Genomic DNA, 48691 nt, shown 5'->3' on the forward strand with positions numbered 1-48691 from the left:
GCCGCATCACCTGCGATTTCAGATCCTGGAATTCCGCAGCGTCCAATTCCGGATCCTCTTCAATCATCGTCTGAGCCATCGCCCTTGCGATCCTTAGGATTTCGATATCGCGACGCGGGTCAGCGATTCGCAGCGGCGCCATTCCGCTCTGTTTCCGCCCCAGTAGATCGCCGGGGCCACGCAATTCAAAGTCAGCTTCGGCAAGCTCAAAACCATCATTGGTCTTCTCAAACAAGCTCAGCCGCTCGTTCTCACTGGGCGGTTGATCTCCGTCCGAGAAAACACAAACGTGCCCCACATGCGAACCCCGCGAAACACGGCCACGCAGTTGGTGTAATTGAGCCAGCCCAAACCGCTCCGCTCCAAGGATCGTCATCACGGTCGCGTTGGGCACATCGATCCCCACTTCGATCACCGTCGTGCTGACCAACACATCGATCTCGCCCGAAGCAAACTCCTGCATCGTCGCCATCTTTTCATCCGCCGACATGCGGCCGTGCAACAGTCCGATCCGAAACTCGGACAACACCCCCTTACTTAGATCTGCAAAGACCGTTTGCACCGACGAAATGTCTTCACCCTCCTCGTCATCCGAATCCTCTCCCTCGGACTTCGTTGTCGGGACCACACGTGGCGCAACAACAAATGCTTGCCGCCCTTCGTTCAGACGCTCTCGAACAAACGACCACCATCGATCTTTCCATCCATCATGGGCGAGATACGTATTGACGGTGGCCCGACCAGGCGGTTTTTCCCGCAGTGTACTCAGCTCGACATCGCCAAACAGCGTCATCGCCATCGAACGAGGAATCGGAGTCGCTGACATCACCAAGTAATGGGGATCCACTCCGCCGCTTCGCAGTGTGACACGCTGACCGACGCCGAACTTGTGCTGTTCATCGATCACGCACAGTCCTAACTTGTGAAATTGAATGTCACCATACAGCAGTGCTTGGGTGCCTACCAAAATGTCAATTTCGCCCGCCGCCGCTGCTTGGATCGTCGCGGCTCGCTCAGCACGGCTGATCGACCCACACAACAATCCAATACGAACGCGACTGTCGGCAAGGATTTTGCGTAGCGTCTCAAAATGTTGTCGTGCAAGCACTTCCGTCGGAGCCATCATTACGGATTGATGCCCATTGGCGACCGCCAGCATCATCGCGTAGACCGCGACCACGGTTTTGCCACTGCCCACGTCGCCTTGTAGCATGCGGTTCATCGGGAACTGACACGCCATATCCTGGCTGACTTCTTTGATCGCTTGGCGTTGATCGTTGGTCAACTCAAAGGGGAACCGATTCAAAATTCGCGAATCGATCACCGACGTCGGCGACAGCGGTGGTGATTGCAGATCACTGGTCAATTTACGTCGCCGCATCGCCAGTGCTAATTGCATCACGAACAATTCTTGAAACACCAAACGAATCCGAGCTGCCTGCAGTGAAGCTTCATTGTCCGGTTGGTGCAATTGCTGAACCGCGGTTTGAATATCGTAAAGAGGCCCCTCGATTTCGATCCCGGCCGCTCGCAGCGCATCGGCGGAATCGCCTCGCAAACGCTCTGGCATCACTTCATGAATTTCGCTGCCAAGAAGCTCCAACACGTTGCCGACCAAGTGGCGAAGATCGTTCTGCTTGACACCTTCGGTCAATGCATAGATCGCCAAAATTTTAGGCTCGGGATAATTGTCTTGGTCATCCAGCATCGTGAGTTGCGGATGCACAAACTCCATCCGCAGGCCACTCAGTTTCGGAGCACCCGAGATCACAACACGCTGGCCAAACTTGATTTGGTCCGCTCGATAGGGCTGGTTAAAGAACAGGATGCGAACGGCACCTGTTTCGTTTTCAACGATCGCTCCGAACACCGACTTGCCCGGCGACCGGGATGCCAATTCCGCGTCCGTGATTGTCCCGATCAGCGAAGCCTGTTCGCCTTCACGAAGTTTGTCGACCGCCTTGGGAGGCGCAGGCCGCTCATAGTCGCGAGGAAAGAAGAACAACACATCTTGCGCCGTCCGCAGCCCCAGCTTTGCGTATTTTTCAGCACGAAACGAACCCACCCCCGGCAAAAACCGGACCGGCGTCGTCATCGTGACAGGCGGAGTTTGTTCTTGGTCCATCGTCGGAATAAGTGTAAGGCGGCAAAAAAAGAGACAAGACATGCTGGGCACACACAGCGGCCCGTCCCACTCAACTCATGATAACGAAGCGAAGTTGCCGCAAGGCAAATCGTCAATGGTCGAGCCAATTCCATCGCAGCGTTCGTGACCGAGACTGCCCGAAGTCTATCCAATCATCCCCCTCGGTAACAACCGACGCGCCGCAGCAGGCCCAGTGTCCTTGCAGGCCCAGCGGCGTAGCACTCCCAACGCCGTTGTCGAGGGAAGCCCACCGGAAAGATTTGCTTCCGTATCCCCACCCCACCCCTTTCCGTATCCCAGCCGCCAGCAGACATCTAGGCTGCACCGTTAGCTTGCGTGATGATCGCCACGCAAGCAGTAACGGACGAGACGTATCGGTAGCTTGGCCTCCGTCCCCCCTCTTGTTTCATTAGGGCTCGAATCATGAATTCTCACTCAACCGAACGCATTGTGCTACGTCGTAAAGCTTCCTTCCGACGTGTTCGGAACGCTGGTCCGCTTGGCGCAAGCCCGTTCGAAATGGAAAGACTGCCATCCCTTGCAGAGCCCGTTCTTGAACAAGCCTCGATGACGACTTCGGAAGTCGCAGATCTGCAACGTGATCCCGAAGTGATCGCGGTTGCGGACCCGATGCCTTTGAAACTGATCGAACCGTTTGGAGCTCCCGAACCCACGCCCACTGCGGTGGGTAACACTTGGGGCATCGAGGCCGTCGGTGCACACACCAGCCCGTTCACCGGAGAGGGAGTAGTCGTCGCGGTGTTGGATACTGGGATCAACCCGAATCACGTTGCTTTCCAAGGGGTCCAATTAGAACGCCGAAATTTTACGCACGGCATTGATGACGACGATCACGGCCACGGCACCCACTGTGCAGGAACCATTTTTGGCAGGGACGTCAACGGTTTACGGATTGGAGTAGCACGCGGCGTGACCAACGCGGTCATCGGGAAAGTGCTGGGCCCCGGCGGAGGCTCGTCGGCTTCGCTAGCCACCGCAATCAACTGGGCCTATGAAAAGGGAGCCAATGTCATTTCAATGTCATTGGGAATCGATTTCCCGGGCTATGTCGCAAGCATGATCAGTCAAGGGCTTCCGGCGGAGGCCGCAACATCGATTGCGTTAGAACAGTATCGTGCGAACGTTAATCTTTTCTCCAGTTTGACATTCCTGCTCGCTCACTCAAGCTCGTTCGCCCAAGCCGCGATTATTGTTGCGGCTTCGGGAAATGAGAGCAACCGTCCGAGCTACGAGATCGCCGTAGCACCGCCTGCCGCAGGCGACGGGATGGTTTCCGTTGGCGCATTGCAACGCTCCGCTGCCGGCAACTTGAGCATCGCATCGTTCTCCAACACCCAGTGCAACTTGTGTGGCCCAGGCGTCAGCGTGACCTCATCTTGGATCGGCAGCAACGACGCACTGCGGACAATCAGCGGAACCAGCATGGCCACTCCCCACGTCGCCGGATGTGCCGCGTTATGGGCGCAACAGCAAAAGCAGAACCTCGGTTTCTTAACCAGCGAGAATCTCGCCGCGCGAACCTTAGCCTCGGCGACATTCGTCCCCGGCGCCTCGTTCGAAGACATCGGCAACGGCATGGTCCAAGCCCCCCAACAATGAACCGCTAAAAATCGAATCGACGTTCAAAATTTAATCTGATGTCGGTTTCACAACGCTTCGAACTTTCGGTTCCAAAATGGCAAGATTATCGAGCAACGAGACAAATGCAATTCAGTCACATGGGCTCAACAAGCAAAGGGTGGGCTAATGAGGAGTTATCGCTGGTCGAGTCGCGATGATTCGCCGGGCGGCGGCGATGAAGAAACTTAAACGAGAATATCCAAATGCATTTTGGTATCTGTAACGAATGCTGCCTCCCTAAAAAGCAAGCGAGCGACAACGATGTTGGCAATCACTAATCCAGCGTTTTTAGCCAGGTGGCGACTTTGTTGGGGGTGAAGCCTTGGGGGCCGGGGGCGCCGGGGTCGAGGACTCGGCCGTCGCGGCCGATTACGACCAGGCGGATTGGCCAACCGGCATAGGCGGTATTGACGCGGTTGTCCACGCCGTCCATCACCATCGGGAACGATAACGACAACGTTCGCTCGCAGGTCGCGGCATGCTTTTGCCGCAGTGCCAAGTTATCTGTCTGAATAAACGTTTGTAACACTTCGTCGCCCTCGGCCGTCTTGACCTGGATCTTGGAATCGGGGTGCGCCTCGCGAATGTAAACCATCAGAAAATTCGCGTTGTCCTTGTGCTCTTCGTACAACTGTTCGACCTGCTGAACTCGCTGGCGAAACGGCGAACAACTGATGCTGCCAAACACCAACACCACCGGTTTGTCGCGGTACAAATCCGATAACGTCACCGTGCCTTCGCCTCCGATACGCGGTAGCGTGAAGTCAGGAGCACGGTCGCCTCGCTTCAACACTTCCACTTGTCGCTCCCCTCTCGCCGCCGGCGCAACATATTCCCCCGTTCGCGACGCCTTCCCTTGACCTCGTGACTTTGCAAAATTCGACTCAAACTCTGCCTTGCTAATCTTGCCGTCGGAATCATGATCCCAATCGCTGAACATCGCCTTTAGCTTCGCCGGCGCCTCGGCTTTGTCGATCACGCCATTGCGATCCCGATCCATCCGCTGAAACATCGCCGCAGCCTGATCAGAAGAGCGTGAGGATGAAGAACGTGGTGACTGAGCTTCTCCACTCTGCACCCCAAGTACAAACAACAAGGCCAGCACAGCAATAGGTCGCAGTCGCATCACCAATCTCCCGACAGTAGGTTGTGTTCGGTTTAGAGTTCCCAACTCAAGCGAAACTCACGCCCAAGTGAATCCTTCGCGTCCATTGTCTGATCACGCGGTTGATCCAGAAAACGAGGAAGGACACTCATCACCGATTCGACCATTCGCAACTCTTCGTTACTCAAACCGCTTGAGTGTTTGCCATGATCTATTTTAAAGACCAAAGGATAGGCCTCGGCGTCTGCGACGGACCAGTGATTTTGTTCCAAGTGCCAAAAATCAATAGGCACCATATCAAACGCTTCACCGAATTGAATTGAGATCGCAACCAGCTCTTCCATCGGACATTCTTGCTGGATGAACTTCCTGGCGTGCTTGACATTCTCGATCAACGACAGGCCGAGCACCTGGCCAAGTTGTCCCATCACCGTGATCCCCCAACTCGATTCGCCGCTTTCCCGGTACTCCAGCCGGATCAAATTATCTCCGCCGACCATTTTCCACGGCGCTGATTTGTAGAAGCGTGCGGCAGCATCGTAATAACGCTCCATCAGCTTCTCTGTCACCCCTTCCGTCTCTGCCAACGGCGTCTCACCTTGGCCCGCGTTCAGCAGCAATCCCGCAATGAGTTTGTCAAAGCTGTCTGCGACTTGTTGATCACCGGTAAAAACGTTGAATGAACCGCTGTAACGGGTAAGGGGTTCGGCCGACATTCGCGGATCAAGAACAATGCTTTCGGGGCGACGAGGCTGACCCACCATCGGTTCCGCCATCGTCTCGACGAGCACCTGCCATTGCTGCTCGGGCGATGGCATATCGGCAGTACCTTCGGTGCCAACAATACATCCGCTGCTTGCATCCAACACCAATTGCATGTACGCACGATAGGGAGTCGCGCGATCGAGGATCCACATCGGCGGCTGAAAAACACCTACCCACCACTGCTGGTCACTCTGCGGCAAGTCTGCAACATCGATCTCATCCGTTTCATCACTCCTGTCGCTAGCGAGACGTTCAAGATGTCTCGCCAGAGCGTCTAGGCTCTCCGCGAGCATCGCTTTCGCATCCGCTTCAAGTGCTCGATGTTCGCAGGCCACTCCGTAAGTTCCCACCGTTTTGGCGAGTGCTTTCAGGTCGGCTTTTGTCGGAACCTGCAGTACCGCCGGTTTCCTTGGAGGCCCCACCATCGGATCGCAGACCGAATCCAACAGAAAATCACGAAGCTCTTTTGCTTTGGGGCGATTGGCAAACCGAACCGTCGAGATGGGCGACAAATCTTCGAGCAGCACCCCGAGATAGGCGCCATCTTGGCATCGATGCAGATGATACTGCCACGTCATTTGGCCTTGAGGCAGTTCCAAGGCTTGGTCCAGATCTCCTACTCCGCCTTGATCACCGTCAGCCTCACTCGAGGAGGAACCCGGATGTGAAAACTTCAAATCGAGAGTCTCACGAATCCAGCGTGCGGTGCCTTCGACGGTGCGAACCCCCGGCAGCAAATACCCCGCCGTCATGGCCGCCTCTTCCTCCTCATCCGCGACCACAGGATACTCGGTCCTTAACGCAGGCGGCAGCTCGAGTCCCGCTAGATAGCGAGCCACCTCTGGCTTCGCTTGATGTGCCGCTTTGAGCAATTCGCGCGCTTTGGACGAGTCCCCTTCGGATTGAAAAAGATAGATGGGCCGCGCAAACAGCAGGGGTGCCAAATTATCTTTCGAAAAACGATCCAAAAGCGTACCGAGTTCTTCGTACCAACGCAGCCGGAAACACAAATCAAGCAGCAAGAATCGCAAGCCAATCGGATCCGACGGATCTTCGTCCAAACCTGGAAACAGGACGTCGGCAGCATCGGACAATCGAGAATCATCGAGCAACCGGCTCCCCATTCGAGCTCGCATGATCGGCATCGCGGTTCGCACCTGCTGTGGCGGCTTCGATTTCGCCGCCTCGCATGCCCGGCGATACCACTGGACGCGATCCTCTTCGGTGTCGGCAAAGTCCCCCAGCATGACATGCGCCTCGACCGACTTGGGATCGATCTTTAGAGCTTGCTTTGCTGCCGCCTCGTACCCTGACTCTGTGCCATCTTCGCATTCCGACGCATACAACACTTCAGCCGCCTCGGGGGATGAAAGCGGGAACGCATCTTCGGGAGATCTCGCCTCGTCAAAAGGTTTGCCGGCAATCGCATCCAACAGTCCCATGGTTTCTTCCATGAGCGTTGTGTCACCTTCCAGCGCAGCTTGCTGCGCGATCATCACCAGCTCGATCAATTCAGGCGGAACGCCCGCCTCGAGTAATTCATCACGACCAAGCGGTGGAATCGCGTTGCCAATTCCATCCGCACGCCCCGCAGGTCGCTGCTTGCGACGCATCTTCGATTTGCTTTTTTTCGCTTTATTTTTTCGACGTGACATGACCGATCGTCTCGTGGTGGATAAATCAATCTTTCTTGTTCTTGGTGGGGGCGGAAGAAGGTCCCGGGCCTCAATCGATGGGTGAACATCGGCACGAGTCAATTCTAGGACCGAGACTCGCCCCCGAATATATCACGCCCTCCGATACCAGAGGCCCAAATGCAAACCCGACACCATCGCGTCTTGCCCCTGGTGAATGCGATTTCTTGCGGTGGGAAAACAAGTTGACCGCTTCAGAGCTAGTGTTTCGCACGCCAGTAAGTTTGCGAGCGAATCGCCGTGACGAGGCCAAAGCGTGACGAGACCAAAGCGATCCCCAAAAGAGGAGGAGGTGGGATCAGAAAGGGGTGCGAGCCTGACCCAACAAAAAAAGGACATCAAGCTTAAAGCTCGATGTCCTTTGTCTTATTTTCAGTACCGAAGGAGGGACTCGAACCCTCACTGGATTGCTCCAACTGGATTTTGAATCCAGCGCGTCTGCCAATTCCGCCACTTCGGCTGCTCACTACTAATGTGCTCAATATCGCACATTTCGCCAAGTCCCCTTAACGAAAACACTGTTTTTAATTGCAAAACATCGCTCGCCACCGGACTTGGGATTCGCAAAAGTATCGGATCCAAACCGCGAGCGTGCAAGTCCCCTAAAACCAGCAAAATCAGACTCACCGGGTCGGCCCCGTTTTGATGTGCCGTCTAGTTTGTTACGCCGGTTTACTCGCCAGTTTCTCGATCGTCTCGAACTCTTTTTTTTTCACCGGCTGGACACTCAGCCGGCTGCCCTTTTGTAGCAGCACCATCCCCTTCAGTCCTGCTCGCTCTCGCAATTCTGCCAATGTGACTGGACGATCGAATTTTCTCTCTAGCTTGATGTCGACCAAATACCAGCGAGGATTTTCGGGATCGGATTTTTCATCAAAGTAATTACTCTTGCGATCAAACTGAAACGGATCCGGATAACCACTCTTACTGACCACGGCCGTCCCCACCACCGCAGGCACCTTGCACGCCGAGTGATAGAACAACACTCGGTCGCCGACCTGGATATCGTCTCGCAACATATTTCTTGCTTGATAGTTGCGAACCCCTTCCCAACACGTCGTTTGATCGGGCTGGGCCGCCAAGTCGTCGATCGAAAAGGTCGTCGGTTCGGACTTCATCAACCAGTAATTAATCGTCATCGCTTGAAACAAACCCTTTGCAATCGCCGAAACGTGTCGACTGTGAATTATTGTGATGGCTGCGAACTTATGAGGCCTGGGCACTCTGTCCGCCCGGAACCTTTTTTTGCAATTTTGGTGTAACGCAAAGCCGATAACAACCATAGCGCCGGGAAAAGCGCTGCTACACAAGCATTCGATTAGCGACTGAAGATCAGTTGCCGAACGAGTGCGGGCCAGGGAACGGGCCATGTCATGTCCGTTCACCTTCTAGAGAAAAGGCTCGCAACCGATGAATGTCGATACCCTTCATGCCGCTTTAGGCATCACCTTTACCGCCGTTTGGCTTGTCGTTGGACAAATCCTGGTCGGCAGTCGCTGAAATGCGAGTCAGCAATTAGCGGGGGGAATCCCTTTAGCCGCCACCGCGATCGCCCTGATTAAACGAAGCAACAACGATTTCGCTTCGTAGCTACGCTCACCAGAGCGTGGATGTTGGCGTCCAGTACGATTCACCACCTTCTGGCGAAGGTAGCTACAAAAATGCCTCACCTCATTGGCTAAAAGTTGGCAGTCTGTGGACTTGGCTCTCCTAAGAAGAACGCGTCCTCTTCGCGACCGCTCCCTTGCCCGCCTCGCTGCGACGAATTAGCTGCCCAAACGTCTCGATCAAATCCTGCATCGGAAAGATGCAAAACGGATGCTCGCGACTTTTCAGCACCGCCAGCGAAGCTCGCTCTCGCATCAACGCGGCCAGTTCGGCCTCTAACTGCGAACGCTTCTCGCGAAGCGACGCCGACAATTGTTCGTTGATCGAGTCGAGCTGTTGATGCCAGTCCGGCTTTTCGTTCAGCCCCGGCACGTGGTCCAACATCTCCCGCTTTCGCGCAACCAACGACGCATCCAACTCACCCGGCTCCGCCACCTTCTCTGGCTGAAAGCGTGTGTCGCGAATCGCTCGCTTTATCCTGGTGATCTCGGAATCGGTTTCGCTTGGCGAGGGCCCCGGCAACTGAACCGTCGCCGACACCACCATGAACTCCGGTGGCGTGATCCCAAAGAAACGCTCGGCAATCCGGTCCCCCAGCTGGTCATACTTACCGCCACCGATCCCGTGCAGAAACAAATCGCTGAGCACCAGCCGTGCGTACATGGTCGTCAATAACGCACGCGGCCGAATTTTGAAATGCGGACCAATCGAACTGGCCAGCGTTTCCGCCATGTCGGGTGCCCCCAACGCTATCCGGCATTCTTGTCCGTTGCGGTCACTGATGACCATCGACTTTTCGGTAACCTTGACCCATCCGGCTCGTCGCTGAGGCAGCGCGTCACTGTAGATCCAAATCGGAGCCTCTAACCAGCCGTCGTCGCTATCCAAATTGGGAACCGGATGCGAGTTGCTGCGGATGCCATGAGCCTTGCGATAAAAATCGGCCTCGGTGTTATATGCGTCCTGGAAACGCGAAAGATCACTCAGGATCAACAACAGAAACTCGGCGAACATCCGGCTTCGACAGAGCACCCCAAGGGGCAACTCGAGTGTATCTAACCCAATCTCACCTTCCAGCGCATGACGTGCTTGAGCGAGCGCACAGCCGGCGATCCCGCATCGCTCGACCGCGTTGCGAGCATGCACCCACAAGCGATTGATCAACGGATCAGCAACAATCGGCATCACCGTCTTTCGCACGTCTTCGTCAAAATGATCGAAACGCTCGCGGTCACTAATCACCGTCTGCTCATACGGCACGCCGCCACCAAATCGGTCGTAGCGAACCGTGCTGTAGACGTAGCCCCCCGTGTCTCGATCGATCGTCGGCACTCGAATCGAACTGCCCGAGGCGGCGTCATTATCGATGACCAGATTGATCGCAAGTGCTTGTTGCTGTTCCGCCAGATGACTGAGCGTAAAGTTCTTGAACCACACACCGGGGTGAAACAGCGACGGTTGGTGTCCCGCCATCAAAATCGGACGCTCACGACGACTCGCCATCACGTCCACATCGCGGTACGTCGACGTGTAACGGATCGCATCGCTGATCATTTGCTGGCGAGCGTCACGGCGAAGTTTCTGCCACCACGGGTCATGCTGTGAGAGCAACTCGAGATTGCCGCGCAGCTGATCCCCGACGTCTCCGATGTTCGGATCGGTAAACGATTCGCCATGCGATTTGGGAGCACGATAGTGCCGAAATTCCTGAAACGTTTTCAATCCGTCACCTAGCCAGCACTATGTCCGCAAACCGATTTCGCTTTACCAATCGTTTTCCCTTCGGCCTGAACGACACGAATCGCGTCGTCGAGCACTTGGTTGTAATAGTTCAAACGCGTTTCAGCATGATCTAGCGAACCGCCAAACGAGCGACTCAGATCCAAGTAGATCAAGGGAACCGGAATTTCGATCACTTGCAACCCCGCCGCTGCCGCCTCGACCCACAACTGCAACGGCATCGCGTACCCGTTGTCGGTGATCCGTAGCTGGCGAATGGCCGAAGTCCGATACGCCTTAAATCCGCAAAACGCGTCGGTCAAATTGAAGCCGAGACGTTGATTCAGTTCGCTGGTGATCCGCCGGTTAATAAACATCCGCTCGGGCGGCGGGGCGTCGTCCCCTTCGTACTGCTTCAAATAGCGACTGCCCGAAACAATGTCCGCAGCGGCCGCCGCTTCGATGAACCGCGGAATCCGCTTGGGTTGATGCTGGCCGTCGCAATCGAGCGTGACCACGCCGTCAAAGCCGTGATCGATCGTGTAAGTAAACGCACTGCGAAGCGCCGCGCCATAGCCTTGGTTCTCGGCATGACGGACCACGTTCACGTCCGCTCGGCCCTCCAGCACCTCGGCCGTTCCGTCACTCGATCCGTCATCGACCACCAACACATCCGAGGCGTAATGGGCGACCTGATCCAGGATGTCGTTGACCGTATCGACTTCGTTATAGACAGGAATGGCGACTAACCATCGTTCGCGTTTTGTCATTATTTTATGCTTCTTTCTTTGAATTCTCTTTGAAATGAGCGATCACGACGCTGCCCCGCCAAACTCGATCCTGCCAACAATCCAACCGAAGACGGAGAAAAACCGCGTTCTGCGTGCTAACTCGCTCATCGCCCAGTCGAGCAATTCCTGTTCCCGATCCAGGGCATTCTAGGCGTATTTAGATGGCGGTCAATGTTTCCAATCTCACTAACGGGCCAGAAATTATCGTCAAGGAGTTGCGTGACGGGCGGAAGATCCATGCCAGCTCCTTGGTAACGGCGAGCCGCGAGCCCAATGCCATCGACTTTGGTAGCGGTGCGGCACGGAGCCCGCCCGACTGCAGTGAGTAAAACGTTCGAGATTTACCGGGCAGCTAGAAAAAACGCTAGAAAAACAAGCGATGAATTCGGGCCTCGACTCAGCCGGCCACGATTTGGATCGGGTCCGACTCGAGCCGACTCGGCCAAATTGTCAGCTCCGCAAGACTCTCTGACAGTTGCTGAGCCAACCACTCCATCGCGAACCGCTCACTCCAGTAGTGCCCCAGCAACACCAAACCGACTTGCAGCGACTCGGCTTCCAAGCAGGTGTGAAAGGTGGCCTCGCCTGTGACCAGAGCGTCACAGCCTTTGCGTTTTGCCGCCGCCAGGAAACTGCCGCCACTTCCGCAAGCAAACGCGACTCGGCGAACGGGTTGGTCCGCCGCGCCCACGCGGCGGACATGCGTCGCATCGACCACTTTGGCCGCCGCAAGAGCAAGCTCGTCTAGTGCAACCGCCTGCCCCAGATTCCCAAACCGACCGCTGCCCAAGTCGGCGATTTTTTCAGCGGCCGCTTCGAAAGGAATCAACGCCTGCGTCTCTGCGACTCCCAATCGATCGGCCCACAACTGATTGATGCCGCTGGCGGCAGAATCAAACGCGGTGTGGGCGCTATAGACGGCGACTCGCGCTTCGACCAAACGCAGCAGCATCGAACCGGCAATCGTGTCCGAGGTCAGACGAGATAGTGGCTTGAAGGGAAGCGGGTGATGTGCGACCAGCAGATCGACGTCTTCGTCGACCGCTTCCTGCACGACTGCGGGAGTGATCGTCAAACACGTCATCACTCGCGAGACGCCGAGGTTGCGATCGCCGACCAGCAATCCAACATTGTCCCAAGACTCGGCAAGACGCAGCGGCGCGATCTCGGCGAGTCGCTGGCAGATTTGATCCACAGAGATTTTTGGCACGCCGACTCTTTCACCTTTCTGGCTTCCAATCGCATCTCGCGGAAGCCATCATCAATATTCTCGTAAGCGACGAAGCGTCAGAGAGCGGCCGGCTTTAAAAAACCTCTTCGCTACGCGGCCGTGATTCCCAAGGCCGCTAAGCAATCACCATCGCAACTCGACGCGTGAGCGAGGGACCACGGGTAACGTGACGCGGGCATCAAGCAGTCGCGATCGGTGCGTCGCCCATTCTTTAGTCGGGCGGCTTGCGCCGCACCGCTAGGAAAACAACCGTGGTACGATCAAGCGAAGTTTACTTCGGCGCGATCATACAGATCATGCGACGACCATGTTGCTGTGGTGGCGTTTCCACCTTGCCCACTTCGCTCAACATTTCGACGACCATCGCCATGACCTTGCGGCCTTCTTCGATGTGGGCCATTTCACGACCGCGGAACAGAACACTGATTTGGACTTTGTCCTTGTGTTCGAGAAATTTTTCCGCTTGCCGGATTTTGGTGCGGATGTCTTCGTCGCCCGTTTTCGGGCGAAGACGAATTTCTTTGGTCTTTGTCCGTGCGTGACTGTTGTGAAGTTTTTTGTTCTTGTCGTATTTGTATTTGCCGTAATCCATGATTCGGCAAACCGGGGGTCGCTCGTTCGGAGCGACTTCGACAAGATCCAGGCCCGCATCGCGAGCACGTTCAAGGGCCTGCTCGGTCGGGATAATCCCTAGCTGCTCCCCCTCTTCGCTGACAACTCGAATCGGGCTGATTCGAATCTGATTGTTAATACGAATGGTATCGCGAGGATCCTGCTGAGTGCTTTTTCGTGCCAACGCCACTAATAAATTCTGCTCCGGCCGGAGGGCATTCCGGCTCAACTTGGAAGGAAAACCGCGATCAGGCCAGAAATAACCGGCCGCGTTCGCAGTAGGGAAGGTGTTCCAGGAAACAAAACCACTTTGCTTCCGATGGACACCCACGCAACTAACTGTAGGTCATCGTTTAACTAGGCCGACGGTAGCGGGGGACTCTTTGGGTGGTGAGTCTCCGCCGCCGGTCCAACATGCCCTGGTGGCAATGTAGAACGACGTCAAGCCCAAATCTCACCTCAAAAGTATCCATATCATCGGTGGTGAGCGTCAACAGTGAAACGTGTGAAATCCCTATTTTGCCAAGGAAGAGTACCCCGAAAGCGGTCTGCAGCGTCCGCGGCGCGAGCCAGAGGGGCCAAGTGGGAGTCATTTTGCGGTTCAGAGTGGCTTTTTGATGATTTGCCGGATCCGCACGAGGAGGGCAAAAAAAACTGGGAGGGTGAAAAAAAAGAAGTGTGAAGATCTACTTGACGAATCGGCATGATCGGCACAGACTACCGCAACGATTTTGGATGGCGTTTTTTGAGGGCCGAGTTTGTTAAAGAACCGGGACTCGGGAAACCGAAACAGAATCCCATGGCAGCGGACCGATCGCTGTCGAATTTTAAAAAAAATCGGGCAATTAGCTCAGTTGGTTAGAGCGCCACGTTGACATCGTGGAGGTCACAGATTCGAGTTCTGTATTGCCCATCACCGGAAACCCCGTAAACTAGCGTTTTACGGGGTTTTTTCGTTTTGCCGCTGACCCCGTTTCTGACCCCCAAATACCGAAAATACTCCCCGAATCTTTTTTGGTAAACTCGAGAGTACCCCCGCTTTCACGTCAGCATCGCGACCGATCGTCTCAGTGGCACACCTAACGATTGAAGGCTCGTTCGAGCACCAATTTCTTGTTTCCCCGGCATCTCTTGCGGGGGACAGACGCGAAGATAGCTTGTACGCCTGTAAAATCATCGCCTAAAATCGTCTCTGTCGACTCCAGATAAGTGCACATAGTGCAAAAAAACACGCGGACACAAAGCCGAGCAGAAACTGATAAATCGCGTTGAAGGGCCCTAAACCTCGTAGCCTCAAGGCAACTGGCTCTCATGAAGAAAGCAATTCAGGAGTCCGCAGGGTGCGAACCTCCTAGTTTCTCGTCGCAACGCGACTGTTTCTGCCTGACTGATTGCAAGCAACCTTATTCTGAAAACTTCAGTTTTTTCCGTTGCAACCGGACCTTTGCGCCTTAACGATGAACGTTTCTCCGTCATCAGAGTCGAAGGACCACATGAAAATTCGAGCCCGCATCCAACGCCACGCAAGTTACCCTCACCTCCCGTTATCCTACGATCTTGAGTCGGATTTCGAGTTCCTTCCCGGCGACGTATTCAAAATCAGAGGGGATGGCCACATAACGAAGTTTCGAGTGGTCGGCCCCATACCAAGAGAGGATGAGGTCGACCAGACAGTTGTCGCCCAGGTTTTGGCCTGACACCTGGGATCGGTCCTATCGCAAGAACGGGCTCGTCTTGCAGCAGAGGAAGCATGCGAACGGCGCCGCCATCGGATTAACGATGATCGCGGCTATTAAAGCAACCAGCGGAAGCAAAACGCACAGTACCAGGACCCATTGTGGGAGCCTGGGACTAGCCATTTGCTTTTGCCCTCTTCACAAAACGCTCAATTTGCTTTGGTGCGCATTCGAGCAGTTTCTTGACATAGTGAAGGTTGTCGAGCTTTTGTTCTGCTGACCATTGAGAGTATGGCGTGATATCCTCTATATCGCGAACGTTAAGGTCGTCGCCGTAACGTTCAAATTCTCGGTGGAAGCCTGTAAGGCAGAACTGCTTCTCGCCTTTATATCGTCGCCATTCCAAATAAAGGCCATCATCATCGCCAGGATTGTACTGATCGATACATATTGAAATCTTGCACGGGATTGCCAGCTTTTTTAACTTGGCAGAGATAACTGCCCACTCCGCTTCAAGCGTTTTATACGCTTCGATCACCTCTTCCCGCTGCGCGGCAATTGGCGCAGCAAGAGCCTCCAAATCAAACTTCATTGTCGTAACCTCTTTTAGAAACAACCAACCGCTTGTCAGCGGTAGAAACACCCACATATGGGCACGTTTATTCTTAGACGCTTTGGCTTAAAAAGACAAGTCGCCGTCTATAGGGCGTTATCCGCTCGAAACGAGGGCGCGGAAACTCAATTAATGCCTAACGGTTTGCACGACCTACAGCTCTGGATGCTCTCTGGGCCGCCCCACGGTCAACGCTCACCCCAAGCTTCGCAACGCCGGGCGATTCTAACGCAGCAAAGGGAAGTCCGAAGAGCATCCCGAGTCCGATTGGAACACTAACAATTCACCGAAACAATATCTTCACGCTCCAAAGGCGAAACGCTCAATCCTGAACCGAGTCACGTCAATCCAGCAAAGGTCTAGACCTCGCGTCCGAGCACGAGTCCGTCGCTGAAGTACTGAACGCGGTGGAGCCGGCCTCTAATTGACAACAACTGTTAGCAACGCCGACAATGCTCCCTCTCGGGGACTGCTTGCTTGAGAGGGCAGAGCACGCTCAAACAATGTTGGCGATGCCACGCAGACGCAGCAAAATGAAGTACTGACGATTGGCGAGTGGTTGAAGCAAGAGACATCGATAGCGAAATAGCGAACTAACGCTTGTGAAGCGTGAATGAATCCCGCGATGACATATGGTAATGCAGTGAATCAAGACAAAATCACTCTCAGCCATCTTGAATCGTTTCTCTTTAAGTCCGCCGAAATTCTGCGCGGCAAGATGGATGCGTCAGAGTTCAAAGAATTCATTTTCGGGATGCTGTTCCTGAAGCAACTATCTGACGAATTCGATCTCAAGCGAGCGAAACTTCGGGAAGAATATGCTCACCTAAAGGAGACGCCCGAGCTCTTGGAAGAGATCCTCGAGGACAAGACGCCCTACGGCGAGACGTTTTTCGTTTCTGTAGCCCTGCGTTAAAAGCGTAGTTCGGTCAGTCGACACAGTGAAGTCTCCTAGGGCGGCAGTCTAGGCTTCATGCGGTGTACTTAGACCGACTTCTTGCATCGGCAACGGAAAGTTGCTGCTCAAACGACGGTCGCTTCAAGGGGAGAGGCTACAGACGCAGGTTACTGCAACTGCTTTTGCTGCTGTCGTGTCAAATTAAGGGCGTAGCGTGGTGTTAGTGAGCCCCAAAAAAGTTTTGAGTGCCAGACTTTTTGCCCTCGGTCATCTGGCTCGCAACACACCCCGCCCAAGGAGAAGGCCCCGTTGATACTTGAATCCCGGCAAGATCTGAGCATGACACGGTGTAATCACATTACGCAATGATGTGATCCTGTTTTCTTCCATTTATTCTCTAAGCCCTCTACCACCACAAATCTCTTCGAGCCCAATCTAAGTGATCACAGAAATATTGGATAAATTTCTCAACACGGCATCGACGATCTTCATGCGTTCTTAGCATGAAAATTTATGTCACAACAGCTTGACCTGGGGCCTGGCTTCCCCCATGATCATTGGGGTTGGAGCAACCGGCGATAACAACCCAGAATCCAGCTTTTCACCCCACCAACCGTCAGCAATTCCCCCCACACAAGAGCTCAGATGCAGCAAGCATTCGTTGACTGTTGGCAAACCATTGACTGGGCAATAACGGCGGAAGCGACTCGTGATTTCACGGTCTCGGTTGCGTCTGTGGTTGGCGTCTTCATTGCAATCCGGGGCTTGAACGCGTGGCGGAAGCAGCTTCGTGGCAATACTGAATACGACCTGGCTCGACGCCTCATGAAGGCTGCGCTCAAAGTGCGGGAGGGTATACGCACTGTCAGGAACCCATTCATGAGTAATGCCGAAATTGATGAAGCAGTACGAGATCAGTACCCCAATGATACTGCGAAAAACATCCCCCACTTCGATTCTAGTACCGCTGTATACAATGCACGATGGCGCGCAATATCCGACGCAATGCTCGACCTAAAGTTGGAATTGATCGAGGCGGAAGTGATCTGGGGTGCGGGCGCGAAAGAGCAGCTTGAACCACTGCAGAAATGTGTCGCCGACCTGCGAATCGCACTAAGTCAACATCTCCAATTGCGTTCAAAACGTCCACCGCCGTTTGAACCAGACAAAGTCAACGAGATTGACCGCATAGTGTTTGAGGTCAGCGACAGGCCTGAAAAGGATGACTATACGAAGAGGGTTCATGACGCAATCGAGAACGTCCAGTCTTTTGTAACTCCACACTTGAAAATCTGACGGGATAACCAGCGTGTCGCATACGAGCGGCGGCGACGTCGATTTTGGTTTCAATGGCTTGGGTCGCCGCCGTGTGAACACCAACGTTATCCGACTAAAGTGAACCCTTCGCGAACTCAACTGTCTGAATTGCATGAGCAAAACAATCACGAAATCGCCGTCACCATTCACCCCAGTTCAGTGCTTATCGAATGCTCGTCTTCACCTTGGCCGAGATCCGTCAAAGGCGTACATGTATGGTTACTACCTTGCCGCAAATAATCTGCTCGCACAAACAAAAGAGTCTGGTGCCGATCGCGACTTGCTCGTGTTCCCGATCTGTTACCTCTTCCGGCACACCATTGAACTACAACTGAAATCAGTAATTTGCTTAAGCCGCCAGTTATTCGATGAACCTGTGAATGCTCCAAAGCACCACAAGATTCTTGACCTATGGACGCTCTCGAAGGGTTTTCTTCGCCGTGCGGAACCGGGAAAATCCGATCCCGTTGAATTTCGTCGTCTGGACGAGATTATCAAGAACTTTGCTGAGGTTGACTACGACGCGCAGGCGTTTCGGTTTCCAACTGCTTCAGATGATCTGCCAACGCTCACTAAAGTTCACGAAATCAGCCTAAGCGAGGTTGGTAACGACGCAAACTTTGCCACACTCTTCCTTGGGGGTTGTGAAGATTGGTTGGGTGAATTTCTCGACTTCAAAAACTGGGAAACATCATAATGGTAGCCGTCGTGTAACAATGCGTTGCACATTGAGCCGCGGGTCGTGCGGTTTTTGAAATCAATGTCGTTCGCCGCAGCCCGGTGAACGCGGTAATTAGCCAACAAACAACTCCTCGAATGGCCAATACAACTGACATTCCAGTCGCCCTCTCGGATACCGAACCGCGGGCATTGCTATCGCAACTTAACTGGCTACGCGTCTCAACAGACGAAACGAAAACCCCGATCTACGAATACCCTCTCTTCTCCGACGCACATCTCACCGGCGAAGTCAACGAAGGCTTGGGACCATATAGCTTTCTGAATGCTGTGCCAATTTCCAACGGTCCGGGCGTTGTTAACGCCCCAATCGTCTTGCGAGCCGTTTACTATTTGGGTAATTGCCTCCCAGACATGTCGAAGACAGATGAGTCGTTGTACCACGGCGGCACGCTCGTAGACGAAATTGCGGCTCTCGCTTCCCTTGCTCTTGGTATTCGCGTCCGCGCTGGCGGCGAGACACGTCGGTTTGAACCGGGCCAGGATCCGTATGGGCGTCCCTGCGCATGGAACGATGAGCCGCGACCTGTCATTCGCGTTCGACGCAACCATCTTGTGTTACCGTCTGTGACGGGCACCCACTCAATGGATCCATTAGAGATCCTGAAGTCCGTTCCTCTGATCGCCCCCGACCGATACGTTAATCTGATCCGTGCCTGCAAGTCATATCAAGATGCCTTGTGGGTTGCGGAATCCGAACCGAACCTCGCGTGGTTAATGCTTGTTTCAGCACTTGAGACCGCAGCCAACGACGTCTACACAACAGAATCAACTGCCGACGAACGTCTCCGAGATTCAAAGCCCGATCTTGCATCTTTGCTTGAACAACACGGCGGCACTCAACTAGTGAACCAAGTGGCCGACATGATCTCGCACACGTTTGGTGCGACGAAGAAGTTCATCGACTTCACAATGTGTTTCATGCCTGACGAACCCGAGAACCGGCCCGAACAAGAATGGATGCGCGTAAAGTGGTCCAAAACCTCACTCAAAAAAGTCTTGAATACCGTATACGAATATCGATCACGCTCTCTGCACGCCGGATTGCCATTTCCGGCACCGATGTTCGAGGCCCCATTCAAAATTGCTGCGGACTCGTCGCTTTCAGACGTTCCCATGACTGGTCTCGCGTCTCATTCTCGCGGTGGTACGTGGATGCCAAAAGATACACGGATAAACTTACATGGTTTCCATTACATTACTCGTGGTGTGTTACTCAATTGGTGGCAAAGCATTCAAAATGATAGATGACAATTGCGTGAACCAGAGCGGCGAACTCGGCGGAACCTGAAATCAACACGTAACTTCACCGCCCGTTTATGCAATTCGTTATTTGCAGTATCCAGAGCAGTGAGAACCTATGCGTTGCTTGAAGCTTCTGTTTACCTTTGCGGCTCCGTTGGTTGAATGCTTTGCGGTGGAGACTCCTTTATGACTGCAAATGCCGACGAACCAGAGACGCCGAATTCGCCCATCGTGAAATCGATCTCAATCGCGGCGGCTAGGCTGAATTACTCCCTAAGGCTAATTGCATCCATTGGTTTCGACTGCGACACTGGCGGCGTTAACCCCGTGGCTTTTTGTGAGTTTGCTGAAATCTAGCAGGCAGGTAATTCGGCTGACGCGACAACCACGCAACCCCCGTCGCTACTGGAAAATTGCTGTGCAATGGACGGTCGCTTCAAGGGGGAGAGCCACTGTTGCGGATTGTTGCGGCCTAATTTCGCTGCTGCCGTGTCAAATTAGGGGAGTAGCGTGGTGGTGAGCCCCCAAATTATTCAAGTGCCAATTTTTTGCCCCTTGGTCATGATCACAGCAATATTGAATAAATCTCACAACACAGAATAGACGATGTTAAAGCGTTCTTCGGATGAATGTTTATGTCACAACAGCTTGACCTGGGGCCTGACTTCCCTCATGATCATTGGGGTTGGAGCAACCGGCGATAAGCCCTCCCAACCCGGCAACAAGTCCTGCAATGTCACCGACCTTACCGAAGATGTAACCGGCGTTAACAACCCAGAAATCAGCTTATCACCCCTCCAACTGGTAATAACCACATCGTTATTTGGCAACTCACCTACGTGGCATCATGACCGACGAATGGGACCGATTGCCGAACACCGAACGTTGGCGTCCGCTGGTCGCATTTATCCGCAACTGGGCTGGACCGTTCGATTCACGATGCGGCATGTCCGACGCGGAACTCCACTTGATACTCTCGCGACACTCGTTTGCGATCCCATCCGCTGTTCGCGAGTGGTATCAACTTTCGTCGAAATGGGATTTCCACGGTCAAAATGCATGGATTACTGCTCAAGAACTATCCGTCGTGAATGACGCGCTACTATTGCTGACCGACGAAGACGGGATTGCGAATTGGGGCGTCATGTCTCAAGACTTACAGATAGATGACCCACCTGTCGTCCCTCTGGAACCGCTTGCTGAAACCATGTCACTATCATTCTCCATGTTTGCTTTAGAGATGGTCGTCAATGATGCGATTTTTGATTACAACAAAGACGATCCAGCGGAGCTGTCCGCTACTTCCGGGCTATCGTGTTTTGCCTCAACCCCAGTCGGTGACTTCATGGCAGATGGTCCACTTGAATCCGCTTCCGTTATAGCGTTTGCATATCCCTCGAACGGGCCAATTCTCAGCAGGTCAAGATCGGAAGCCGGCAACTCACTGATCCGGAATTTGCAAGACACGCCAAAAGCCAGATAACAAAACGTTGCGCCCGAGCCGCGAAGTCGCGAGTTTTCAAATGGACAATCACTCGTCGCGACCGGGTGAATGTAGACGTTTACCCACTACACCGGTGTTGGCTCGTTCATGTTTTTAACACCTTCAGAAATTGATACACTTGAACAGCACTTTAGTGCTTATGAGCGGTCGACCAAAGCCGTTCGGCTAATCGTGAATTCGTGGGCCGAACACGGTAATGATCACACCAGAGTCCCGATGGCGGACATTGTTCGTCAATTGGCACCGCAAGAGATCGCGGCAAGTGGCACTTCAAAGAGTGTTGCTGGCTTAAGCACGTTGGACATCTTCCTCTCTGAGAATCCGCAGCTTTTCATCCCGCTTGGCTTCGATGAACTGCGAGTTGAGCCACGATTCGGTTCCTTGGCCATTGACGCCCTTGAAACAGCGTTAAATTCAAAAGCTTTCGACTCACAAGCACGCCAACTGTGGGAGTCTCACTTCGGATTATGGTGCCGTGACCTCGCATCGGGAGTTTGGTATTTGTACCGAGGCTTCGACGGTTCAAAAGAGAACATGTTTCGGTTCGAAACGAGTGATGGGCATGAACGGTACGTGCCTTTTGACGAGATGGTGGCAAAATGCAGGCGATCCATTTCCAGCCACGATAATCCCGCAGCATTGTTACTTCCAGCCCTTTGGTACCCGCCACAAAACACACCACACATCGCACTGGTAGATACAACAAAACAGCTTATCACCACACTTGCGGCAACGCAGGCATCATTTGACCAACTCAGCTGGCAACAGTTGGAAGACATCGTCGCCGAATTGCTTCGCGCAAAGGGGTTGCGTGTCATGGTCACGAATCGAAGCGCTGACGGCGGACGCGATGTGATCGCGAAAGGCGAATTAATGCCAGGCGAGCCAACGACGTTAGCGGTGGAAGTAAAACACCAAGATGTCGTGAAAGTCGATAGTGTACGGAGCCGTCTATATGCCAATCGGCATTTCCCGATGCTAATGCTCGTTACATCCGGGCGGTTTAGCGCGGGAGTTGTCAAAGAGAAAAAACAACCCGATAATTTCCTTCGCTTGATATTGAAAAACGGTATCGCACTTCGCTCGTGGATTGACGAATACGCTGCCGGTGCCTTTCAATCACGAGACGTGTGACTGCCTCCAAAAAAAGGCGAACAATCGGTTCAACGGGAGCCGCGGGCTTCGCTGCTTTTTAAATCAACGTTGGTTGGCCACGGCCCGGTTAATCGTGTCGTTATGTCGCTGAACCTTAGTCGTCTTCCACCACACACATCCATTTTCAACAATGAGTTCAGGCACTCGGAAAAAAATTAGCCCGGCTGATGAAGCAAAGCTTCTGATGGCTTGTCGTCGGCGATGTTGTCTTTGTGCACACTACAAGAGCGACTACTCCAGGAAAAAGGGGCAAATCGCCCACATTGACAAAGATCGGACGAACGCTGCGAGATCCAATCTGGCATTTCTTTGCTTTGATTGTCATGACGAATTTGATTCTAAATCTTCGCAATCAAAGAACTTCACCCAAAAAGAGGTTCGCCTATGCAAGGAGAAATTGGAATCACACTATTCGAGTGACAAACAACTCGCCGTCTCAATTTTAATAACGCTCAATCTGACACCAGACGAATTCGAGCGCAAACGTGACAAGATTCAGGAAACGCTTTCAAAATCCGTCGGTCGGGAATTCGAAACGCTGAATCTCCAGTTCGGGGCCGACACTATCGACGTCATGCTTGACAAAGACGAAACACATCAGCTGATACAAGAAACAACTGATGGCTCCCTCGGGCAATTCGAAATACGCGATCTGGAAATCGTCGATGTACGATGTGATTCAGCGCGTGACAAACCTGCATTTGCCCCCTACTTCGGTGACGACTACCTGGATGAATTCGTCTCGAAGGAAACGATTTTGAAGACCTTCGAATCACCAACGTGCCAAACACACTTTGACGCGGAAGGCAATGATTGTCTATACGATGAAGCTGTCTTATCAATATTTGTTAAACAATTCGGAACTACGACGAGACAATTTGCTGTTTTGGCGTTTGTCCTTCGCGATGAAACAACAACAAAAACCGAACGCACTTTTCACCCTGCGATCAGAATTTACAGACGGGAATTTGACTACTCTGAATCGTGGACTGCCGTGGACTACGCAAATGCGTTTGCCGCGAAATATGGAATCGGAATTCACCCTTTCGGTCGCAAAATAATTCTGCCCCCTGACAAGATAACCGGAACGCAGACCATAACGAAAACGATTGCATCGACGTCGTTTCGAGGTCCGTATCATTACATCGCGATGCAACGAAAGAATTTCCTTGGGATTACTCATATATACTTTATCCTGATTGTTGACATTGTCTCGTACGCGAAATCACTTCGTAGCCACAGTTTTCGATTGCCAAAAACATTCAAAAAGAAATTGCGAACAAAAGACCGCTACCCATCGAGCTTGTGAATCACGACATCCGCGACTTCGGTTGATCGCATTAGCTCGAAGACTTTGAAATGAAAAATCAATTCCCGTGAACCGCTACGTGGCAGCCCTGCGTTAAAAACGTAGTTTCTGTCAATCGACACAGTGAAGTCTCCTAGTGTGGCGTTCTGGGCTTCCTGTGGTGTATTTAGACCGGCTTCTTGCGTCGGTAACGGAAAGTTGCAGTTCATACGACGTCGCTTCAAGGGGAGAGCTACCGTCGCGGATTGCTGCAGTCTAATTTTGCTGCTTTCGGGTCGAATTGAGGCGTATGTGGTGGTGGTGAGCCCTCAAAGATTTCTAAGTGCCAATTTTTGGCCCTCGGTCATTTGCCTCGCAAAGCACCCCCACCCGAGGGAATGGCCCCGTTGATCTTCAAACATTCACCAGAGAAGAAAAGGTTCCTGGAGAAGAAAAGGTTCCTGGACTCAATTGCCTGGACTCAATTGTCGCCGCAGGGACCAGCCCGGCGATGCTCCGGCGGCCGGCACCGGGGATCAACAGCGAGGCGAGTTGCTTGGGACACGCAGTCTCTTAGCGACGCTAACGTTTCAGTGATCAGTGCTGGCCTGTTCATGGACGCTCAAGTCTCGTTCGATAAGCGTTCGGACTAAATCCGCGATCTGGATGCCGCGTTTCGCACAGCTGATTTTCAAGTCGGTGTGCAACACGGGGTCAATGTCGATGGTCAAACGTTTTGGTTTGACGCCCGGTTTGGATGTGATAGCGGAATCTCGTGTATCGACCCACTTGTCGATTTCTGCTTTCGGCTTTGCACGGGCCGACATCGTAATTCGTTTGCTCATTTCAACCTCCTTAGTTCGTTGACAAACTTTTTGATTTCTCTCGCTGCCTTGGATAGCTTCTGATTTAGCACCGTCGAGCCGCTTGCCGCACTTTCGGCGAACGCGACTCGTTGGCCGATATCGTTCTTTAGCACAGGTACTTCTAGTTCCGCTAAGGCATCCCGCACATCCCTTCCAATTGCCGTGTTAGTGATCTTGCGATTGATCGCAAGACAGCATTTGATTTCGGGTTTATAAACTTGGGCTTCTCTTACCAAGTCAACGGTTTCAGCCGCAGCCCAAACGTCCATGGGTGAGGGCTGGACAGGAATGACGACGATGTCAGCGGAGAGGATGATTGAACGCGCCAGTTCGGTAACACGGGGTGGCCCATCGATGACCACATCGTCGTAGTCCTGAGCAAGCAGGTCGATCTCTTTGTGAATGGTCGCCTTCGGCATCCCGACGACGGTGAAACCGGCTTTCTCGCGGTAATTCGACCAAGCCAGTGAACTTCCCTGCGGGTCGGCGTCGATCAAAAGCACGCGCCGCCCCCGCCCCGAAAGCTCGGCGGCGGTGTGAATGGAAAGCGTTGTCTTGCCAACACCCCCTTTTTGATTGAGAAAAGCGTAGATCATGTCCGTCGTATTTCTGTGCATGAGATTGCACGTTGTTACGATTTCAGGCTACACGACCTTTCGTCGAGGCGCAACAAGTTTCTTCATGCACGGCGACGCTCTAAACAAACTGCTTGCGTTCATGCGTTTGCTGTGGCAGTTTTCCCGGCATGCTGCCGGAATACCAACTCATCACCGCCATCGAAAGCGGTTGCCTCGACGAATTCAACGAAGCGGTCAATCGCGGCGTAACAACGACTGCCCGAGGTTTCAACGGGAGAGGCGTTCTAAAAATTGCAATGAGACGTGGACGTCACGACATGGCAAGACGCCTTATCCGCGAAGGAGCCGACCCGAATGGGGCAGTTGGGAAACGAGGGGATCGGCTGATCCACTTGGCGTCACGAACTGGCAACATCGGTTTTCTAACAGACTTTCTCGATGCCGGCGTCGATCCCAACACAATGGGAAACTGTCGCTGCACCGCTTTGCACCACGTTGTAAAAGAGAAATACGAGTTCATGGCTCGGATCTTGCTCGACCATCACACAAATCCTGATGCAACCGACGATCAAGGCAATACGCCACTCCATATTGCCGCGTCGAAAGGCTACATGCCAGTGATCCGTCTGCTTCTGACCCACCACGCAACCGCAACCATAAGCAACAATCAGCTTTACACACTGGACGATCTTCAGACGCTTCCACGCTGGCGTTTTGCGTCGTAAATGGTCTCGCAAAAACGCGATCACTTCATCTGCTATATATTCCCAAGTCGGCTGTGGTTTCCGACAATGGAAACGACACAAGTTCTCAAGCTGGAGCGATTTCATCGCACGCTGAAACTCGAAGTCCTGCAGGATCGTTCACTGAGCACGCTGACGGAAGCTCGCCGATCGCACCGGTCATCCAATGCCCGGGCCGGTGGGAACCGGCCCTACCTGGCTCAACGCGTGAGAAATGGCCGACGATAGGTAATTGCGATTACCAAACGTAGCTGAGAGTGCCCGATCCGATGTGGAGCACTTGCCGGTCGTTGAACTGAGTGTTGTAATCGGCACGCAATTCCCAGCGGTCACTTGGACGCGCAGCAAAACCGCCACCAACGATCGCCCAGTCACGGCCCAGGTCCAAACCATTGGCGGAAAACCCCGCACCGCCCACGCCCGCGAATTGAGCGTTGACGACCGAAGTGGTGTCCAGGAACTCATGCATCCAACTGCCACGAACCTCTGGCGTGATCGCCCAGCCGCGTCGTGACGTCCAAGATTGCCACTGCAATCGGCTACCCAGGTTGCTGCGAAGCGAATGCGTATCGACGCCCGACATTGCCAGATTCATCGCACCCGCACCCGTTTCGGTGAACGCGTTTTGACGAGCGTAAACGTATTGCAGTCCCGCGAAAGGTTGCCATTGATGCGAGCGAGTCAATTGCAGGTTCAAGCCGCGTTCACCATAAGCAAACCCTTGCCATCCGTCCGATTCGCCGGTTGCGGTGCGAGAGAGTGCACCGACCCGGATCGTACGATCGCTGTCGAAATCGTCGAATTGTAAACCGCCCATCGCGATCCCGTAATGGCGACCTGCGGTGTGCGTCAGATAGCTGCCAAAGTTACCTCCGTTCGCTCGTACGGTTTGGTCCATGTTGTCGGCGCTAACCGACGAGCCAACATAACCGCCAAAGAAACCGAGTTGAGCGCTGTTGCCGAGAGATCGCTCGATCCCAAACGTGGTTCCGCCCAACCCATAATTGATCCCTGCAGCGTTACCATCGGATTCGGCTGATCCGCCCAGTCCATAACCGGTCATCCAGCCCCGCCAGTTATAGGCGGCGTGGCAGGTCGGTGCGATCAGTGCGTCACAGGGACTTTGCGAAGCATCGACGTAGCTGACCAATGCCACGCCGGAACCCGAAGCGGATGCCGCGGGACTTGACGACGGCATCGCACTAGCAAAGCCGCCTCGGCCTGAACCACTACCACTGAACATGCCCGAACGCAATTGCCCCCCGATCGCGCCGATCAATTGGTTGGTTCCTTGGATCACCACTCGCGACTGGCTGCCGTAAACCTCACCGCTCAATTGGCTCAGTCCGCTTTGCACCTGACCGGTCGTCAGCATGCTAAACGCATCGAGGACGCTGCCAAAATCGCCGCTTGCTCCGGTAGAGTTCTTGTCGATGTAGGAGCCGACGGCTTGACGATTGCCTGAACCGCCCACCGATGCATAGTCGGTGCTGTTGGCAACGAGCGTAAAGAACGCCGAGTTCACATCGTAACCCAGTTCAGCATCAAAGAAGGCGAGATCGTCGGTGATCGAATCGAACACACCGGTCACGCCACTGGACGCTTGCAGGAATGTGTACTTCGCCCCGTGGGTGTAGCTGCCCACGGCTCCCAAAACGGAGACGTCACCGCCGTTGATCGTCGCTGTGTCAGCGGTGATCAAGTCATTGTCGGTGCCAGCGACCGGAGTGGCCGAGGGTTGAATCTCAACCTCGGTGGTACTGCCCGAATTGAAGCTGGCATTTCCGCCAATGGTCATCGTCCCGATCGAGTTCCCCGCGGCGAACGTGCCGTTGTTGATCACGTCGCCAGTGATAGTGCCGCTGCCGCCCAATTCGCCGTCGGCGCTGACGGTGGTATTGCCCGCCAGCGAACCGTTGACGGCTAGGCGTCCTGCACTGACAGTCGTGGTTCCGGTGTAAGTATTGGTTCCCGATAGGACCAGTTCGCCGGTGCCTGTTTTGGTCAACGATCCGCTGCCGCCAATATCGTCAGCAAGCGTTGTCGTTCCGGTGCTGATTTCGTAGCCAGCGGTCACCCCGGTGTGCAGGTATATGCCGGCCCCGATCGTTTGGCCGTTGGCTCCATTACCTGACGTTCCTGTCCCGCCGCTACCTGCGGTCAAGCTATTACTCGTCAGCATGCTATCGATAATCGAGAGTGTTCCTCCCGCACGAACGAAGATAGCACCGCCCATCGCATCGCCGGCCTCGCCGCCGTAGAGTACCGTCCCTCCATCCCCGCCGCCAAAGCCGCCGTTCCCTTTGGCACCGCCGTAGGCAGCGCCGGCCCCTCCGCCGAAGTCACCGCCGTTTCCACCCGTTGAGGCGTAGCCGCCGCCGCCGCCGCCGCCAAATTCACCGCCATTCCCGCCCAAAGAGACGTAGCCGCCACCGCCACCCCCGCCGTAGGTGCCGCCGTTGCCGGCCGAATCACTGGCATAACCCGACCCACCGCCGCCGCCATTAGTGTCTCCGTCTCCTCCATCACCTGTAAACCCTCCGCCGCCACCGCCAGGGGCACCTGCAGCACCGGAGTCGCCAAATGCACCACCGGCCGCGCCGCCATCGCCATCGCCTCCTGAGTCGTCTACAGTCGATGCTCCGTTCCCAACACCTCCCCCGCCACCCCCGCCGTAAGAGTCTGGCCCGCCGCCGCTGCCGCCGCCGTTGCCGCTGATGCCGCCGCCACCTCCGCCGCCGTAAGTATCTGCTCCGACAACGTTGCCGCCATTGCCGTCCAACCCACCGCCACCGCCACCGCCGTAACTTGATGTAGATCCGCCGTTACCGCCGAATCCACCTCCACCTCCACCACCATAAACGTCGTTTACATCTCCCCCGTCGCCTCCGGTGGCGGCATTGTTATCGAGCGTTACGCCACGAATGACGACGTTGGCACCGGTATTGACGAACAGGGCACCGCCGGCACCCGCGCCGCCTCCCCCCCCGCCTCGTCCAACGCCCCCATCACCACCGTCGGCAAGCCCTTGCTTAAGCGTCATGTTTTCGATCGTGACATTCCCATCGGCAATGAAGAACAGCCGAGCGGTATTTTGCCCCGAGACCGTGTTGCCAGCTCCATGGATCGCAATCGTTTGATCGGTCCCCACGATCATCGGCAGGCTCGACGCCAAGGCAACGGGATCCAAGCCGCTAGCAAAGCTGATCGAATGAGTACCGGCACCGGCGGTGTTCAAGCTTTCGATCGCCGCTCGCAGCGATCCAGAACCGGAATCATTGTGATTGCTGACATCAAAGTCAGTGGCCATGGCGGTGGGGCCGCCTAAAATAGCTAAGAACAACGCAAATCTGGCAGTTCGCTTTTTCATCGCTCGTCATCAGCAAAAGAGACAAGGGTCGACTCAGACACCTCCTTCGCCGCATCCATGCGACGAGCCCCAGAGTGATCTGATACCTTTCCATCGTGTCGCGGCGGAAATCACCGATGCCGGGATCTCAAGCACGCGAGGAAGTGCCCTCGTACAAAAGCTGATCGGCGCAGCATGGGATACTCCGTAGTATCAATTAGACAGCCATCACAAACTGCCTGTTCAAACGCGAGTTCGCAGCGATTGGCATCAAGTTCATCCAATAAATTTCTGCCGTTAACGAAATCGCCAAAATGGCGGTTACCCGAACCCAGACTCTGATCCCTTCGCTTGTTGTTTTTCCCCGGCATGCTTGGACAGTGAAGTAGGGACGGTTCCTTTTACAGACCGGAGACATGGGTGGCGCTTTTTTGCAGTAATCATACTCGCTCGTTTCAGGAGCGAGCATGAGCTGGAAAGAGTTTGATCGAATGTCCCAACGAGAAGATTTTGTCCGCTTGGCAGAGGCCGACGGAGTCCAGCACGATTGCCCAGTGCAGCCTGGATCATTCAACCAGGGAAATCCTTTGCAGAAGAAAGACACGAAAACGATCTCCCGAGTGCAAATTGCCCAGGGGAGATCTGAGAAACGTCTTTGACGCACCCTCGATCCGGCTATCCCTGAGTGAGTTGCGTCTCCGCAGAGCTCACGTCTGTTTCGCCGGACAATTCAACGATAAACGAACAAAACACTTTGAACACCCGAGTCATGCCTAAAAAAACTCGGGGGTTCGGGGGCTGGCCCCTGAGCACACAGGACTTAGACACTAAATGAAAGTTGTCTCAAAAGCATTGACACATTCCGGTAAGCCATTGGTTAGGATCTTCCGGAACACAATTATTGGGAGCATCATTTAACTCCCCCTCGATTAAACTCCATTTCAGTTTTGATGCTTTATGGGCCAGTTCGGTAAATTATAACTCGCCTAATTACATACCCTCCTGCAAATCCTGCATAAACCGACCATGTGCCGGCATCCCACGATACTTCAGGGTAGCTTTCGCAGACTCCAGGATTATCACGATCACCTTTTCAAGTCCACTTTCGCGCTCGGCATCACTGGTATCTCTTGCCATCGGACGAATTACTAACCGAGCAACATGCACCCCTTGCGCCCGAATGCCAAGGGAGTCGATAGCTCGTTGCTTAAGTTCGACTTGGGGCAATCGGTCTCTATCCTCCTTTGCTCTCTGTATTAACGCTCTAGCGTTTTCTAAAGCTCTTGTGTTCTTTGCCTCAAGATCGGGGTCCTTCCCTTTCCATCTTTCGTTCGGAATGTACTCGGGCGATTGGTCTTGATTGCGGTCCATGAGTTTCCTTTACATGAAAAAACGCTCATTCACCGGTGCATTTTGCAAGGACCAGTAACACGTGGTGCATCAAGACGAATGATGACCTTTCACTGTCTTTTCCGTTGCAACCACAGATTCCGTAACGGGAAATTCTTAGTTGGCGCTCATAGAGTCCCACCAGTACTTTGCTAGACGCGGATCATGCTGCCACGATATTCTGTACAGCGAGACAATTATATTTCTGCCCGACTTTTTGAAGAAATATGAAGGTGCCTGTCAAACTAGAAAACGAACCGCCCCTAACGTTTTCAAATCAGTGAGTTCTGGCCTCGCTTCTCTGAACATTCAGTGCTTGTATGGATTTAGCCAGACGGCCAAATGTACATGGAAAAAGCACGACGGCAGGCCCGCTTGTCAGACTTTTTTGTAACTCGGGCACCGTCAATAACACGCATTCATTTCGCTCCCTGGCTTGAATGAGCGTGTTTATTCGTTCGGGTGATGCATCGAGACCGTTAACCAAGGTAACAGTCGGGTCACTCCGACCGCTAGGTCCTGCGACCACCCCCAATGAGGGCAGAATCTCCCGGATAAAATCGATGTCGGCTCCTCCGGCGCAGCGGTAATTGCATGCTATCTCTTTTGTGCCACGGACCTGGGGCGACGACTTTTCTCCTAATCCCGCCAACGCTTCGGCAAGCCCATCGCGAGTTCGATTGACAATTTCCCGTAGCGAAGTGCTGCAGTGATGTCGAAATACGCTTGATGGTGGGATCTCTACAAGGTCCCATGGTTCCCATTTCCCTACGGCAAGCCAGCCAATTAATACAGCGATTTTCACTAATTCAGCATTGTCTCGATCGACGCGGTTTAACGAAACCAACTCGCTATAATTCGAATCGAGATGCTCCAAGGGACCAATGATATCCTGCGGGATATTCCAAGTTGACAATAGTCTCGCAAGCATTGCCGACTGACTCTCAGAAAACGCCTGTCGTTCCAGTTCTGTCAATGCGTCCCCGGTCTGGTTGGCGAGCTCGATTAAAGCGACCATCTCTTCTGGAAACTTTTTAGCAAGCATCATTCGGCCAAGAAGATGCATCGCTGAACTTAGCGAGATTCCAGCACGCGTGCTCATACCCACTCTCTGAGACATCAAAAGTTTTGCAGCGACTCGAGCCGCAAGACTGCGTTTCCAAGCAAGCTTTACATCCAAGAAAGGTATGCCCATTACACGCAATGCATCGCATGCATCTAACGCTAGCGCTAACTCCCCTATCGAGCGTCGCCCCACTCGAACAATAATGTCTTCTAGATTTAAAATTTTGCTGGCTGTACGATTGTAAAGACTGCTGTTCCCTAATCGCAGAAGCGCAGCTGTAAGTGCCGGTTCTTGCTCAATTGCTGCAGCAATATCTTCAGCTTCGGAGTCTTCCTCACAGGCGACCCGACACGCTTCCAGAGCGAAATGCGAAAAGGGTAGAAATTCAATTTCCGTAGATTGCAGGGATTTCACAGCTGAAGATTTGTCTAATCGCGGAACGCTTGTGGTCGACTCATTCACACCAGCAATTCCGACTATTTCCTTCGTTCTGCCAGCGTTAGCGTCTAAAGTCGGATCCGCTTTCCGCTCAAGATCATCGCTTGACTCAAGGGCCTTCCCCGACAGTTCCAACCGATGATGATTGACACGTTTCTCAACCAAGACTTTCATTTTTGCTGCGAAGGCAGCGTAGTCGGTAGGTTTAAAAACAATGTCATCGACACCTCGATTCACCAAGTCCTTTGTGATTGCGGGCACTACAACCGAGGTATGCACAGCGATGAATGGCCGTTCAGAAAGCCCAAGCATTTCAACCACGAGAGCGTGACCGTTTTTGTGCGGCATGATTAGGTCCGTCACGACGAGGTCGTACCTTCGATCCTCAAGCAGTTGCAACGCTTCTTCCCCGTCACTAGCAGAATGGCAAACAAAGCCCTCCTGTTGTAACGCGAAGACCATCATTTTCCTAGCAATTGAATCGTCGTCGACAACAACTGCACGACATTGCATCTGTGTGCCACCCATTTCAATACCCACTTTATTCTGATGTCATTACGTCGAGTTCGCCGGAAGTGCGATTGAGTTCGCCGGATCTCCAATAGCCTTAGTGCCTAACGAACTGCATCGCTCTGCTGGCGATTCCGCGAACCGTGACTTAATCGCCAGGAATTCGCGGTCGGACTCCAAGAATGCGTCAACAACCTCTGGATCAAAATGATACCCCGAGCCCTCGATAATGAGAGACCTCGCTACTTCGTGCGAAGACGCTTCTTTGTAAACACGTTTTGATGTTACCGCATCATACACATCCGCGACCGCCACGATCCGTCCCGACAGCGGTATCTTTTGACCAGAAAGGGCATATGGATATCCAGTGCCATCGAACTTCTCGTGATGTGAGACGGCAATATCCCTTGCCATTTGCAAAAAACGTGCGTTGGGGTACGCATCCAATGCCGCCTGGAGGGTTTTCTCTCCTTCAATCGTATGCTGCTTCATAATCTCAAATTCTGCAGCGGTAAGTTTGCCTGGTTTCAACAATATGCTGTCGGGAATCGCAACTTTCCCGATGTCGTGCAGTGGGCTCGTGTCGTAGATAAGGTCAATGAATAACTGATCTAGCTCTTGTCGCCGAGGTTGCCTTTCGCGCATCCGAGTGGCAAGAACTTTTGCAAAATTACGAACTCGCTCTAGATGTTCTCCTGTATCAGGGTCACGAGATTCTGCAAGCTTGGCCAACATGAAGATCGCCATGTCACGCGTTTCCAGACCGATGATCCTTCGCCCAGTGTTTACTCGCATCAACAGTTCGGCTGAATTAAAGGGCTTAGATATGTAATCGTCCGCCCCGGATGCCAAACCTTTAATCTTATCATTCGGCTGATCTAACTTGGTCAACATGATGAAATAGATATAGCCTCGTGTATTCCTTGCACGTAGCGCACGACACAGCTCAATGCCATCCATTCCTGGCATGTCACGATCCGAAATCACCAATTGACAATCCCCGTTCGTGTCAATGGATTGAATCGCTTCGCACCCATCATTTGCAGTGACAACTTCGTATCCTGCACTAGCAAGAACGTGAGCTACAACCTCCCTCGAGATCGCATCATCTTCGACTACTAGAACTTTCATTACAATCTCCTACAGTGAGTATAGCTCAGCTTAGATTGCTACGGAGCCAAAACCTGGTGCAAAAAGGCGCAACTAAACTCTTTTTCCGCAAGGCTCTCTTTATTCATTTTACGCGAAGTTTCCTGGTCACCCCAAGTGCTTTTAAAATACAGAAGACATGGAACTGCAACGCCAAGTGATCGACAATCGACGTTTACTGTTAGGAGGGCCTCGCCCAGCTATTTCTCTCGCTCAATTATTTGCCCCGTCAGATGCAGATCACAGGTGATCTCACACTGGACTCTTGGCTGATTTGGTACGTTACCGTGCCTATCTCTCGAGGGACATCTTTAGCAACGCCTTGTTGGTGATTGAGTGAGCTAGCAAATTTTGTCGACATTTAAATAGGGAGTTGCGTGCATCTTTTCTGCGTTATTTCCAAAAGCAATAAGACGAGGTTGCTAGCAATAAAACGCACCGCTTTGGCGATTGCCCGCCCGATCGGTAAGCAAAGTTGCGATAGCGCACGCTTGGCTGCCACGGCGGCCCCCATTCAAACAGCCATCTCCAACACCCGATCTTGACTTAGACGGCGAGAAAAAGCAATGTTCCCACTGAACTGTCGCCGTCAAAGACGACTTTTCTCGCAAGGTGGCTGCAGCAAACTATCGCGTTGATCACCGATAAAGATTTTCAAGGTAGACGATGTTGCGCACTACTGCCTGAACTTCGGTTGGCATCATACCATCACCCGCTCGCGAAAATCCCGGGCGAATTCCAAACACCTTGCCATTTCCTGCTGCAAATTCGCGACAAGGGACGCAATAGTATCTTGAGTTTCAAATTCTCCAGCTTCTTCGATTGCCGCAGCTACGGCTCGCAGAGGCTCTGCAGCCATTATGGCTGCCGCCCCCTTCAAGCCGTGAGCGGCCCGGACCACCTCTTGATGGTCGCCTGAGTTGGCTAATTCAGCAATTTCTCGAACCGATTGTTCTCCAGTGAGCTCTAACTCGGAAAGAAGAGACGCAGCGAAATGTAGATTTCCACTACACCGGGCCAGTAAGGCCTTTTGGTCGATGGCTACCTCAGTGGGACCGCCTGCAGCTGATGATAAAGTAATTGAACTCATCGGTAGCTCTCTCCTGCTCACCGTGTAAAACAGATTCATCGTGTTCTCAACGATAGGCTTCCTTTTCCGGACAATCCGGAAACCCTAGATGGATCGGGAGCATTTGTTATGATGATGTGCCTGTTGTGCGGCTTATGCCTGTTTGCACACGCATGTTTGCAGTAAGAAACTAAAATAAATCGCAAATCGAAGCAGGAGGAATGTCACCAGTCGGGTTCAAGGTGGACCGCCAGGAGCCACCAAAACTTTCGACTTAGTCGGAGTCGAATAGAATCCTCAAACCAGCAATATGATTCTTGTCGAGACTGGATGGCAACTTAACGGATGCTGGGATTCAACCTCATGCGCTGGAAATGGAAGCCCATCGCAAATGCCTTTTGTCTGAATTGGCATTACGATTGCTGGCTAATATTTGCGACTGTGTTGATCGGTGATCCACAGAGCTCGAATTGTGAGCCCACGCTGTTTCGAGTTTCCCCAACTTCGCAAAGTGAATACCGGAAAGTACCCGTTGACTTCAATGTTCGCCAAGTCGACAACTCATGCCTGTATCCGTGCTGGCGTCAATGCGCTCGACTGCCACGCGGAAAGCGGCTTGAGAGACGGACGCGAAGGCTTCGGGGCAGTCGTCATCTTCACGAATCCACATCAACTCACTCACGGTGGCGATACTACGAATACGAGTTCACGAACAGCCTAGCTTTTTTTGCGGGTGGGGAGCAACCTCAACGCTGAAGATCTAATCCTGCGACTATGACTTCGCTGCTATTGAGAAAGAGCTGGCTCAAACCAGACCGCACAATGATTTACTCAACAAGAATAGAAGCATGCCTTCCAAGAAAAAGCCGTTCACTCCCGATTTAACGGCAATACTCGACGCGGCGGGCGCAATGATGATTGCCTGCGATCTCGACGGCACTGTACGCATGTTTAATGCGGCGGCCGAACGACAACTGGGGTGGAACGCCGGGGAGGTTGTCGGACGACATACTCCGGAACTTTGGCACGACCACGACGAGATCGTACGGCGCGCGGCGGAACTATCACAGGAATTGGGCCAAGAAATCTCGGCTGATTTTCAGGTGTTCTCAAGGAAGGTGATGAGCCACAACGAGGAGCCGCGAGAGTGGACATTCATTCGCAAAGACGGCACCCGTTTTCCAGTTCAGCTTGTTGTTTCAACGATTCGTGACACATCGGACGCGGTCACCGGCTTTCTAGGAACAGCGCAGGACATAAGTCACCGAGTACAGGCCGAAAGTGAACGTGACCAACTGTTTAAGCTGTCGGTCGATCTTCTATGCGTCGCCAGCATCGACGGCTACTTCAAACGTGTCAATCCTGCGTTCAGTCGTATCCTTGGCTGGAGCGAAAAGGAGTTGCTCAGCCGTCGCTTTCTCGATTTTGTTCATCCTGAGGATCGGAAGACCACCGAACAGGTCGTTAACAGACAGATAGACGGTGAGTCGGTTGTAGCATTCGACAATCGCTATCAATGCAAAGATGGTTCGTGGCGGATTCTCTCGTGGACCAGTTCGCCGCAGCATGATGGATTAATGTTTGCCTCGGCGAGAGACGTTACGCAACTACGGCGAGCAGAAGAAAAACTGCAGCAACTCAATGACGATTTGGAACGCCGGATTACTGAGAGGACCAAGGAATTGGCCAAAGAGCAACGGTGGCTGCGCAGCGGCCACTTAGTTCTCGAATCGATCGCCTCCGAATCGACATTCTCGGATACGGCTGAACTGATCGCGAGATTTGTCACTGAGGAAGTTGCGGTGACTTATTTCGGGATACTGTTGTACGACGCCACGAGCGACAGTTTTGAATTCGGCTCGCAACGCAATTTGCCAGACGACTTCGATCAGACGCTCAATGTTCCTCGTCGTGGCAAGCAGGTCGACTGGATTCGGCAGGCCGTCCAATTAGGACGACGGGTCGTCATCAACGACTTGGACACAGCGGAATCGGCTGTGGAGCGACGCCTGCACGCCAGCGGTCGCGAATGGAAATCAGGTTGGGCCGAACCTATCGTTGGTAGCGATGGCAAGGTGCAGGGGGTCTTCGTGGCATTGCGAGAACAGGTCGGTTCACCTGATGAGAACGAATTGAAATGCGTTGAATGCGCCTGTGGACTTGCAAGGATCGCGATCTCGCGGGATCAGGCCCGCACTGAGCTGAAAGCGAGCGAGAGACGATATCGGACGCTGTTGGAACACGTTCCAGCGCCGCTATTTGTCTATGACCGCGAGTCACTTGAGTATCTAGCTGCCAGCGACCGGAGCGTTTGCGAGTATGGATACAGCCGCGAGGAATTGATGCAGATGACGATCTTGGACATTCGTCCCGAGGAGGATGTGCCAGAGTTGCGAAAAATGCTCGACGAATCAGGTGCGGCATTCGAACATCGTGGCTTGTGGCGGCATCGGAAGAAAGATGGCAGCCTTATCGACGTCGAAATTATGACGCATGGGCTGGACTTGGAGGGACGCAGCGCCTGTATTGTCCTGGCGACAGATGTCACCGAAAAGCTTCGCATCCAGAACTCGCTTCGCCGTAGCGAATCTCTCAACCAAGCATTATTGCAATCGTCCCTCGATAGCATTGTTGCCATGAATGCTGCTGGGGAGATTGTCGAATTCAACCGTGCCGCAGAGCAGACATTCGGTTACTCGCGGGCGCAGGCCCTGGGACGCTCGGTGGAGGAACTGATGATTCCTAACGACCTCCGTGCAGAACATAAACGCGGACTGGCTCATTATCTGGCTACTGGCGAAGAACGCATCGTTGGCCGGCGCGTTCGAACGACTGCCCAGCGATCCAATGGAGAAACATTTCCAATTGAATTAACCGTGGTTCCGGCGGAAATAGACGGAGAACAACTGTTTGCTGCTTACCTCCGCGATTTGACCCTGACTTTGCGTTCCGAGCAGGAATTGCACCGAACGACTGAATTGCTGCAGGCCATCGCTGATGGAACGACGGATGCGATCTTTGTCAAGGATCTGCAGGGACGGTATTTACTGTTTAACAAAGCCGCTACCGAACTCACCGGACGCATCAGTGATGAAGTACTAGGGAAGAATGATGTTTTTTTGTTCGGCGAAGAACACGGTTGGGTTGCGATGGAGAACGACCGCATGGTGATGCAGTCCAATCAACCACATACGATCGAAGAGAAATTAACTGCAGGAGGCGTTACTCGCAGTTACCTGGCGATGAAGGCGCCTCTTCGGGATCCGAACGGCAGCGTTATTGGAGTGATTGGTGTCTCTCGCGACATTACGGAACGCAAACTTATCGAATCGTCTCTGCAAGAAAGCGAAGAGCGGTATCGCTCCATCGTCGAACAATCTCCGGACATGATATTTATTAACCGCGACAATCGTGTCTCATTCATCAATCAGGCTGGCGTCGATTTGCTCGGGGCGTCATCGGACGAGGAAATCATCGGACGTTCTCCGACAGAATTTTTTCACCCGGACGACCAGCAGTATGTCCGCCAACAAGTCGCACAGTTGCTATCGGAGCCGGGGAGCGTGCCGGTTATTGGAGCCAGGATCCTCGCGTTGGACGGACGCGTCATCGACGTGGATGTGCAGGGGGCGTCCTACTACAGCCGCGGGAAGCTGGAGATTCAGGTCGTGTGCCGTGATGTTTCCGAGCGGAAGCGGAGCGAGCGGGAACTACAACGACATATTCGGCACACGGAATTCAGTGCAGCCAAGGGGATTGCCCTTTCCCAGGCGACAACGCTGCCAGAGATGTTGAAAGCCTGTACCGAGGCGATGGTGAAATGTCTCAACGCATCGAGTGCGCAGATTTGGACATTGAACGAGTCGGAAGGTTTGCTGGAACTGCAAGCGAGTGCAGGTACCAACACGCGTTTGGGTGTAGCATCCGCCCGCGTGCCGCTCGGTCGCCACAAAGTCGGCAGGATTGCGGTGGAGAAGGCTCCGTACCTAACGACTTTGGTGCCAGATTACCCAGGTGCAAGCGATCAATTTGACAGCGTTCCGGATTCGATAGCTTCTCAAGGATTGGATGCATTCGCCGGATACCCGCTCATGGTCGAAGATCGCTGTGTCGGTGTCATCGCAATGGAGTCTGACGAGAACTTAGAGCAGGAAACCCTGGATTGCCTTGCTAGGGCTGCCGACTCAATTGCGCAAGGCATTGCTCGCAAGCAGTCCGAAGCCATGCTTGCTGATTTAAACTTGACCCTAGAGCATCGCGTTCGAGATAGGTCTCTGGAACTGAAGCAGAGCGAACGGTTTAACCAGGTCACGCTAGACTCGCTTTCGGCTCATATCGCGGTGGTCAACCGCGATGGGAACATCGTCACTACGAACGCCGCTTGGCGGAAGTTCGCCGAGGAAAATCAGGCCTCCCCCCAGTCCGTCAGCAAAGACGTCAACTATTTGGATGTGTGTGGTGTCGCAGCAAAAAGAGGCGATAGCGACGCCAGTTCCGTCGCCAAAGCGTTGCGTGAAATATTGGCAGGCAAACGCTCTTCATGGGATCAGGAGTATGCATGTCATACGCCTGATAGGCGACTCTGGTTTATCTGCCGAATGAAACTCGTTTACATCAACGAGCAACCGCACGCTGTGATCGCCCATGAGAACGTCACCAAAATTAAGGAGGCACAAGTTGAAATGCATGAAGCCAAAGAGAAGGCGGTGCAGGCGAGTCTCGCCAAGAGTGAATTCCTGGCCGCGATGAGCCATGAACTAAGGACGCCCCTCAACGGTATTCTAGGAATGAATACCTTGCTGCTTAAAACGGATCTCAATGACCGTCAGCGCCGGTTTGTCGAGGCCTGCGCATCAAGCGGCAAGTTACTGGCGGAACTCATCAACGACGTGCTGGACCTTTCAAAAATCGAAGCTGGCAAACTGGAACTTGATTCGCGAGAGTGCGAACTCGAACGGGTGGTCTACGGCGTGATTGAACTCTTCTCAAGTTCAGCTCAGGAAAATGAGCTCAGCCTCTCTTGTCAGCTCTCGCAAGCAGCCTGCGTCACGGCCCGCATTGACGACAATCGCCTACGACAGATCCTTGTCAATCTAATAGGTAATGCGATTAAGTTTACCTCGTCCGGTAGTGTTTCAATCGCTGGCGATCGAATCAAACATTCATCTGGTCAATCGCGTTTGCGGATCGAGATCACCGATACAGGAATAGGCATCCCACCAGAGCGAATGAATCGCCTGTTCAAGCCTTTCTCGCAGGTTGATAGCTCAACCACGCGGAATTTCGGAGGAACCGGGCTGGGGCTTTCGATATGCCGGCAACTCGTCGCATTGATGGGTGGCGAAATTGGCGTTGAAAGCCAAGTTGGCATAGGGTCGACATTCTGGTTTGAGATTCCTCTGGAGGTGATCTCACAGCCTGAGATACAGAGCGCAAGACGGCAGTCCCTAGCAGGGACGCAGATCTTGGTCGTCGACGGCATTGGCAGCCTCGCCCAGATTATCGAGTGCGTAACGAACTGGGGCTGCCATTACGTACATGTGAACACTTTCCAGGAATCACTTCAGATCCTCCAGAGTTTGACGGTCGAACGCACGGCCAGCGTTGTCGTGTTCAGCAGCTTTCAAGCGATAAAAGATGAACCTGATGCATCGCAAACGCTAATAGATCTCTGTTCCGGGCGATTGGTTGCACTCTTAACGCCAGATGAAGAAATGTCCGCGCAACGTATGCTGTCCCGCAGCGTGGACGCAACGCTTCAGGAACCCGTGCGTCCCAGCGATTTGTTTGATGTGATCACGTCGCTGCTGTTTCCGTCCGATGCCGACGAAGGGACAGAACGCGAGCCATCGCATTTGGTGTCGTCGGCACTGATGCCCGCAAAACTGACGGGCCATCTGCTGGTGGCGGAAGACAACAGGATCAACCAGTTGTATGTGGTGGAGTTGCTGAAAATGCTGGGCTGTACCTGCGATATCGTCGCCAATGGGGAAGAGGTATTATCGATACTGGAGCACGGGCCTTATGATCTGGTGTTAATGGATTGCCAAATGCCTGAGATGGACGGATTTACCGCCACGCAAGAAATTCGCCGTCGCGAGGCAAACGCAAACTTACCGAAACACATACCGATCGTGGCTGTCACGGCCAATGCCCTTACGGGTGATCGCGAACGTTGCCTGGAAGCCGGCATGGACGACTACGTGCAGAAACCGATCGATGGCGATCAGTTACGAATGACCCTTAGCAAGTTCCTCAGTCCCGCGATTTCGTCATCGCCTTTGCTCGACGAAGTCCCCTAGCGGCACCCAATGGCTTGCAAATCCATCTCATTCAACCGTGGTCAAAATTGCCATCGATGACGTCATTGACGGTAATGCCACAGGGCCTCGCGACCGACAATTTTGGCAAAGCTGAAAAACGACTTAATTTATGAATTTCGGGACTCCGCCCGAGGATGTTCAACAGTACGACGGTGGAACGGTTTGCGAAAAAGATCCTTCGGAATTCGATGAACAGAAGGCACTGACAGCGTTATCTGGATTAAAGATCAAAAATCACTTCGGCGGATCACACAAACTTAGCGGCAAGCAAACTGAATTACGCGTCGACGTGCTGCTTGTCGATGGTAATCTCCACACATGTAACCAATCATCCATAAGGATTTTTGAATGCATTTGGGAACCTCAAGCAATCTAATGCGTCGGATTGTAATCTTACAGAAAACGTCCCATCAATAGCCGCTTACCCGCGATTGCAAGGATGCCAATGCAACACGATATCTTCAGTTTCCCTGATCAGCCCTGCCGCGAAAAGCTGGAAACTGCTCGGATGTTGATCCGAAACGCAAGAAATGAAGATGAGCGATCGCATCAGGAACATCTTCGTCAACGGGTGCAAGAATCACTCGGTGAGCATGCAAATAAGTCGCAAGTTACTCGTTTAATTCTTCGTCCGCTTTCTGGGCACGAAGACGACTTGGGCAAAGAGAACGGTCTAGAGATCATTATCGGGGCGATTCTTTCAATTTGTGGAAATCATGCAGAAGTGGCACGCCATGGAGACCGTTGGTTAGTTTATACGAGCCTTGGTAACAATTACATCCTGCGAAGGTGTGCCGTCACTTGGCTCTCCCAGATGTCCGTAAAACATAAATGGAGCTTGATAGCAGATGCCGATGACGCGAGGTAAATTCTCGCGTGGCACGCTGATTAAGTTGGACAGAGTTGCAAGCCCAGAAGGGCACCAAAGGCAGACTAGCAATGATGGACGAATACTTTAACGTCGATGTCGGCGAAGAATTCCATTACGAGGCACAACATTACCGCAAGTTGGACGAACGCAGGTCAGCTTTGCTAGCCGGCGATAAAGCCCAGGGAAAAGTGATTCACTTCTATCCCGAAGATGAGGTTTTACGACGGGCAGGGGCGGATACTGCAGTAAAGCCGCCACCGCTCAAAGGACCGCTACCGGCACGTTCTGACATGCGAAACATCCTTTTCTTAGTAATGATTTTCGGTTTGGCAGTTCTGCTCGTTGGCTTCTTGCTTTTGACAATTGCGTCGCTGATTGGGGCACGGTGACCCTCTGGTGAACCATGGACGTAAATGGTTATCGAAACGATCGTACCGAACAGGCTAGTAGTAGTGCGGTCATTTGCCTTCTCGAAGTCTAAGTGGTACCTCGACCAGGCATAGCTACGTTTCTGGGAATAGCTGTTTTGACGGTCAGTGCCGCGAGAAGGTAAGAGTGCGATCTGAGCAGTGACCTCTTTTTCAACGGCCGCAATGTCTCGAAGATCGGTTGAAAGCAACTCCCGTTGCGTTGCCATGTTTGGAAGTAAACGGCGAAGTTTGGGATGCTGTCGCCAACCTCCACGATACCCGCAAAAGTGTCGTGCAAAAACCTCCTATTTTTCGATGCGACCCGTGCACGGTATTGTGCACGGAATGGGTGCAAAACGGTGCCATACCGTGCATTTCCTGGAATTGAAAAGCGTCTAAAACACAGTAAATACCGCACTTTTGGAGCGTCTATCCGGCATTGACATCGTGGAGGTCACAGATTCGAGTTCTGTATTGCCCACTTTCAAAAAGGCCGCAAAACACTAGTGTTTGCGGCCTTTTTCGTGTTTGCATTGTACGCGGCAGACGTCGGCTTCCTCCATGACAAGGTCTGGCCCTGTCGGCATTGGGGTGCTCCGACTTGGTCCGGTCGATGAAGCGGCAGCACGCTGGCCCCGGGACGCTGATGCACCGGTGTCGCCATCAGAGCAATGAAACAGACCATCCAAATTCGTGTCGATCGACTTGACGGACTGAACATCGAACACATGACCTGCCACTCGCGACGCCACGCCATTGCGACGAATACACGCAAATGGTTCACTTGCACCTTGAAAACTCTCCGGCTCGTCCGACTGCAACGCAATACGATATCATTGAAACGCTCGATATTATTGTGGAGCAGATCATGAGTGGCAAAAAGCTAAAGAGCCCTTGATTCTAAGTACGAAGCATAGAGCAGCAAATGTCACGTCAATCAACCGAAAGTGTAGAGCCTGATGCAAAAATACGATGAAGACGGCATGAAAGTCGTCCAGCTCCTTCGTGAGGACAAGGAGGACGAGGCGATAGCAATAGTGCGAGATAACAGTGAATTGCTAAAGTTCCAGACTGCTGCGGGGTACAACCTGCTCTCTTTTTCCGCGAAGCACAATCGGCTGCGGTTTGCGAAGGCGATTCTTGAGTTGGGCAGCAACCCAAATGAGGCTTCGCGATCCGGATCGCCCCCTCTCAGCCAGGCATGCCTAGCAGCTAGTGAGGATTTTGTGAAACTGTTGCTAGTACACGGCGCCGACCCAAATTTGGATCGAACACTTTTCTCAGCAAGTAGAAACAAGAGAAACGAAGGACTTGCGATTACCAAACTCTTGATCGAATATGGCGTCGATGTGAACGCAGTTTTTTTGATATTTGAGGACCCAAACAACCGAAAAACATCGCTTGATTATTGCGGAGATCCAAAGATCTGTGATCTTTTAATGTCTCACGGCGCAAAGCGGGCGGCAGATCTATGAGCAAGCCACAATCTAGTGAGAGTGGACAACTTGCGTGTGAGGACGTGAGAACTTTTTTCGCCATGCGTTTGGATATCTCGACGACTTCGTCGTGGCAGATCTTGTCAAGGGCAGTCCAGACGTTGATATTCATATCACGAAATCGAGCAATTGCAACACATTTTTCACGGTTGGTATGTCGCTGAATCCGATGAACCAAGACACCATTACTCGAACAACTCAACGGACTCGGTTGGGCCTTGTTGACCTGACCATTACGTCCGACGCCCAGCGATTGGTTCCACCCGTTCGGCAGCACGACCTACTTTCATTCTAAGCATCTCTTTGCACCTGAATGACTTAGGCGAACCGATTGTTGGATCAATCGCTCGACGGCACGGTCAAGCTGCAATGCGACAACGACCTGGGGGTCAATATTTGGGGAAGATGGCCGGGGTCGGGAAACGTTCTTCGTTGCTAGAGGATCCGATGTTGAGGTATTCCTCGCGAGGCACGTTGACCTGGGGCCAGTCAGCCGGACGCACTCGCACGATTCGGCCTGGGCGGATGCCTTCGATGATCAGGTCGGTTTCAAATTGGATTTGGATGCCGCTGCTGCCCAGCGGCGGCTCTCCGTCCATCCGTACGACATCCAGGATCGGCCCCTTGCAGGCCATATGCGCGGGCCCGTAGGCGCCATGGGTATGTTTTAACGTGGTTTCGACCGCATTCATCAGAGCGTGTTCGCCTGGCTTGAAATCGGCGTACAGGGATTCGTTCATGCCGCCGAACAGCGTCGCGGTCACCTTGGCGTTGCCGAACGTGCCGTATTCCACCGCGTCGACCCAAGCGGGCATCCAGCGGCTGCGGATGAAGGCGTTGTGTGTCTCGGTCTGGTTGCGCGCGGCACGCTTGATCGCAGTTTCGTCCAGCCAGATGTCGGAGATATGAAAACGAGTGAACACGCCGCCGGGCGTCGGTTTCCAGCTGATCCCTAAAAACACTTGCTCGTCGTCAAGACTCTTCTTTCCGCTGGCCGGCCAGCTGCCCTCGGCGACTAGTTCCGCGACCTCCAGCCGTTGGCGTCCGCGCCAGATACGAGTGGCGGCATCAAAGGTCATTGTTTCCGCAGCGGCCTCCGCTTCGCCGCCTTCGTGTGGTTCGCAGCGAGCCACAATCATGCCTTGGTTGTTCTGAATGTCGATTTCCTGCAGCTTCCAGACTTTGCCTTCCCGCCGGCAGTGGCTGGGTTCGTCTTCCAGCAAAAGGACGTGGTTTTCGGCGGGAAAGATGCCGGCGCCGCGATTGTGGTTCGCGTCTTTGGTCTTGTTGTCGACCGGCAGTACCGGCACCGAGGAAAGTTTGGGGTCAGGCGGCAGAAAGGCTCGGACGTGCAGCACGGTGCCGAGCGGGATATCGCGCAGGTCCGCCGGCGCCCCGTGATAGCGGACCATGCCGTAGGGCAACATGGCGAACGGGTGTGGATCGTTGCGGTAAAACATCCCCGATCCTTCGACGCGAATGCTGCCGCGACGGTTGGCGTGATCGACGAACACCAACTCGCCCCGGTAGGAATGCGCCTTTTCGATCGGAGGAAACTGCCCGGGCTGAGGGCGGAACGGTCCTTCCTCGGCCGCCGCAAACGGCGTGAGCAGGAACGCGGCAAGGCAGACCATGATGATCATCCGGAAGCATTGGAGCTGATTCATAGTTCGATCACCTTGTTGCTGTCGCCAAACCGATCGGTTTCGACTCCCATGCGTTGGGCCATCAGCAGCAGCAGATTGCTCATGTGGGCGTCCGGATTCGCGGGGCGGCTGCAGAGACTATAGTGCTTGCCGGGCTGGTCCAGTTCGTAGCCACCAAAGTGCCCTTGATTGAAGTCCAGGTGGCTGCCGTGCCGCAGGCCCAGATCCGAACCACCGGCCAGCACCAGCGGCAGGTTGGCGTTGCCGTGGCTGTGGCCGTACGACATACCGCTGCCAAACAGCGACATCGTCGTTCCCAACAGCGGCTGGCCGTTCAGGTCTTTGGTTTCCTCAAGCCGCGAAAGGAAGTAGCCGTACTGCTCGATGGCGAAGGTGTCGTAGTTGGTCAGCTTTTCCATATAGCCTTCATCGCCGCCGTGATGACTGAGCTGGTGCCGGGATTCGGTGATGCCGATTTCCGGAATGGCGATCGCTTGGCCTTCGCCCCCCAGACTGAACGTGGCGACACGGGTGACATCGGTCTGGAAGGCCAACACCATCAGGTCATAGACAGTACGAAAATAGTCGCCCGCTTGGGTTTGAGGGATGTCGCGGTTGGTGCGTTTGCGATCGTTTTCGGAGATCTCCGGCAGCGGCGTGTCGAGCCAGGCGTCGGCCCGCCGCGTGCGGATTTCCGCTTCGCGTACCGAACTCAGGTATTGGTCCAGGCGGCCCCGGTCGGCGGTTCCCATTTTCTTTTCCAGCCGGCGGACTTCGGCCAAGTTATCATCCAGCACGCTAGCTTTGCGCCGCAGGGCTCTCCGCTGGACCGCCGTGCCGCCTTTGGGTTCCTCGAATAGCGACGCAAAGATTTCGCTGCAGCGACGCATCGCGGGCAATTGCACGCCGTCGGCCGTCCAGGCCAGCGAGCCTTGGGTAATGGCGATTTCCATCGACGGATAGCGGGTATGTTCCGCAGCAACGGCCGCCATCTGCTGGTCCACCGAAATCGTATTGCGGTCGGTAGGGCCAAGCTTTCCGCCGGTCAACCAAACCGAAATGCAGTTGTGGTGGTGGCTGATGGCGCCCGGATGATGCAGCCCGCTGATCGGCGTGATCACTTCGCGATGTTTTTCCAAAGGCTTGAGCGATCGAGAAAACTCGTAATCGCGGCCTGGGGTGGTGAGCTGATAGTTCAGTGAATGGACACCGTTGGCCAGGTAGATAAAGGCGCTGCGTCGTGGCATCGCCGCGGGCTCGGCCGCGTTCAGCGGAGTCATGCACTCCAGCATGGGCAACGAGATGCATGTCCCCAGGGCCCGCAGTGCGTGTCGGCGATCGAGCAGCCAGGATTGGGAGAGGAAGTTTCCCATGGTTCAGCCTTTTGTAACGAAGGAGGGGCGTGTGCGGTTTGGCGGGCAGCGGCGGCGTGTGCCGGGCGGCCGCTGGGTTAACGGGTTCGGATCAAGTCCGACAAAGCCACCGCTCGGACGATGTCTCGGACACCGTATTGGCAGGCTTTCGCTTCATCAACAATCGCTTCAACGGCATCCTGATCATCCACGGTCAGCACGCGGCGGAGGGCGTAAGTACACAAGTGCTCGATAAAGGCCTGCGTGATTCGCTGGCGGTCCTCCAACAGCAACTGCTTGAACTGGGCGGCATCGCCGAACGGTCGGCCATCGGGCAGCACGCCGGAAGCGTCCACCAGCGGATCTTCGCCGACGCCCGTCGGCACGTGCTCGCGGGTCCGCCACTGACCGATCGCATCGAACTGGTCAAAAGCCAGCCCCAAGGGATCGATATTGCGATGGCAAGCGGCGCAACTGGCGTTGCTGGCGTGAGCCTCGATTCGTTGCCGGATCGTGATTTTGTTGCCTTTGGGTGGAATCGGCTCGATCGGGTCGACGTTGGCCGGAGGCGGCGGCGGAGTCTTGTTGAAGAGGGCTTCACTGAGCCAAACACCTCGATGCACCGGACGATGCCGGGTGCCGTCGGAGGTCAAACCGAGCACCGCGCCCATCGTCAGCAAACCGCCACGGTGATCGTCGGGTTTCAGCGAGACGCGTTGGAAACCGTCCCGTTTCGGCTCGGGCAAACCGTAGAAGTCGCACAGCCGAGCGTTGGCCATCGTCCAATCCGAATCGACAAAACTGTCGATCGGCAGATTGTTCACCAGCATCTCACGAAAATACTCCACCGGTTCGGCTCGCATGCTGGCTTCGAGCCAGTCGTCGTAGGTGGGATACAGTTTTTTGTCTGGCGGGAACATCCCCACGCGATGCAACTGCAGCCACTGTCGCGAGAAATCGTCGATAAAGCGGTTGACACGCCCGTCCGACAGCATCCGATCCACTTCGTTGCTCAGCACCTCGCCGCCCAGCTTTCCGCTTTTGGCGGCGGTGAACAGGTTTTGGTCGGGCATCGAGCTCCAGAGAAAATAGGACAGCCGCGAGGCGAGTTCCCAGTCGTTCAGTCGGGGCCGTGGCGTCGGATCGCCTTCGACAAGATAGATGAAGTTTCGCGAGGTCAGCACGCCTTGCAGGGCGATCCGATAGGCGTCGGTCATCGATTCGCCGGCCTCGCGCTCGCCGAGGTAGGACCGCATGTAGTCGTCCAGTTCCTCCGGCTGCACCGCTCGCCGCCAGGCCCGCTCGGCAAACCGCTGCAGATATTCCGCGACTTCCGCGGGCGCCGCATCGTCCGGAGGTATCATGCGCTCACGCCGCGATTTTTCTGCTTCGGTGACCAGCGGTCCTTCCCATTCGACCCAATCGAGCAGCACGGTGGAAAAGATCCCGTTGCCTTGGTCGTCAAACATCTGCGGGGCGTTGGGGTTCAGCAATCGGGTCTCGCTGCTGTGCGTGAACAGGTAGCCGTCTCGACTGACCAAGGCGTTGCGAAACGCGGCACCGCCCCTGCGATCGATCCCGTCCGTGGCGACCACACAGAAATGCAGCTGCGTGGGCATCTCCAAAAACACATCGAACTCATAAACCTGCGGGCTGTCTTCCGGCGCGGTGATGTCGAATTCGATCAAGC

34 protein-coding genes and 2 tRNA genes are annotated in these 48691 nt (G+C 53.8%); 14 read left to right on the forward strand and 22 right to left on the reverse strand.

Translation table 11 applies throughout. The annotated features are described in order from the left end of the window. Positions 1–2125 (reverse strand): ATP-dependent DNA helicase RecG (gene recG, locus ABX962_RS01475; protein ID WP_372715945.1); only part of this gene is annotated, 2125 nt, incomplete at its 3' end. Positions 2126–2713: 588 nt separating this feature from the next. Between recG and ABX962_RS01480 the strand changes: the two genes are divergently transcribed. Next, positions 2714–3766 carry a S8 family serine peptidase gene (locus tag ABX962_RS01480; RefSeq protein WP_372715947.1) on the forward strand — a complete coding sequence of 351 codons (1053 nt, stop codon included), beginning with the start codon at positions 2714–2716 and terminating at the stop codon, positions 3764–3766. Positions 3767–4061: 295 nt separating this feature from the next. Here the strand turns inward: ABX962_RS01480 and ABX962_RS01485 are convergent, their stop codons facing one another. The 8 genes from ABX962_RS01485 to infC form a co-directional block, all read right to left on the reverse strand. Continuing rightward, entirely contained in the window at positions 4062–4913 is an 852-nt protein-coding gene (locus tag ABX962_RS01485) for a deiodinase-like protein (RefSeq protein ID WP_372715949.1), read from the reverse strand. Between the two features lie 32 nt (positions 4914–4945). Next, positions 4946–7312, reverse strand: a complete 2367-nt coding sequence (locus ABX962_RS01490; RefSeq protein ID WP_372715951.1) for a tetratricopeptide repeat protein — start codon at positions 7310–7312, stop codon at positions 4946–4948. 415 nt (positions 7313–7727) lie between these two features. Then, positions 7728–7811: transfer RNA gene (locus ABX962_RS01495), tRNA-Leu, on the reverse strand. Positions 7812–8013: 202 nt separating this feature from the next. Beyond that, positions 8014–8490 carry an EVE domain-containing protein gene (locus ABX962_RS01500; protein ID WP_372715953.1) on the reverse strand — a complete coding sequence of 159 codons (477 nt, stop codon included), beginning with the start codon at positions 8488–8490 and terminating at the stop codon, positions 8014–8016. Between the two features lie 571 nt (positions 8491–9061). Continuing rightward, positions 9062–10681 (reverse strand): hypothetical protein, encoded by a 1620-nt coding sequence (locus tag ABX962_RS01505; protein WP_372715954.1) that lies wholly within the window; start codon positions 10679–10681, stop codon positions 9062–9064. A gap of 8 nt (positions 10682–10689) precedes the next feature. Beyond that, positions 10690–11448 carry a glycosyltransferase family 2 protein gene (locus ABX962_RS01510; RefSeq protein ID WP_372715956.1) on the reverse strand — a complete coding sequence of 253 codons (759 nt, stop codon included), beginning with the start codon at positions 11446–11448 and terminating at the stop codon, positions 10690–10692. Positions 11449–11866: 418 nt separating this feature from the next. Beyond that, entirely contained in the window at positions 11867–12679 is an 813-nt protein-coding gene (locus ABX962_RS01515; RefSeq protein ID WP_372715958.1) for a Nif3-like dinuclear metal center hexameric protein, read from the reverse strand. A gap of 292 nt (positions 12680–12971) precedes the next feature. Then, complete coding sequence (gene infC / locus ABX962_RS01520; RefSeq protein WP_339944790.1) at positions 12972–13502, reverse strand: translation initiation factor IF-3; 531 nt, start codon at positions 13500–13502, stop codon at positions 12972–12974. A 649-nt stretch (positions 13503–14151) separates the two neighbouring features. Here infC and ABX962_RS01525 point away from each other — a divergent pair. Next, positions 14152–14225, forward strand: a tRNA-Val gene (locus ABX962_RS01525). A gap of 938 nt (positions 14226–15163) precedes the next feature. On the opposite strand, the gene ABX962_RS01530 is transcribed toward ABX962_RS01525, so the two are convergent. Continuing rightward, positions 15164–15580 (reverse strand): hypothetical protein, encoded by a 417-nt coding sequence (locus ABX962_RS01530; protein WP_372715960.1) that lies wholly within the window; start codon positions 15578–15580, stop codon positions 15164–15166. Between the two features lie 664 nt (positions 15581–16244). Between ABX962_RS01530 and ABX962_RS01535 the strand changes: the two genes are divergently transcribed. The 7 genes from ABX962_RS01535 (at position 16245) to ABX962_RS01565 (ending at position 23767) form a co-directional block, all read left to right on the forward strand. Then, the gene (locus ABX962_RS01535) at positions 16245–16517 is read left to right on the forward strand and encodes a type I restriction-modification system subunit M N-terminal domain-containing protein (RefSeq protein ID WP_372715962.1); all 273 of its coding nucleotides are present in this window, start codon (positions 16245–16247) and stop codon (positions 16515–16517) included. A 627-nt stretch (positions 16518–17144) separates the two neighbouring features. Next, positions 17145–17795, forward strand: a complete 651-nt coding sequence (locus tag ABX962_RS01540; protein WP_372715964.1) for a hypothetical protein — start codon at positions 17145–17147, stop codon at positions 17793–17795. 232 nt (positions 17796–18027) lie between these two features. Continuing rightward, positions 18028–18513 (forward strand): hypothetical protein, encoded by a 486-nt coding sequence (locus ABX962_RS01545; protein ID WP_372715965.1) that lies wholly within the window; start codon positions 18028–18030, stop codon positions 18511–18513. 119 nt (positions 18514–18632) lie between these two features. Next, positions 18633–19805 carry a hypothetical protein gene (locus ABX962_RS01550; protein WP_372715967.1) on the forward strand — a complete coding sequence of 391 codons (1173 nt, stop codon included), beginning with the start codon at positions 18633–18635 and terminating at the stop codon, positions 19803–19805. 841 nt (positions 19806–20646) lie between these two features. Further along, positions 20647–21282 (forward strand): hypothetical protein, encoded by a 636-nt coding sequence (locus tag ABX962_RS01555; RefSeq protein WP_372715969.1) that lies wholly within the window; start codon positions 20647–20649, stop codon positions 21280–21282. A 318-nt stretch (positions 21283–21600) separates the two neighbouring features. Further along, on the forward strand, positions 21601–22437 hold the full coding sequence (locus tag ABX962_RS01560) for a restriction endonuclease (protein WP_372715970.1): 837 nt from the start codon (positions 21601–21603) through the stop codon (positions 22435–22437). A 151-nt stretch (positions 22438–22588) separates the two neighbouring features. Next, a complete protein-coding gene (locus ABX962_RS01565; protein WP_372715972.1) occupies positions 22589–23767 on the forward strand; it encodes a hypothetical protein in 1179 nt (392 codons plus the stop codon). Here the strand turns inward: ABX962_RS01565 and ABX962_RS01570 are convergent. The 4 genes from ABX962_RS01570 to ABX962_RS01585 form a co-directional block, all read right to left on the reverse strand. After that, positions 23749–23889: a hypothetical protein gene (locus ABX962_RS01570; RefSeq protein ID WP_372715974.1), complete on the reverse strand. Its 141-nt coding sequence runs from the start codon at positions 23887–23889 to the stop codon at positions 23749–23751. The genes ABX962_RS01565 and ABX962_RS01570 overlap by 19 nt on opposite strands. A 447-nt stretch (positions 23890–24336) precedes the next feature. Continuing rightward, positions 24337–24591 carry a plasmid partition protein ParG gene (locus ABX962_RS01575; protein ID WP_372715976.1) on the reverse strand — a complete coding sequence of 85 codons (255 nt, stop codon included), beginning with the start codon at positions 24589–24591 and terminating at the stop codon, positions 24337–24339. After that, complete coding sequence (gene parA / locus ABX962_RS01580; RefSeq protein WP_372715978.1) at positions 24588–25208, reverse strand: ParA family partition ATPase; 621 nt, start codon at positions 25206–25208, stop codon at positions 24588–24590. Before parA ends, ABX962_RS01575 begins: the two co-directional genes overlap by 4 nt. A gap of 100 nt (positions 25209–25308) precedes the next feature. Continuing rightward, a complete protein-coding gene (locus tag ABX962_RS01585) occupies positions 25309–25461 on the reverse strand; it encodes a hypothetical protein (RefSeq protein WP_372715999.1) in 153 nt (50 codons plus the stop codon). On the opposite strand from ABX962_RS01585, the gene ABX962_RS01590 reads away from it, so the two are divergent. Continuing rightward, positions 25388–25915 (forward strand): ankyrin repeat domain-containing protein, encoded by a 528-nt coding sequence (locus tag ABX962_RS01590; protein WP_372715997.1) that lies wholly within the window; start codon positions 25388–25390, stop codon positions 25913–25915. The two genes, ABX962_RS01585 and ABX962_RS01590, sit on opposite strands and share 74 nt — an antisense overlap. A 256-nt stretch (positions 25916–26171) precedes the next feature. On the opposite strand, the gene ABX962_RS01595 is transcribed toward ABX962_RS01590, so the two are convergent. The 5 genes from ABX962_RS01595 to ABX962_RS01615 form a co-directional block, all read right to left on the reverse strand. Beyond that, positions 26172–29303, reverse strand: a complete 3132-nt coding sequence (locus ABX962_RS01595; RefSeq protein WP_372715980.1) for an autotransporter domain-containing protein — start codon at positions 29301–29303, stop codon at positions 26172–26174. 969 nt (positions 29304–30272) lie between these two features. After that, a complete protein-coding gene (locus tag ABX962_RS01600; RefSeq protein WP_372715982.1) occupies positions 30273–30653 on the reverse strand; it encodes a hypothetical protein in 381 nt (126 codons plus the stop codon). Positions 30654–30948: 295 nt separating this feature from the next. Further along, positions 30949–32715: an HDOD domain-containing protein gene (locus ABX962_RS01605; protein ID WP_372715984.1), complete on the reverse strand. Its 1767-nt coding sequence runs from the start codon at positions 32713–32715 to the stop codon at positions 30949–30951. Between the two features lie 15 nt (positions 32716–32730). Beyond that, positions 32731–33816 (reverse strand): HD domain-containing phosphohydrolase, encoded by a 1086-nt coding sequence (locus ABX962_RS01610; RefSeq protein WP_345319867.1) that lies wholly within the window; start codon positions 33814–33816, stop codon positions 32731–32733. 718 nt (positions 33817–34534) lie between these two features. Further along, on the reverse strand, positions 34535–34963 hold the full coding sequence (locus ABX962_RS01615) for an Hpt domain-containing protein (protein ID WP_345319869.1): 429 nt from the start codon (positions 34961–34963) through the stop codon (positions 34535–34537). Between the two features lie 788 nt (positions 34964–35751). Between ABX962_RS01615 and ABX962_RS01620 the strand changes: the two genes are divergently transcribed. The 4 genes from ABX962_RS01620 to ABX962_RS01635 all read left to right on the forward strand — a co-directional run bounded on the left by ABX962_RS01620 (position 35752) and on the right by ABX962_RS01635 (position 43982). Next, positions 35752–41205: a PAS domain S-box protein gene (locus ABX962_RS01620; protein WP_372715986.1), complete on the forward strand. Its 5454-nt coding sequence runs from the start codon at positions 35752–35754 to the stop codon at positions 41203–41205. 466 nt (positions 41206–41671) lie between these two features. Beyond that, positions 41672–42094, forward strand: a complete 423-nt coding sequence (locus tag ABX962_RS01625; protein ID WP_345319875.1) for a hypothetical protein — start codon at positions 41672–41674, stop codon at positions 42092–42094. A 71-nt stretch (positions 42095–42165) separates the two neighbouring features. After that, a complete protein-coding gene (locus tag ABX962_RS01630) occupies positions 42166–42486 on the forward strand; it encodes a hypothetical protein (protein ID WP_372715988.1) in 321 nt (106 codons plus the stop codon). A gap of 980 nt (positions 42487–43466) precedes the next feature. Next, the gene (locus ABX962_RS01635; protein ID WP_372715990.1) at positions 43467–43982 is read left to right on the forward strand and encodes an ankyrin repeat domain-containing protein; all 516 of its coding nucleotides are present in this window, start codon (positions 43467–43469) and stop codon (positions 43980–43982) included. A 410-nt stretch (positions 43983–44392) separates the two neighbouring features. Here the strand turns inward: ABX962_RS01635 and ABX962_RS01640 are convergent, their stop codons facing one another. The 3 genes from ABX962_RS01640 to ABX962_RS01650 all read right to left on the reverse strand — a co-directional run. Beyond that, positions 44393–45670: a hypothetical protein gene (locus tag ABX962_RS01640; RefSeq protein WP_372715992.1), complete on the reverse strand. Its 1278-nt coding sequence runs from the start codon at positions 45668–45670 to the stop codon at positions 44393–44395. Beyond that, positions 45667–47022: a DUF1552 domain-containing protein gene (locus ABX962_RS01645; RefSeq protein WP_372715994.1), complete on the reverse strand. Its 1356-nt coding sequence runs from the start codon at positions 47020–47022 to the stop codon at positions 45667–45669. Before ABX962_RS01645 ends, ABX962_RS01640 begins: the two co-directional genes overlap by 4 nt. Before the next feature lie 77 nt (positions 47023–47099). Further along, the coding region (locus tag ABX962_RS01650; protein WP_372715996.1) for a DUF1592 domain-containing protein at positions 47100–48691 on the reverse strand (1592 nt) is incomplete at its 5' end.

Origin of the sequence: Novipirellula sp. (assembly GCF_041583735.1) — a bacterium.
Lineage (GTDB): Bacteria > Planctomycetota > Planctomycetia > Pirellulales > Pirellulaceae > Novipirellula.

Excerpts from the sequence above, each read along its gene's own strand:
- ABX962_RS01480 (WP_372715947.1), top strand. The coding sequence starts at position 2,714 with ATGACGACTTCGGAAGTCGCAGATCTGCAACGTGATCCCGAAGTGATC.
- ABX962_RS01485 (WP_372715949.1), bottom strand. The coding sequence starts at position 4,913 with ATGCGACTGCGACCTATTGCTGTGCTGGCCTTGTTGTTTGTACTTGGG.
- ABX962_RS01490 (WP_372715951.1), bottom strand. The coding sequence starts at position 7,312 with ATGTCACGTCGAAAAAATAAAGCGAAAAAAAGCAAATCGAAGATGCGT.
- ABX962_RS01500 (WP_372715953.1), bottom strand. The coding sequence starts at position 8,490 with ATGACGATTAATTACTGGTTGATGAAGTCCGAACCGACGACCTTTTCG.
- ABX962_RS01510 (WP_372715956.1), bottom strand. The coding sequence starts at position 11,448 with ATGACAAAACGCGAACGATGGTTAGTCGCCATTCCTGTCTATAACGAA.
- ABX962_RS01530 (WP_372715960.1), bottom strand. The coding sequence starts at position 15,580 with ATGAAGTTTGATTTGGAGGCTCTTGCTGCGCCAATTGCCGCGCAGCGG.
- ABX962_RS01540 (WP_372715964.1), top strand. The coding sequence starts at position 17,145 with ATGCAGCAAGCATTCGTTGACTGTTGGCAAACCATTGACTGGGCAATA.
- ABX962_RS01545 (WP_372715965.1), top strand. The coding sequence starts at position 18,028 with ATGTATGGTTACTACCTTGCCGCAAATAATCTGCTCGCACAAACAAAA.
- ABX962_RS01550 (WP_372715967.1), top strand. The coding sequence starts at position 18,633 with ATGGCCAATACAACTGACATTCCAGTCGCCCTCTCGGATACCGAACCG.
- ABX962_RS01555 (WP_372715969.1), top strand. The coding sequence starts at position 20,647 with ATGACCGACGAATGGGACCGATTGCCGAACACCGAACGTTGGCGTCCG.
- ABX962_RS01565 (WP_372715972.1), top strand. The coding sequence starts at position 22,589 with ATGAGTTCAGGCACTCGGAAAAAAATTAGCCCGGCTGATGAAGCAAAG.
- ABX962_RS01575 (WP_372715976.1), bottom strand. The coding sequence starts at position 24,591 with ATGAGCAAACGAATTACGATGTCGGCCCGTGCAAAGCCGAAAGCAGAA.
- parA (WP_372715978.1), bottom strand. The coding sequence starts at position 25,208 with ATGATCTACGCTTTTCTCAATCAAAAAGGGGGTGTTGGCAAGACAACG.
- ABX962_RS01595 (WP_372715980.1), bottom strand. The coding sequence starts at position 29,303 with ATGAAAAAGCGAACTGCCAGATTTGCGTTGTTCTTAGCTATTTTAGGC.
- ABX962_RS01600 (WP_372715982.1), bottom strand. The coding sequence starts at position 30,653 with ATGGACCGCAATCAAGACCAATCGCCCGAGTACATTCCGAACGAAAGA.
- ABX962_RS01610 (WP_345319867.1), bottom strand. The coding sequence starts at position 33,816 with ATGAAAGTTCTAGTAGTCGAAGATGATGCGATCTCGAGGGAGGTTGTA.
- ABX962_RS01615 (WP_345319869.1), bottom strand. The coding sequence starts at position 34,963 with ATGAATCTGTTTTACACGGTGAGCAGGAGAGAGCTACCGATGAGTTCA.
- ABX962_RS01620 (WP_372715986.1), top strand. The coding sequence starts at position 35,752 with ATGCCTTCCAAGAAAAAGCCGTTCACTCCCGATTTAACGGCAATACTC.
- ABX962_RS01625 (WP_345319875.1), top strand. The coding sequence starts at position 41,672 with ATGCAACACGATATCTTCAGTTTCCCTGATCAGCCCTGCCGCGAAAAG.
- ABX962_RS01630 (WP_372715988.1), top strand. The coding sequence starts at position 42,166 with ATGATGGACGAATACTTTAACGTCGATGTCGGCGAAGAATTCCATTAC.
- ABX962_RS01635 (WP_372715990.1), top strand. The coding sequence starts at position 43,467 with ATGCAAAAATACGATGAAGACGGCATGAAAGTCGTCCAGCTCCTTCGT.
- ABX962_RS01640 (WP_372715992.1), bottom strand. The coding sequence starts at position 45,670 with ATGAATCAGCTCCAATGCTTCCGGATGATCATCATGGTCTGCCTTGCC.
- ABX962_RS01645 (WP_372715994.1), bottom strand. The coding sequence starts at position 47,022 with ATGGGAAACTTCCTCTCCCAATCCTGGCTGCTCGATCGCCGACACGCA.